Raw genomic sequence first — 57671 nt, forward strand, 5'->3', positions numbered from 1 at the left:
TCCATCTAGGAAACCAAAATGACTGCGATCATGTTCGACACCCATGAATTTGTGAAAGAACTGAAAGGAGCGGGATTTAGCGAAGAGCAAGCGGAAATCATCACCAAGTTGCAAAAAACCGCCATTTCCGCAACCTTGGAACAAGCGAAACACGATTACGATTTGGATGATTTATCGACCAAGCGCGACTTAAAGGAACTGGAAACCGGCCTTAAGCGCGACATCAAGGAGCTGGAGCTGAAGCAAGACGCCAAATTGGCCGAAACCAAAAGCGAATTGATCCGCTGGATTGTCAGCGTGGGCTTGTTGCAAACTGCCTTGATTTCGGCGTTGTTGCTTAAGTTGAGTGCATTGGCATAAGTCTCACAAAAGCATGAAAAAACATCTTATCTTACCTACGTTAGCAATTGCCGCCTTAATATCATTAGTTAGCTTGGGGATCACTAAAATAGCCTTTTTGTTTTTTGCTATTTGCACCGGAGCCATTTTGGTTTCCTACTATTTCAGTTCTCGGGAAACTGGAACTCCAACAGCAGCCGAAAAAATTGCGGCAACTGGATGGTTATTCATTAGGCGTGTCGTATGTTTTACTGCGGCAATTCCTTTTGCTGGTGTTACTATCGAAATAATGCGCTCTTCCGGAACTATCTCTGAAAAATTCTGGGGTATTGGTCTGTCACTTATGATGTCCGTTTTTTTTGTTTGGGTCGGCATATTCGGCCAAGGTTGGCAACGCCTTTATCTAAAAGACGATGCTGCTTTACATAAGAAAAACAAAGATCGATACAAATGGCGTTGGTAATTAGTCCCACACTTCGTCAAAACATAATCATCAGTCAATCCCCCTTTGCCCAAGCCCCACTATTCCCCGTATAGTATCCAGCTATACAAAATTCCAGGAACACAACAGTGGACACCATCAGCATACGCGGCGCCCGCACTCATAATTTAAAAAACATCGATCTGGACTTGCCGCGCGACAAGCTGATAGTCATCACCGGCCTGTCCGGTTCCGGCAAGTCGTCGTTGGCGTTCGACACCATTTATGCGGAAGGCCAGCGCCGTTACGTGGAATCCTTGTCGGCCTACGCCCGCCAGTTCCTGTCGATGATGGAAAAGCCGGATGTCGATCATATCGAAGGCCTGTCGCCGGCGATTTCCATCGAGCAAAAATCCACCTCGCACAATCCGCGTTCCACAGTCGGCACCATTACCGAGATTTACGACTATCTGCGATTACTGTATGCCAGGGTGGGCATTCCGCGCTGTCCGGAGCACGGCGTGTCGTTGGAGGCGCAAACCGTCAGCCAAATGGTCGACCAGGTTCTGGCGCAACCGGAAGGCGAGCGCTGGATGCTGCTGGCGCCGGTGATCAATGACCGCAAGGGCGAACATGTGCTGTTGCTGGAAGATTTAAAAGCCCAGGGCTTTTTACGGGCCCGCATCGACGGCGAAGTCTACGAGTTGGACGAGCCGCCTGCCCTGGATTTAAAGAAAAAACACACCATCGAAGTGATCGTCGACCGTTTCAAAATTAGGGACGACATCCAGTTGCGCTTGGCCGAATCCTTCGAAACCGCGCTACGTTTGTCGGAAGGCTTGGCAATTGCCGCGTCGATGGAAAACGATCAGCAACTGTTGTTCTCCGAGCGTTATGCCTGCCCGCACTGCGGCTACAGTCTCAGCGAACTGGAACCGCGTATTTTCTCGTTTAACAACCCGAAAGGCGCCTGTCCCAGTTGCGACGGTCTGGGCGTGCGCCAACACTTCGATCCGCAATTGGTGGTGCATAATCCCGAGATCAGCCTGGCCGGCGGCGCGGTGCGCGGCTGGGACCGGCGCAACGCCTATTACTACCAAATCATCTGCGCATTGGCGGAGCATTACAATTTCGACCCGGAAGCGCCGTTTTCGCACATTTCCAAGGATATTCAAGCGGCAATTCTGTATGGCAGCGGCGAGGAAAAAATCAGCTTTACCTTCCAAATGGGTAACGGCAAACCTAAAACCAGCCGCCATTCTTTCGAAGGCATCATTCCCAATATGCAGCGCCGCTATCATGAAAGCGATTCGCAAATGGTCCGCGATGAATTGTCCAAATATTTGGCTCAACAAACCTGTTCTGTGTGTGACGGCGCGCGTTTGAATCTGGGCGCGCGCAATGTGTTTGTCGAGGAGCAACCCTTACATCACGTCACCCGCTTGCCGATTAAACAAACTCTGAGTTTTTTTCAGCAACTGAATATTCCCGGCCACCGTGGCGAAATCGCCGCCAAGATCAATAAGGAAATTCAGGAAAGGCTGGAGTTTTTGGTTAACGTGGGATTGGATTATCTGACGCTGGACCGTAGCGCCGATACGCTGTCCGGCGGCGAGGCGCAGCGCATTCGTTTGGCCAGCCAGATCGGCGCCGGCCTGGTGGGAGTGATGTACGTGCTGGACGAACCGTCGATAGGTTTGCACCAACGCGACAACGAACGCCTACTGAACACGCTGTTTCGATTGCGCGACTTGGGCAACACCGTGATTGTGGTCGAACACGACGAAGACGCCATCCGCGCCGCCGACCATCTGGTCGACATTGGCCCTGGTGCCGGCGTCCACGGCGGGCAGATTGTGTCACAAGGCACACCGGCGCAAATTCTGGCCGATACCCATTCGTTGACCGGCCGCTATTTATCCGGTGCGGAAATCATTGCCGTGCCGAAGAAAACCACGCCCAATGATCCGGCCCGGCAATTGACGATTAAGGGTGCATTCGGCAATAACCTAAAAAATGTCACGGCCAGTTTCCCGGTCGGTTTGCTGACCTGCGTCACTGGCGTGTCCGGTTCCGGCAAATCGACCTTGATTAACGACACGCTTTACAGCCATGCCGCCCGCGTCATCAACGGCGCCAGTTGTATTCCGGCGCCGTGCGCGGCCATCGAAGGCCTGGAGCAGTTCGACAAAGTGGTCGATATCGACCAAAGTCCCATCGGCCGCACGCCAAGATCGAATCCAGCCACCTACACCGGCATCTTCACGCCGATCCGCGAATTATTCTCGGCTGTGCCGGAAGCGCGTTCGCGCGGTTACACGCCAGGCCGATTCAGCTTCAACGTCAAGGGCGGCCGTTGCGAAGCCTGCGCCGGCGACGGCGTGATCAAAGTGGAAATGCACTTTCTGCCCGACATCTTCGTACCCTGCGACATTTGCCACGGTAAACGCTATAACCGCGAGACCCTGGAAATCCGCTACAAAGGCAAGACCATCCACGAAGTGCTGGAAATGACCGTGGAAGACGCCACCCAATTCTTCTCGGCCATCCCCAGCCTGGCCCGCAAGCTGCAAACCTTAATTGATGTGGGCTTAAGCTACATCACCCTCGGCCAAAACGCTGTGACCCTGTCCGGCGGCGAGGCGCAACGGGTGAAACTAGCGAAAGAGCTATCGAAACGCGACACCGGCACCACCTTGTACATTCTCGACGAACCGACCACCGGATTGCATTTTCATGACATCAAACAATTGCTGACCGTGTTGCACACCCTGCGCGACCACGGCAACACCGTGATCATCATCGAGCACAACCTGGACGTGATCAAAACCGCCGACTGGATTGTGGACATGGGCCCGGAAGGCGGTAGCGGCGGTGGCATGCTGGTGGCGGAAGGTACGCCTAAGCAAATCGCGAAGCATAAAAGTTCGCATACCGGAACGTATCTGAAACGGTTTTTCGAATAGTACCGCTTGCCGCTAAATGGCGGACTGATTAGGATGAATGACTAACAGACAACTGATAGGAGAACAGTAATGGGTTTAGCCTTAAAAGATCGGCAACAACACACTTACGGCGATTATTTGCAGTGGCCTGACGACTTGCGCTACGAATTGATCGACGGCGATGCCTATCTGATGCCGCCGACACCCGATTTGGCCCATCAAGACGTTGCCGGCGAAATTTATTGTCAAGCCACCAACGTCTTACAAGGCAAACCCTGCCGAATCTTCATCGGGCCGGTGGACGTGCGCCTGCCAAAGCGTGACGAAGCCGATGAACTGATAGCCAGCGTCGTTCAACCCGATGTATTAGTCGTTTGCGACCCCACCAAACTGGACAAACGCGGCGTACGCGGCGCGCCGGACTGGGTAGTGGAAGTATTGTCGCCGTCTACAGCCAGCCACGACCAAATCAAAAAGCGCGACCTGTACCAACGCGCCGGCGTCCGCGAATATTGGTTGGTCCACCCCATCGACCGTATGCTGACCATCTACGCCTGCAAAACGGCGAATACGGTAAGCCGGAGCTTTATCGATTGGAAAGTGAAACCCAAGTCGGCATTCTGCCGGATATTGTGATTAGTTGGGACGAGTTGGTGGCGCAGCTGCCTAAGGATTATTGAAAATTTACCAGCCCACCGCGATTGTCTGAAGACCAAGCTCCAGTTTTCTCAAACAAAAGGGAAAGCAGTAACTTCCGAGAAGTTGTATCCAAACTTGGGCTTGGATACTAAACAAAAGCCTAAGCAACTAGGCTGGTTGCTGGATTCCACGTACGAGACATGATTCCACTTACTGGGTGCCGCTGAGTATCCGCGTAAATCAGGGAGATAGCCCTTCTCGCATCCACCTTACGGATTTGGAGGCACATTAATCACGCCAAAACCATATTGACGCTTTTGTTAAAATCACTTACCCAAACGAACCGACAAACAGACTAGCAACAACACATGACGGACAATCAAGTCATCGACTACATACAACAGGGCGTTGAAAAAGGCTTGATCAAGCTGTCCGACGAGAACAAACGCATCGAATATCTCGAACAAAAGAAAAGCCGACTATTCACTAACCCGGAAGAACAAGTTCAAGCCGAAACCTATTGCCGTTTGATTCTCCAATACGGCTATCTCAAGCACCGGGTACAAAACTTCGTGTCGGTCAAAATGGGTTCCGACAAAAAGGAAGCCGACATCGTCGTTTACAACGACGACGAATGCCTGGAGCCGCATATCCTGGTCGAATGCAAGAAACAAGACGTGTCCGACGCCGAATTCGCCCAAGCCATCGATCAAGCCTATTCCTACGCCTTCGCGCTGCCCAATAACGTCAAATGGGTCTGGGTCACATCCAAGATCAAAAACGAATTTTTCCAGGTCGATAAGCGTAAGAACACCCGCAAATCCGAGTCCGACATTCCGCCCTACGGCGTCGATAAACTGGCACCCTACAAATTCGTCAAGGGCGCCGACAAGCTCAAACACAAGACCGGCGAACAAAAGTTTTTCGAGCTGCAAGTAGTTGCGGAGGACGAACTGACCCGCCGTTTCAAACTGGCCCATAACGCCCTGTGGGCCGGCGGACAACTCAACCCGTCGGAAGCCTTCGATGAACTGGACAAACTGATCTTCTGCAAAATCTGGGACGAGCGCAAGGCTCGCAAGGCTGGCGAACCTTACGACTTTCAAGTCATCCAGGAAGACGGCAAGGGTGCCAACGAAGACGAAAAGCAGCTCGACGCCAAACAAAAAACCAACGCCGCGTTGTTTGCCCGCATTAACGCCCTCTATGAAGAAGGTCGCAAAAAAGACCCGGAAGTGTTCCGCGACAACATCCGCCTGACCCACGAACGGGCGCGTACCATCGTCGAATACCTGCAAGACATCAACCTCAACAAAACCGACCTCGACAGCAAGGGCCGCGCCTTCGAAACCTTCATGGACTCGTTCTTTCGCGGCAGCTTCGGCCAATATTTCACCCCGCGGCCTATCGTGAAATTCATCGTCGATGTGTTGCCGATCACTCACGAATCGCTGGTATTGGATACTTCTTGCGGCAGCGGCGGTTTTCTGTTGCATGCCCTGGAAAAAGTCCGCCGCGAAGCGAACGAATTCTACAACCCGGACAGCAAGGAACACTGGCAACATTGGCACGACTTTGCCGAAAAGCGTCTGTACGGCATCGAAATCAACGAGCAAATCAGCCGCGCCGCCAAGATGAACATGATCATCCACGACGACGGCCACACCAACGTCATCACCGCCGACGGTTTGCTGAAAGACGCCAAGTTGCAGGAAATCAGCAAAAACCACGGCTTCGAATACGGCCGCTTCGACTTCATCATCACCAATCCGCCGTTTGGTAGCGCGGTCAAACTCACCGAAAAAGCCTATCTCGATACCTACGCCTTCGGCCAGAAAGACACCTCCTGGTTGGACCTAAAAAACAGCGGCGTCAAGAACCGCGACAGCCAAAGCACCGAAGTGTTGTTCATCGAGCAATGCCACCAGTTCTTGAACGCCGGCGGTTACTTGGCCATCGTCATCCCCGACGGCGTACTGACCAACAGCAGCCTGCAATACGTCCGCGACCAAATCGAGGAGTGGTATCGCATCGTCGCCGTGGTCAGCCTGCCGCAAACCGCATTCACCGCCAACGGCGCCGGCGTGAAAAGCAGCGTCTTGTTTTTGCGCAAATACAGCGCCGAAGTCAGCGAGGAAATCCGCCAGCTTAAACTCAACGTCCAAGCCGCGCTATTGAGCGAGCACAGCTATAAGACCGAAGTCGAAGGCATCGAAAAGACCAAGAAAGACGTGCTGAACAACGCCAGCGGCGCGGAATATGACGGCGAATTGAATGAATTCAAGAAAACCGAAGCCTATAAAACCTGGAAAGCCGAAAAAAGCACCGAATTTACCGAGCAAATCAACGAATTGAAGGAAAAGCTGGAAGAGGCATATTTGCTGCAAAAACAAAGCGCCCTGCCCGATTACCCGATATTCATGGCGATTGCCGAGGATATTGGCTACGACGCCACCGGCAAGCAGACCGGCAAGAATGAGCTGGATATAATTGGCGCGGAATTGGCAAGGTTTATTTTGGAGCAGGTTGAGAATGAGCCCTTTTAGTTTCAATCCAAACGTTGGTATCCACAAAGTTTTTTTGGTTAGTTATTCTCAGCTGGCAGGTCGATTCGACCCTCAATTTCATTTGGAGCTACCCGATCTAACTGACTTTATCAAACTATCCTCCATCGCAAATGTAAATGGCGGCAAACGAATCCCTTTGGGCTACGACTATTCACAAGATGAAACAGAATACCTTTATTTACGGGTAACTGACTTTAATGACGAAGGAGAAATTGATTTTCAAAAACTTCGACACATTGATTCTGATGTATTTGCTTTTTTGGAGCGCTATGAGATACGCAATAATCAAATAGCCATATCAATCGCTGGCACCATTGGCAGAGTGACTTTAATTAAAAATATCCCTTTGAATAAAAGAGTCATTCTGACTGAGAACTGCGCAAAAATTACCCTCAAGACGGATTCCGTTTTGGAAGCTTATTTTAATCTGCTTTTAAACTTGCCAATCGTTCAAAAACAGATCGAATTAAATTATATTCAGACAACCATCCCTAAGCTTGGTTTAGATCGTATTAAAAACTTATTTTTTCCTAAAATTCCAACAATAGAAAAACAGGAAAAAATCGTTCAAGCGTATTCGAATGTTTCTGCGTCGGCAAAACAAAAAGAACAACAATCCCAAGAGCTTTTGGCGGGAATTGATGGCTATTTATTATCAGAATTAGGTATTACTGTTCCTAATAAAAACAAAACTATTGAAAAAAGGATATTCAAGGTTAGTTTTAATCAAATATCCGGTTGGCGCTTTGATGCGCCGGTACATCAAAGCGAGTTTTCCTTGAAATCGGCAAAATTCTCAATGATACGCCTGACAAGAGCTTTCGAGTTTAATCCAAAAACGGTGATAAACGTTGAATCATGTTCTTTTGTGCCAATGGAGAAAATTTCCGATCAAACCGGATCGATTACATCGACGGAGGAAACCATCCACTTATCAAACTCATCTGGCTACACTCCATTTTGCGAGGATGATCTAATTTGGGCAAGAATCACGCCTTGCATGCAAAATGGTAAGTCAGCTGTAGCAAGAAATCTCGTGAATGGCTTTGGACTTGGATCAACTGAATATTTTGTATTTAGAGCCACCGAAGGAAATAACATCGATTATTTGCATGCTCTACTACGACTAAATTATCTGCGCGAAGAAGCCATGCTGTTTTTTGGTGGCGCTACTGGACATCAAAGAGTATCACCAGACTTTTTCAGACGTTTGTATATACCGTTTCCTCCAATAGGTAAACAAAATGAAATAGCACAACATATTGCAGATATTAAAACCCAAGCCCAACAACTCCAAACCGAAGCCGCGCAAATCCTGGCCGACGCCAAGGCCGAGGTGGAACGGATGATTTTGGGCGACAGCGGAGGCGAGCCATGCCCACCTGCTGGATAATCGCCGGCCCCAACGGCGCGGGTAAAACCACCTTCGCGTTGGAATACCTGCCTTCGGTGGCGGGCTGCCGGCGTTTCATCAACGCCGATTTAATTGCCGCGGGCCTGTCGCCGCTGGCACCCGAACAACACTTGGCGGCCGCCAGCCGTTTGTTTCTGCACGAGATCGAGGATTGCATCGCAGCGCGCCAAGATTTTGCATTTGAAACCACGCTGGCCGGGCGCGGTTATTTGAAATTGATAGACCGTTTGCAAGCGACTGACTGGCGGGTGGAATTGATTTATCTGGCCCTGCCCAGCGCCGAAATGTCGCGTCTGCGGGTGGCGGAACGGGTTGCTCACGGAGGCCATCACATTGCCGATACCGATGTCGCCAGGCGTTTTCCGCGTAGTCTTTATAATTTGTTAAACATTTTCGCAGCCAAGACTCGTCAAACTCGCTGCTTTATGAACAGCGGCGGTGTCCCGGAACTGGTTTTCCAGCAATGTGGCATGAACCGCGAAGTAATCAATCCCGAATTTTTTGCCTTGTTGCAAAAGCAGGCCCAATCATGATCGAACCATCCAAACCTATTCTTAACTCCGACACGCAGGCGATGTTGGACTGCCTGCAACTTGCCGTCAACAAAACCCTGGAACGCAAGCGGCGTCTCGGTCAATATGTGGTGCAATGGGAAGGCAAGGAGCCGTTTGCGATTGGCGACGATGCGCCAGAGCACTTGAAGCAAGTACCGAGCAGCTCAACACCGTCTAGTCGAACCGATGGATAAAAACACCACAATCGGGATGACTCCGTTTTGATTCAACCTCATCCAAATCATCTTCTTTGTGTCCCACCGTCTCGCCATCATCTCAGACACCCACGGCTTGCTCCGCCCCGAGGCGCTGGCGGCGTTGCAGGGTTGCGCGCGGATTATCCACGCCGGCGACATCGGCAAACAGGAGGTGTTGCAGCGGCTGAACGAGTTGGCGCCGGTTACGGCGGTACGTGGTAACAACGATAAAGGCGCTTGGGCTGATGAATTGCCGCTTAGTGCCAGTGTGACGGTTGAGCAAGCGTGCCTTTATGTGATCCATGACTTGGCCGAGTTGCCCATCGATCCGGTCGCGGCCGGGATTCGTGTCGTTATCTCCGGCCATTCGCATAAACCATCGATTCAAGAACGTGATGGCGTGCTGTATCTCAACCCCGGCAGCGCTGGTCCACGCCGATTTAAATTGCCGATAGCCGTTGCCGAACTTGTCATCAGGGATACGGCAATCGAGGCGCGAATCGTTGAGTTGGCGGTTTGAAACCGATTGCAAGAATTTGTTATCGTTGTCACCTGCAGGATCATGCCGGCGCACGATTCGTTTCCGTTTAACCGCTTTTTTACTCTACAAGATTACCTCATGAGTTTTGATTTTAACGCTTACCTAAACCGCATCGGCATAGCCAAACCGGAGGCCAGCCTCGCCGGGCTCAGCCAATTGCAACAGGCGCAACTCGGCGCTATTCCATTCGAAAACATCAATCCGCTATTGGGCTTGCTGCCCGAGTTGGAAACGGCGGCGTTGATGGAAAAGATCGTCGCCAATCGACGCGGCGGCTATTGTTTCGAATTGAACGGGTTGTTTGGACAGGCGCTGGACGAGTTGGGATTTGCGTATCAGCCGATTATGGCTAGAGTGCGAATGGGCCGCAACGAAGGCGGACCGCGCCTGCATTTGGCATTTATCGTGGAGGCTGAAGGCGACTCCTGGCTGGTCGATGCCGGCTTCGGCGGCCCCAGCCACTATCGACCGCTGCGCCTGAATACCGAGCAAACGCAAAGCCAGGATCATAACCAGTTTCGGTTGCGCGAGGAGGCGGAATCTGGAGAAACGGTGCTGGAGCGGCTACAGGACGGCGAGTGGTTTGCCTTGTATAGTTTCGACCGCTCAACAGTGCAACGCTGCGACCTGGACGCGGCCAACTTGGTATGCACAATCTGGGACCAATCGCTGCTGTCGCAAAATTTATTGATTTGCCGGAATACCGACGAAGGCTGGGTACAATTGTTCAATACCCATTTTTCAAGATGCCGCGCGGATGAGAAAATTAGCCATTCAATTGACAGCCAGGCGCAATTAAATGACTTGCTGGACGAGCAGTTTGATATAGCGCTCAACAGTGAGCAGTTGCGCCGCCTCGCCGAGCGTTTGGCATTAAACCGGGATAACTAAGCATTTGTCCGGCGGGTTTTATCGGCATTGCAGCGCCCTGTCTGAGCAGGTACTCGGCAAATTTGCCTATTTGTTCAAGCAAACTTGACGATTTATCCATCGCTCAAGATGTCTGGAACGGCTTTTGCTTGGAAATGGTGACACAACTGGCTAATACAAAGGTCACGTGCTATCAGCAAGGCAAACCGGGTGTTAAAAAAATGATTTTGGTATTCTCATACGTATGATGTAGCAGGGGAAATTTATTTCCAAACTCGGCGAGCACTTTAACAGGCTGTTGAAATTTACCGATATACCTTCGGTTTCGGCGCCATTTCTCGAAGCGCCGGGTGGTCTGGAAGCCTGATTAGGCCTTAAAAACCGGTTTTGGCCGGTTATATTCGCCCCTAAGGGGGTTAAATTCCGCCTTTTGGCGGATTTTAGGCGCACGACCACCTAGGCGGTGCTGTAACGCCAACCGAAAATGGCGCCCATTCGCGTCAGGTTATAGGCGGCAAAGGTAAAAAACGTTTGTGCGGCGACTTTCTTCAAGCCCCGGAACTTGGTTTGCCGTAGCGGACCGACGGTCTTGGCCCAGCCGAAGACTTCTTCGATCCGCTTGCGGGTTTTGAGGCTTTTGCGGTAACCGTCGTGCCTCGTGGTACGGCCATCAATGGCCGAGCCTTTTTCTTTTCTGGCGACATGCGGGGTGACTTTGCGTCCGCGTAGCTTGCCCACGAAATCCGCTGTATCGTAGTTTTTGTCGGCGCCCAAGGTTGCGCCAGGTTTACTGATCGTGCGTTTGACCATGGTTTCGGCCGCCTCGCGTTCCGCGGTGCCGGTGGCCTGGGTGACTTCAACGTCGACGACTAAGCCATTGCGGTTCTCCATCAAGGCATGGCCGAGGAAAGCCAGCTGAGATTTGTCACCTTCGCTCTTTTTGTACAGCCGAGCATCGGGATCGGTGGTCGAGGCGTGGGTATCGTTGCTGCGTTTCTCGCCCTTGAAGTTGACGGTGGGATTGCGTCCACCGTCTTCCGGCGGCGGGGTCGAACCGTCCTTTTTGACGAAACTCTTGTGCGAAGCCCAGGCCTGGATCAACGTACCGTCCACGGAGAAATGTTCGTCGGAGAGTAGCTTTTTCCACTCCGCCAAGGCCAGTACCCGTTCGAAAAACAAACGGCTGATACCCAAAGGGCACAAGTGCGCTCGTTCAGCAAGCGGTCGCGGTTGGCGCTGAAGGTGGAGTGATCCCATACGGCGTCGTCCATGGTCAAGCCAACGAACCAGCGGTACAGCAGGTTGAAATCGATATGCTCCACCAACTGCCGCTCCGAGCGAATGGAGAACAGCACTTGCAGCAGACTGGCGCGCAGCAGGCGCTCCGGCGGAATCGAATCCCGGCCGCGACGGGCGTAGAGCGCGTCGAACTCGTCGTTCAATGTGGCGAGCAACAGATCGACTACTTTGCGTAGATTGCGGAGCGGATGTTTTTTCGGAATCCGCGCTTCCAGGGTTCGGTAGCTGAACAGGTCTTCTTGGGTGATGTCGGCGCCGCGCATGGGATCAATGCAGTATATTGGAGATGGTACTATTTTATCATGCAGAACAATGTCTTATGAATTACTCTCGCATCTGGTTCAACCAATCAATGCGGCTTGCGGGAGCGATAAAATCAACAGCCTGTTAAGGCAAGTCTTGTCGCGCGTTTATCGCACCCGTCGATGTGCGCTTACCCAAGGCCTCGGAGCCAAATTCAGTCCGGCACCAGGACTACATGCTAGTGAATTACTCTACAGTTAACACAGCTTTTTGAAGAGCGTGACCAACCGTCAATACAGTTGCAAACTGTGAGGTAGGATTAATCGACAGACCGGTTTAGCGTGATGCTAAATACTGTCGTTTTTATGCCAACCGGTACTCAATATCTTGCAGGCATAAAAAAAGGACTAGCGAATTAACGCAAGTCCTTGATTTAAATGGTGGCGATACCGGGGATCGAACCTGGAACCTCGGGGTTATGAATCCCGCGCTCTAACCGGATTGAGCTATATCGCCACTGGGAACAGCTTTGAAAAGACGCGCATTATAGGGCGCGTCTTTTCCATTGTCAAACATTGAAACGAAAGTGCATCACGTCACCATCCTGGACTTTGTACTCCTTGCCTTCCAACCGCCATTTACCGGCGTCTTTGGCTCCTTGTTCGCCGTTGTAAGCTATAAAATCCGCATAAGACACAACTTCGGCGCGGATGAACCCCTTTTCGAAATCGGAGTGAATCACGCCCGCGGCTTGCGGCGCGGTGGCGTTGACAGGGATCGTCCAAGCTCTGACTTCTTTGACGCCAGCGGTAAAATAAGTCGATAGATTCAACAACTCGTAGCCGGCACGTACCACCCTATTCAAGCCAGGCTCTTCCAAGCCCAAGTCTTCGAGAAATTCTTTCTTTTCGTCTTCATCAAGTTGCACGATTTCGGCTTCTATAGCCGCACAAACAGCGACGACCTTGGAGCCTTCTTTCTCGGCAAACGCTTTGACTTTGTCCAGCATCGGATTGTTCTCAAAACCGTCGTCTTGAACATTGGCAACATACAGCGTCGGCTTGATCGTGATCAGGCACAATTCCTTGATAAGCTTGGCTTCATCTTCGCTTAAACCCAAAGTACGCACGGCTTCACCGGCATTGAGATGTTCCAGCACCCGTTCCAGAACTTCCTTTCTGGCCAGCTCGTCCTTGTTGCCGGACTTTGAAGCCTTTGCGGCTTTTTGCAGTGCTCTTTCGACGGAAGACATGTCGGCCAGAGCCAATTCGGTATTGATGACTTCGATATCGTTGATCGGATCGACTTTGCCGGCAACGTGAATCACGTTGTCGTCATCAAAACAGCGCACCACATGCACAACGGCATCGGTTTCGCGGATATTACCGAGAAATTGGTTGCCCAAGCCTTCGCCTTTCGACGCGCCGGCCACTAATCCGGCGATGTCGACAAACTCAATGGTGGTCGGTAACACGCGTTCTGGATTGACGATGGCCGCCAGTTTATCCATTCGTGGATCAGGAACCGGCACCACACCTACGTTTGGGTCTATCGTGCAAAAAGGATAGTTTTCAGCCGCAATGGTGGCTTTGGTCAGCGCGTTGAACAGAGTTGATTTACCGACGTTGGGCAGCCCAACGATTCCGCAATGTAGTGCCATGAATTTTATACAGAAGGATTAATTTAACAGGAGCCGGATAAACCGGAAGAGTGCGGGCGCGATTATACAGAGAATTTACGGATATGACCGCGCCGACACGAGGAGTAGCGCATCGTTTAAAGACGATGCGCTATCGGATTGTTACTTGACTTGCAAAACACCACCTTGACCGCTGCCGCCACCGCCCTGTACTTCCTGCGCTTTATAGTTTCTGAGCGATTGGACCATATTGTTATAGGCATCAAAAAAGGCTGCCGCGGTAGCTATGCCTTCCGGGGTTCTGCTGTACATGCCTATGCTACCCCCGGCCGCGCCGGCAAAAAGTCCGCCCCAACCGCCAAACGCGCCGCCGCCCGAGGTACTCATATTGTTCGCGGTGGCACTGCCTTGGGAAATGGCAATTTGTACGGTTGAACGAATATCGGTCAGTGTCAGTGCCACATCGGTAGTTCTCGTTTCCACGGCATGCGAAACCGCACCGGCAATGGCGCCTAGACCGCCTAACCCGGCAGCACCTAATCCGGCACCGATTAATCCGGCCCCGATCGAGCCTCCTTGTCCGCCTGTCGATTCGTTAGCGACGATAATCTGCGGGTCAAGTAAATAGTCTGCGGCAACACGTTGGCCTTTGTGTTGTTTTGAACCTGACCGATATTCTCCGGAGTTTCTTTGTTGGTCGGTGATTCTATCCAGCATGGCGCTGGTGCTCATATTGCCAATACCGGTGATAATAAAACAATTGGATTGCTGTACCGCCAAGCGGATTAACGGATCAACTGTGGTTACACCTGATGCTCCCGAAAAACGGCCGTCGCTGACCGCTAAGGTACCCAATGGGCTGGCGCAGCGCTCCAAAGACTTATTGGCGTTGACGCTGGTCGCTCCGCCGGCAGAGCCAGAGACTAAATTTGAACTACCACCTGTCTGCAAGCCAGGCTGTTGCGCGCAGCCGGCAAAAGCAAAAACAGAGACCAGTAATGATAAATCTCGAATTGATTTAACGCTCATCCAAAAAACTCCAAAAAATTGCCGTTCAGTTAATGACGCCTAGCAAACTAAAAAATTCGAGCGATAATAGACCAAAACTTATGAAAAGAAAAAGGAAATACTCATGCATTCAAAAAAGCCTTTTTTGTCAACGCTATTTGTATTATTCGTAGCGTTTGGCCTTGTCGCGTGTACACATCAAGAGAAACAAGTTAAGTCTGACACGATTAGAATTTGCGACGAGAATGGCTGTGCGGATCGCCCGAAAGACTATGCCTCTTTTCAGCCGGAACCGGCAATGTCCGCCGAAGACGCTGCAAGAATCAAAGCACTTGAAGAATTGGCCACAAACGACCCCCGTGCCGCTTATGACCTTGCCCTACGTTTTTTCAGAGGTGACGGTGTTCGTCAGGATACTTATAAATCGATCAAATGGATGCGTGAATCCGCCGAGAAAGGCAACTTCGAAGCGCAAAAAGCCTTGGGTAGGGTCTATCTGACGGGTCTCGGTGAAATGGGCTCCGATCCGGGCGAGGCTGAAAAATGGTTGTCCATTACCGCCAACAAAGGCGACAAAGAAGCAAGCAGTTTACTTAAAGAGGCAGTAAAAGCTCGCCAATCGGAGCAAGCCGATTACCAATGGCGGAGACGATGGCAACAGATTTTTTACAACAACTGGTATTCCGGCTATCGCTACAATTGGTATTGGGGAACCGGGAGGTGGTATTTGTATTAATCTGAACAAACTCCGGTATTTGCTTAATTAAAAACCAAGTACCAGAATCGCAACGATCCCCCGTTTTACGCGAAGTGTAAAAATTCACAATTTTAGCTACGGAATCAGGTTACGAATAACCCAAAGAATGTCTTTAACCCTGATCTGAGCAGGCTTCGCCGAATACTATTGTTTTATCTCGGCCACTTGCTTTGGCTTGATACAAGGCGGCATCGGCGTAATTAATCATTTGATCGATGTCCGGCGTTTGTTCGGATTGAACCAAGTCGCCATTCAGGCAATACAAGCCAATACTCAGGGTCAAATTAACCACCTCTTTATCGATAGTCCATTCCAGAGCTTTAATTTCCTGCCGAATACGTTCCGCGAATGTTTTACCGCTATCGCAACGGGTGTTGGTAAAAATAGCGACAAACTCCTCACCACCAAAACGCACCAGAATATCGGTATTGCGGACTTGTCGCTTTAACGCGTTAGCCACGCCGGTTAATACTTGATCGCCGAACAAATGGCCGAAGCGATCATTAATTACTTTGAAATGATCGATGTCCATCACCAGCAGACAAAAACTAGTTTTGTAGCGCTTATGATGAGCGATAACGACTTCGACTTGGTCGTAAAAATACCGCCGATTATGCAGGCCTGTTAATTGGTCATGCATGGACATACTGGCAAAATGATCTTTAAGTTGATTGGTTTCGGCGACCAAGCTCTCCAACTCGGCCGTCCTCAACGCAATTTGCTGTTCCATTTGCTGAACCAGGCGCCGAGTGGTGATCAACTGACCAAGAATGTTTTTATAGACTTCCAATAAACGAATATGCCAATCGCTGAAGTAATTTGCTTGCGGATGCGATACGTTTAAAACGCCAATCAGAGTGCGGTTGAAGGTAAAAACCGGCACGCTGATAATTGAGCCGGGCGATTGGTTCACGTTTCCAGTTTTTTCAAATCGCTTATCTTCATGACAATTTTGACAATGTTGCAAAACACCGGTCGCAGCAGCCGCACCAATCAAGCCTTCCCCGACTTTAAAGCGCAAAGGCCTATCAACATTTGGTTCAGTATTGCCCAACTCACGAACACTAATACCGGCGACATTGCTTAATAAGCCTTCACTATCCACGATAAAAAAAGAGCAGCGTTCCATGTCTTGATATTGGATAAGACTTGCCAAAGCCTGTCTGATTAGGGCTTTTTCATCATCGACTTGATAGTCGATTTCGGACAGTTGTTTAACTGCGGACAGCGCATTGACGAGGTCGATCAGCAAATCTTGCATGCCGAAGCCCGCTAGTTTGGCATCTTGACTGTCTGCGCTGTGCTGATTCATCAATTCCCCATGATGGCTGCAAGTTTTTGCATAGCCGGCTGATTTTCGCCCAGTTGTTCGGCTAGCTCGCGTATATTTTCCAACGGTAACTTAATTTTCCGGCATTCCGGCTCAAACTCTTGCAGATTAATCGATTCACCGGCAATCACGGCTGCGCTTAATCGCTCACAAACCCTCAATAAAATCAGCAAGGGCAGTTCTTTACCGTCAAAATCCTTATTTTCATAATTTTGTAATAGAAGCTGATACAAAGCCGGCAAATGCCATTTATGCAATAAAAAATGACCGATTTGATAATGGCTCTGCCCCATTTGTCGAGAAATTCCCTCACTCACCGGCAAGCGAGTTTTTTTGCTCTCGACAAAAACCTCATGCAACTCTTCGGGCTGCAAATAGCCGAGCACCAATACGCCGATATTGAGCAGCAATCCGCCGGAATAAATAGTCGATGGCGTAAACTCGCGCAATTGCGGAATTTCGGCTGCCAATTTTTGCGCGGATACTGCCGTTGTTAATGAGCGTATCCAAAAATACTCGGCGTCGAATCCTTGGCATTTACGCGTATCAAATTGAACATTAAAAATAATTGCCATTGCCAGGGCTTTTACTAAATCCAGGCCCAGGACCTGAAAAATGGCGGTACGAATGTCTGAGACATTACGGCCTCGGGCAAAGTAGGCCGAATTCGCTAATCCAAGCAATCTGGCGACCAAACCAGGCGATAACGATAAGGCATCCGCCAGCTTTTCTATGGGTATGTCCGGCGTGTTAATGGCACCCAGAATTCGCAGACTCGCCTCGGGCAAAACCGGCAAGTTTTTCAGCGAACTCATCTGCAATTCAATTGTTTGCTTTACACCGGCATTCATCAACCATGACCATGACCTGAAATAATTAAACAAACCGAGAGTTTGCGGTAATCGTTGTTACTCATTGCATCTTTGGGAATTATCATCGATTGACGCCTCCCTTTATCATGCACCCAATGCAGCGCGATTAGTAATCCGGTTACCACAGTTGATGCTTGAATCTCGATAGACTGGTAATGGTCGCCACTTCCCAGCAGCGACCATCCGTGCTGAGGAGTATAGCGCAGATATGCGCCGCCAATTTTGCCGGATGCCATATTGCTTCGCCAACTCAAAAATACCGCCATCGTTAGCAAGCATTGGTAAGGCATCGGCAGCGCGTTTAGCCAACATGCCGCCAGCGTCACCGCGTGGATGGCGCTAACGATGAATGTCAGCGCCCGTGAGCGCCCCACTGTAAAATTCATGCTCTGTTCAAGATTTTTCGACACAATCGCCGCACCTTTTTCGAGCTAAGGTAAACTACCCTGCTAAATTATGTTCACGTATTCCTACAAACCTTACCGCCATGCTTGAAGACCGGAAAGTTCACACAAACGCTTTTAGCGAACCCAATGCACTTGCTTTATCCAGAAAAGTATTCGCATCCACCGGCCTGAGCCTCATAGAAGTCAGCGGTCAGGATGCCGCAAAACTCTTACAAGGCCAGCTAACATGTAACATTAACGATTTATCGGCATCGCAAGCCAGTATAGCTGGATTCTGCAACGCCAAAGGCCGGGTCATCAGTACGCTATTGGTGGTTAAATCGCTGGAATCTTTTTACCTGATACTGCCTGCGGACTTACTCGACACCGTGTTAAAAAAATTGCGAATGTACGTGCTGCGAGCCGATGCAAAATTGCATGATCAAACCGGAAACATGCATATCCTGGGCATATCGGGTCTTTCGCCTGAGTTCGACGTTCCGACAGACAATTTCGCAATCGGGCAAATACCGTTAACGACCATTAAGTTACCCGGCGCGCCGCGCCATCTGCTATTGGGTACGTCTGATCAGATCGATGAATTTACCGGATTACTGTTTAGCCGATACGCTTTCGAATCCGGCTGCCTGGACGAGTGGCGCTATCAAGACATCTCCACTGCCCTGCCCTGGTTTGATATTAGCCAATCGGAACAACATATTCCGCAGATGTTGGGTATTGACCAGCTTGGCGGCATCAGTTTCAGTAAAGGCTGTTACACAGGTCAGGAAATCGTGGCCCGCAGTCACTATTTGGGCAAAGTCAAACGCGCCTTGTTTATTGCCGAATGCCGTCAATCAGCAAGCGACGTCATTAACGGCTGTAAGGTGTTGGACGGCATTTCTCAGCAAAATATGGGGTGCGTACTGACGAACGCGGTCTGGACCGGAATAAACCGTGCGCTGTTGGTCCTGCAAATAGTTGATGGACTGCCAAAAAACCTTATACTTGATGACGACTATCGTACGCCTATCGCGATAATTTAGGATCAATAGCGGAAATTCAATCCATGCAATTCAAATCTGTTCAAGACTTTTTAGTCCATGTGCAAGCGGAACTAGACGCCAACCGATTAATCCTGCCTACCTTGCCGGATGTCGCCATCAAAGTCCGCGACGCTGTCAGTAAAGGCGATGCCACCGCGCAAAGCCTGGCCGAGATCATCGCAACCGACGCCGCCATTTCCGCCCGTTTGATACAAGTGGCCAACAGCCCTCTGTATCGCGGCACCATGGAAATCAAGAATATCCAAATGGCCGTAACCCGGCTCGGCAACAACACCATTCGCACGCTGATTACCAGCTTGATCATGCAGCAAATGTTCACGCCTACCACGGCGCTACTGGAAGGCTATTTCCGCAGCACCTGGGAGCAAGGCGTCAATGTCTCGGCGATCAGCCGGGCTTTGGCTGCATTCGTGCCGCATTTAAACGCCGACGAAGCCATGCTGGCCGGGCTAATCCATCAAATCGGTAAATTACCAATATTGACACTAGTCGAGAAAATTCCGGAATTTAGAGATAGCCCATCCCGATTAGACAAGCTGCTGGAGAAAGCCCACCCGCATGTCGGGAAACTGATCATGAACACCTGGAATTTCCCGGAAGAACTTAAATTGGTGCCTTCCGAATATGTAGATTTTCAGCGCGACTCAGGCTCTAAAGCCGATTATGTCGACTTGGTGCAAGTCGCTTTTCTGCAAAGCATCGCCGGCACCGATCACCCCGCCTGCCGCGTCGATTGGAACACCGTACCGGCCTTTGTTAAATTGGGCATCCAGCCCGATACCGAAATTTTGGAAATTGAAGGAGTCTCGGAAGAGATCGAGCTTGCCCATTCAATGTTCCTTTGAGACATAACAACACATGATAGACGCCCACGACGCCGCCCGGTTTCGCCGCTTAGGCACACTAACCATCTTTGCTGTGTATTTCGTGATTCTGGTTGGAGGCATTGTCCGCGCCTCTGGTGCCGGCATGGGCTGTCCGGACTGGCCGACCTGCTTCGGACAATGGGTGCCACCGACTCACGAGTCGCAATTGCCGGCCAATTACCATGAAATCTATGCGGCGCGCGGTTACGAAAGCACCGCCTTCAATCCGGTAAAAACCTGGACCGAATACACGAATCGTCTGGTCGGCGTGACTATCGGTTTTCTGATTTTTCTGACGGCCTGGACCTCCAGGGTTTATCTGAAAGCCGATAAAGCAATTTTTTATTTAGCGTTATCAGTTTTTTTACTGGTTGGGTTTCAAGGTTGGCTGGGTTCGGCCGTGGTGGCAAGCAACCTGAAGCCATTAATGATAACCCTGCACATGCTGCTGGCCCTGTTTATCGTTGCGCTACTCATATACGCCATTGCCAGATCGCAAAAGCCATTGCTGCAAGCCATAGACAGTCATTGGCTGACCCCGCGTTTTGCTTTGGTTTTAAAAATTGCCATGGCCATGACCTTGCTGCAAGTAGCAATGGGCACCCAAGTCAGAGAAGCGGTCGATTACATCGCTCATGAGCACAGCTACATCGACAGACAGTATTGGCGCGATAGTTTTCCGATTATTTTTTATATCCACCGGTCTTTTTCATCGCTCATTTTGTTCACCAACCTCTGGCTGGCCTGGAAAATTTATCAGCACGCCGACAAACATAGCCTGCTGTTGCGCACCGCCTATGTGTTAATGGGATTGATCGTTACCGCCATTTTGGCCGGCGTCAGCCTCGACAGACTGGGTTTTCCCGCCGTTGCTCAACCAGTACATCTATTGATGGCTAATCTGATTTTTGGCGCGCAATTTTTCATCTTTATTTGCTTAAATTACTCTTCCAGAAAAGCAAGCTAGACAAGCCAGGATTTTACGGTAATTATCAATAAGTTAAGCAATATCGAGCCAAGTTGCGATACAATGCCGGGCATAGCTAGCTGATGGCCGGCAACTCTCTTTTTTTCTACAGGTATTATTAATGTCCGACACCCCCTCCTCCGCCACGCCTTCCTTTAAAGATTTATCGCTTTCAGACCCTATTTTAAAAGCGCTGGAAAGTGTCGGTTACGAAACGCCTTCTCCGATTCAAGCACAGATTATTCCGTTCGTGATGGCTGGTCGCGATGTATTGGGCCAAGCGCAAACCGGTACCGGCAAAACCGCCGCATTCGCCTTACCGATTTTGTCCCGCATTAACCTCAATCAAAAAGACCCGCAAGCTTTGGTGCTAGCCCCGACGCGCGAGTTGGCGATACAGGTTGCCGAGGCGTTTCAAAGTTATGCCGCACATATCAAAGGCTTTCACGTATTACCGATCTACGGCGGCCAGGATTACACCAGCCAGTTGCGCCAATTGAGTCGCGGCGCGCATGTCGTGGTCGGTACACCGGGACGGGTCATGGACCACATGCGTCGCGGCACGCTGAAACTAGACCAACTGACTACTTTGGTATTGGACGAAGCCGACGAAATGTTGCGGATGGGTTTCATCGACGATGTGGAATGGATTCTGGAGCAAACCCCATCGACGCGCCAAACTGCACTGTTCTCGGCAACCATGCCGACTGAAATTCGCAAAATCGCGCAGAAATACCTGAACAACCCCGAACAAGTGACTATCAAGGTCAAAACCGCCACTGCCGCCAATATTCGCCAACGCTATTGGTTTGTCAGTGGCGTGCACAAAATGGATGCCCTGACCCGGATTCTGGAAGCGGAAAACTTCGACGGCATGATTATCTTCGTCAGAACCAAAACCGCCACCATCGAAGTAGCCGAAAAATTGGAAGCGCGCGGTTTTTCCGCCTCTGCGATCAACGGCGACATGTCGCAAGCCTTGCGCGAACGCGCTATCGACAATCTAAAAAGCGGCAAACTGGATATTCTGATCGCCACGGACGTCGCCGCTCGCGGCCTGGACGTTGATCGTATTACCCACGTCGTCAACTATGACATCCCTTACGACACCGAATCTTATATCCATCGTATCGGCCGTACCGGTCGTGCCGGCCGCACCGGCGACGCGATTTTGTTTGTCTCGCCGCGCGAAAAACGCCTGCTGGCCAATATCGAGCAAGCTACGAAACAAAAAGTCGAAGAAATGCAATTGCCTTCCACCGACTTTATCAACAACGCCCGCATCAACCGTTTCAAACAGCGGATTACCGATACGCTGGCCGGCGAGGAACTCAGCTTTTACAACCAATTAATCAACCAATATCAGGTTGAGCATAATGTCCCGGCACTTGACATTGCAGCGGCGTTAGCCAAGTTATTGCAAGGCGATACGCCTTTGTTGATGAAAGAACCCAGCAAAAAACCACGCAAAGACGCCGATGAAAAAGGCCGTTCCGACCGCAATGATCGTAACGACCGCGGCCCAAGAAGGGAAAAAGGTCGCGTCGGCGCGGTAGAAATGGAAACCTTCCGCATCGAAGTAGGCCATGCCGACGGCGTGAAACCAGGCAATATCGTCGGGGCTATCGCCAACGAAACCGGTATAGACGGCGATCACATTGCCCGCATCAAAATCGAGGAGCACTACAGCACCGTAGAGCTGCCCGCAGGCATGCCCAAAGACTTATTCCAGGCCCTGAAAAAAGTCCGGGTAGTCGGTAAACCTTTGGATATATCCAAATTCGACCCGGCTTTGGTGAAAAAAGACAAAAGTAAAAAGCGGGTCGGCTCACCATCAAGACGCGGCAAAAATAAAGACCAAGCCGAATAATCGTCCCCTCGGAATGGACTACAAAGGCTTAGGTTGGAAAACCTAAGCCTTTTTTATTGCCTTGCGGCTTGCAATGCCAAACTTGCGCCGTACACAAGTTCATCGAATTGCACCGGCTCTCTAAGACTGGACTATTTGAATGGAATAGTGAACTGCGGTTGGAATACTTTTTAGCACCAGCAACTCAAGCAACAATTAAACTCAGCAACACCGCTTGATGCCATTCCATTTGCGCTGCGTTTCAGCCGCAAAAAATCCTTTTCGACTTAACGGCGGAAACTGCCCGGCGTGATGCGCTTGCCAATGCAGCAAATAACGCTCATAAGCGGCATCGCCATTGAGGTGGCCCCAGAATGACCGCACACACCGCATCAATCTGCTCATAGGGGTCTCGATTAATCTTTACGCTGCGGTGCCAGCTTAACGCATTCGAACATCAGATCGTCGAATTCGTCCTCGCTGTGCTTGCTCGGACTATATTGCAAACCGCATTCGCGATCTTCGCGGATATGCTTGATGTTACCGTGTATCGACATCGCCACCCGCGACTCCGGCAGTATGATGGAAATCCGCAATTCCGCTTCGTCCACTGCTTGACCCAGAGGTTCTTTCAAGCGAATTTTTATGCCGCTGTAACTCATATCAACAACTTGGCCGTCAATGATGATCTCGCCGCCGGGCGGTGGCGGTTCGATGATGATGTGCGCCACGAGTCCTTCCGGGTTAAAACGTATTCTGCTACGGTTTTCATTCTCCACTGCAATGCTCCATATTTTGATCCTGAGAGTATAGGCAGAAACGCCGACACGGCAAAATTTATCTGACATCAATACTCTGCCGATTCGGCGCGGGTGTTCGCCAATATCGTTGCCGTTTGGCTCGCTCGGCTATCGGCTGAATTGTTTCGGGCCCACTACGCACCGAAATAGCGCCCTGTTCGGCCGCATTCAACCAAGCCATGCCAAGCTGGCTATAGCGTTCGATAACCTGGCGATGCGGAAAACCAAAACGGTTTTGATAACCGGCAGGAATCAAAATAAGCCTGGGATTAACTTTTTCAAGCAAAGCCAGGCTTGATGAGGTTTTGCTGCCATGGTGCGGTGCCAACAATACGTCGCTGGCAAGTTTGTCAGCGTACTCTCGCACCAACCAGTTTTCGGCTGTTTGTTCGATGTCGCCGGTCAGCAAAAAAACCTGCTGTGCGGAGCTTACTTGTAATACGCAGGAGTTATCGTTATCACCGATGAATCCACTTTCCGGCGGGGACAGCACCTTAAAAGTAACTTCATCCCAACGCCAGGTTTGTCCGGCCCGGCAATACTCGCCATGTTCGCGTGCGGCCCATTCAGGAACGCTGCTAACAGACTTGTCTACCGGCAATTCGGCAAATATCGACTCCGCGCCGCCACTGTGATCGTTATCGCCATGACTAATCACCAAACTATCAACCCGAGAGATACCCTGCTCGCGTAAAAACGGCAGGACCACTGAATCGCCCATGTCGGAATATTCCGAATAACGTGCGCCGGTATCAAACACCAGAGTATGTTCCGCAGTTTGCAGCACGGCTGCTAATCCTTGCCCCACGTCCAAAACAGTCAACCAAGCTTCACCGGGTTTCGGTTTTTCAACATCAACCAGTAATAACGGCAAAAACAGTAACGGACTTAAATACCGGCACGGAAAGCCCCTTGGCGCTAACAGCAGAAGCACGCCGATGGCCGCCAAGCCAATCGCATACCATGGCGGCGGGAGGCAATAGATGCTGGCTAATGGTAATTCGGCCATGTGCGAAAGCACCCACCACAAGCCTTGCAAGGCATAGTCCAAAACTTGCAGCAACAGCGCTCCGCATGCCGGCCAGATAAACAATAACACCACCGCCAACAAGGCCGGCGGCACGATCAATATACCGATAACCGGCACTGCCAACCAATTTGCGACAGGCGATATCAACGATACTTGCTGAAAAAACACGACCAATAAGGGCGACAAGCCCACGGCCGTGGCCAATTGCGCGGCGCCGGCTTCGCGCCAATACGAAGGTCTGCCCAATCGGCCCGCCGACACGTAAATCAATAATGCCACTGCCACGAATGACAGCCAAAAGCCGACCGACAGCACCGCCAACGGATCGAACAGCAAGACAGCCAGCAACGCCAGCAATAAAACTCGCATCGGCGCGGTGTTACGCTGCCAAGCGATTGCTGCCAACGCCACGCTGAGCATCACCACCGCACGTAGAGTGGGCACCGAATAGCCCGCCAAGCCGGCGTAAAACAGCGAAGCCAGCCAAGCGCACAATGCGGCGGCCCGTTGCGGCGAAATGCTTAATATCCCGGTCCAAGCCCACAGCCGTCTGCTCCAAAGGTAAATCAGGCCGGCGATCAGACTGATATGTGAACCGGAAATCACGATTAAATGCACCACACCGGTGAGTCTAAACACGCGCCATTGCTCTTGGGTGATTGCGTTTTGGCTGCCGATGGTCAATGCTTTTATCACGCCTAACTGTCCACTGCCGGGCAAAGCCGCGTCCAGTCGGTTGGCAATCGCTTGCCGACACTGAGCAAAATATTGACCGGCACTCGGCGATAAGCTCACGATTTGCGGCGGCGGTTTATCGCGCACATAACCCGTAGCACCGATATGGTTGGCAAATAACCAGGCTTCGAAATCAAAGCCGCCGGGGTTGAGGCGGCCGTGCGGCCTGCGCAACTTAACCTGGAACTCCCAGCCCTGCCCCGCAGCTAAGTTGAGCTTTGGGTAATACCAGCTCAGGCGAATTTTATCCGGAAAGTTGCCGGAGGGCGCCGTGACAATAAAATCAAAATTGGTGCGCTGCTCTTGTTGTTGCGGCAGACTGGCGATATAGCCTTGAATTTTCACTTCCTGGTTTTGATAGGTATCGGGGAGTTGTTGGGACAGCCGCCAGCTACCCAATAGACTCGCCCACAGCACCCCAGCCAGCAGCGCGAAAAATCGCCAATGGTGCCGATAAATCAACAACAAGCCGCTAACCACCAAACCGATAAACTCGAACAGACTAGGCAAGCGGCTGAACTGTTGGACAGCAACAATTCCGGCCAGAAATAGCAAACTGCTCAGATTCATCGCCTCTCCGACCTACATTTATCCTGTATAAAACGCCTCATATCTCTACCAATCAAACTCCGCCGCCCTGCGTATTTCACGCAGTCTAGCCGATTTTTTAAACTTGTCTGCGGCGCAACGGCTGTCATGGGCTGGTTGTTGTTGCATTAATCCTGCAAAATAGCCGGTTGCCGTGCCTGGCAAATGCTGTTTTTTAAATTTATAGCGTCTAAGGCTGCTGAAGGCGGGCTGTCGCTAAATCTCCCACTGTATACCCCATGCAAGAAACCCATTACCCGCTGATTGTCCGCCCACGCTTTATCCTGAATGCCCGCAAATGGTGGCGCTTGTGCCATGTTTATCTGGCACTGAGTTTGGGACTCATCTTCGCGCTGATCGGCTTGACCGGCAGTTTGAGTATTTACCGGGAAGAATTGGATAGCTTGCTCAATCCGCAATTGCGCGTCGATACCCCACAATCAACGGCTTTATCGCTGGACAAAATCGTCGCGGCGGTACGTGCTGCCCATCCGGATCGGCACGGTGCCTGGACCTTGGAAATGCCGCGAGCACCGGACGGCATGATCACCGCCTGGTTTGAAAAGCCCAAGGAAAGCGTAGACGCCTTTTATGCGCCTCTGATGGTCTCGGTCAATCCTTACACCGGCCGGGTTGTCGACAGCCGCTTATGGGGCCAAACCCTGACGACCTGGCTGTTGGATTTACATACCCAACTGCAATTGGACGGCTTTGGCCGAAATGCGTTGGCGGTTTTAGGCGGCTTATTAATGTTGTCGGTACTCAGTGGTTTGTACCTGTGGTGGCCGGGCTGGCCCAAGTTGAGGCGCGCCTTTTCGCTGCGCCACGATGCCGGCTTGATGCGGCTAGTATTTGATTTGCACCGACTACTGGGCGTAGCCAGTTCCGGCTTTTTAATGTTGCTGGCCTTCACTGGTTTTCATCTGGCCTACCCTAGCCTGCTGGAGAACCTGACCGCCGCGTCCGGCATGGGACATGGTGACGCCGGCCCCAATGTGCGCAGCAGCGCCATACCCAATGACAGGCCGACCAGTCTGTCGGAAGCAATCCTCGTGGCCCGCGGACCGTTTCCCAGCTCGGAAGTCCGGCGAATTACCACCCCGGTTGGCGAGCTGGGGACGTATCGGATCAATTTGCGCCAACTTAACGAGATCAATCAACACCACCCGTTCACGACCGTTTGGGTGGACCGCTGGAGCGGACAAATTCGCGATGTGCAAAACCCCAGCCAATTCTCAGCCGGACAGACATTTACCACCTGGCTTTGGCCGCTCCATACCGGCGAAGCCTTGGGCGAAAGCGGCCGCTTGCTGTGGTTTTTTGTGGGATTGACGCCGACATGCCTGTTTTTGAGCGGCTTATTACACTGGTTACACCGACATGGCTGGGTCGCGGATCGAGAAATTAACCTGAAACAGGCGACAGACGCGGCGACAACTGCTTGCATGACGACATTAAAACGCGCCGCCAAGGCAATTCTTAGGGTCGTGATCCCCGCTGCTAACCGTTTTTTGCAAAAAATCTACGGCCGAATCAGGCGGATAAAAAGACTAAAGTAGTGTTTTCAGCACCACTTCTTAAGGAAATAGCACTTTCGCCAATTCCTGAGTTTTTAAATATTGGCTTTGCAGGTCGGCAAATATCTCAGCCTGACAGGCCGGGCTGATGCTCAGTTTCTCAAAGGCCGAGACCGGCCAGGTTTCTTTATCGTCGAACACACTACCCACCATATGCGTCGCCGCGCCGACCAAAGCTGCCTGCCGCCAATAGCTGCCTTGATAACCCGGATTGCGATGGTACCGAATAATCGCCACCAACGCTTCGGGTATTCCCCAGGAAACGGTCAGATGCGCCCCGACTTCGCAATAATCGGTATGCAGCAATTTGCGCAAGGCTTGATTCAAGTCCAATTCGGGATTGGCTTGTTTAAAACGCAGGGCCTGGTGGGTTTCTTCGGGCATGATGTCGGCCATGCAGAGCAAGCCGATATTGTGCAGGATGCCGCCGGTATGCACGGTTTGCGGCAAGTGTTCATTGCCCCGCTCCGCCGCAAGCTCGTCGGCCAGCGCACGGGCAGCGTGCGCCACCAGCATGGTACTGATCCAATAGCGTTTGATATCGAAACTTCGGCAATCCCTGATATTAAACGGCTTCATCACCGCCAAACCGATACCGACGCCCCGGACAATATTTAATCCCAGTTTCAAACAGGTTCTTTCCAATGACGTCACCGGTTCGCTGGAGTTGTTAAACCACGCTGAATTGGCCAAGGCAATCAGTCGCGACGAAATCGTGGCATGCCCCGCCAGAATCTTGGCTAACCGGGCATAATCCAGATTATCGTCGGACAAGGCTTTGACCACTTGATGAACGTCGTGCGGTAAAGAAGGCAGCCGTTTAATATCTGCAAAGCGTTCCGGCAATTCAAGATCAGTCATAATTGTTTCGATGAATATCGTTATGGGCTGGTTTGGAGTGAATAAATTCCAGCCGGAAATCTTTGTCAAACATGGCCGGCACTTCGGCGGCAGTCAAAGGTTGACTAAACAAATAGCCTTGCACCACTTGGCAGCCCAAGCCGCTCATCACCATGGCTTGCTCTATCGTCTCCACGCCTTCCGCCACCAGCGAGAAATCCATCGCATTGGCCATGCCGATAATCGTCCCGAGCAAAATGGGGGTTTGCGGATTAAACAGCACATCCTGAACAAAGGTTCTGTCGATTTTCAGACAATCCACCGGCAACTGCTTCAGCGACGCCAGCGACGAAAAGCCGGTACCGAAGTCGTCTATGGCGATTTTCACTCCTATGCCCTTCAGTTTTTTAAATATCTCTAAGTCTGCCGCCGTTTGCATGGCACTTTCTGTGACTTCGATTTGCAAATAGTGAGCCGGCAATTGGGTATGTTTGAGGATTTCCCGCAACGTGAACGGAAATTGCGGATCGCGGAAATGGCTTGCCGAGACGTTGACAGCCGTGGTGAATAACGGCAGCCCTTGGTTTTGCCAGGCAATTAATTGTTCGCAAGCCTGTTGAATAGCCCAGTCGCTAATTTTACCGATCAAACCCAAAGCCTCAGCCAAAGGAATAAACTCGCCGGGCCCCAACAAACCGCGCAACGGATGTCGCCAGCGCACCAAGGCTTCGAGACCTATCATTCGCCCATCCAACATACTTACCTGGGGCTGATAATACAATTGCAATTGCTGGTGCTCCAGCGCGTCGCGCAAGGTTTGCTCGTCTTGCATGCGCTTAATCGCCAGGCCCGTCATCTCCGGCCGATAGTAAGCGTAGCGCTGTTTGCCGGCGCTTTTCGCTGCGTACATGGCGGTGTCGGCGGCTTTCATCAAGTCGTGCTCGTTCTCGCCATCTTTTGGATAAATAGCAATACCGATACTGACGCGGGGCTTTAAATGGTGGGTATCCAAAATTAAAGGTCGGTTGATTTCCTGCAAACAGCGTTCCGCGATTTCCATGGCTTGAAATTCGTCGGTAATGCTGCTGGCGATGATACAAAATTCGTCTCCGCCCAATCGCGCAGCAAAGTCTTCTTCACGTACCACGCTTTGGATACGTTGGGCGATCGCTTTCAGAAATTGATCGCCGACGTTATGTCCAAAGCTGTCGTTGACGTACTTAAATTCGTCCAGATCCAGGAATAGAAACGCAAACTCCAGCTTGCCGCGCGCCGAGGCTTTGATGGTCTGTTGAATACGCTTGTGATAATGCACACGGCTGGCCAGGCCGGTCAACTCATCGAAATACGCCAACTGATGGATGATTTTTTCCGATTGCTTTTGCTTGGAAATATCCTGCACCGTCCCGGTGACAAAACTCTGCTGTCCGCTGCTAATCATGGCCGTATCCTGGCGGACACTGATGGGCGTTTCCAGATCCGGCCGCAAGCGGTACTCGACATACTCGACCTGTTCGCCCTGGGCAGCGGCCTCTATCAAGGTCTGCACTATTTTGCGGTCCGCAGCCTCAATTAAATTCAAATAGTTGCTGAGCTCTCCCAGAAAATAGTCGGCCGGCATTTGGCACATTTCCGCTAAAAACGGCGATATTTCGAATTTATCCTGCCGCGGATCCCAAGTCCAATAGCCCAAACCGGCGATGCGTTGCGCAGCAGACAATTGCTGCTTACTGTTGCGTAATTCCGCCGTGTCATGGCTGGAGCGCAGCAGAAAACGAATGTGATGAATCAACACCACATGATTAAGGGGTTTGATGATGAAGTCGGTAGCGCCGACCTTAAATGCCCGATTTATCGATTCGATGTCTTCCAAGCCGGTAGACATAATGATGGGAATGTCGGTCATGGCGGGGTTGGCGGACATGCGCCGGCAGGTTTCAAAACCGTCGATGCCCGGCATAATCGCATCGACTATGACTAGATCCGGAATGGCCGTTTCCAGCAAGAGCAGCGCCGCTTCGCCACTCTCGGCCTCCACGACGTCGAAACCCGAGGCTTTTAACTGTTCGCCGGTAATCAATCTGAAGTTTGGATCGTCGTCTATCAGTAAAATTCGCTTGGCTTCCAGCGCCAAGTCGGCTACTCGCTTATCCATGCCGGATTGCGGCAAATCGGGCTGCGCTACGCTGGCATGGGCAATAACACGCAGCTCGGCCAAAGCCGCCGGCAATTGCGCCTCAAATTCCGCCAGCAGTGCCGGGATTGCTGCAAGATCAGCTTGGCGGCCGGCAGTTTCCAGCAATCGGCAGGTTTTAGACAAATCCCTGGCACCCAGATTGGCGCTGGACGATTTGAGGGCATGAGCCATATCGGCCAGCAAATCCGCCTGCCCATCGCTAGCGGCTTGTCTAAGTTTTTCGGCTGTTTCCGGCGCGGTTTGCAGATAGAGTGCGATGGCCTTGTTTAATAAACTTACCCCATTCGCATCGTAAATATCCCGAAGCTGAGCCAGATCGGCCTGGCAAATCGGTCCGGGCGGAAATTCGCCTGCCATCGCTGCGTCTTGATATGCCAGCGGAGCCGACTCCAGTGCATTATCCGCAGCATTTGGCAGCCAATTTATCAATAGATGGCGCAGTTGTTCTTTGCTGAACGGTTTACTTAAATAGCCGTCCATACCCACCATTTCACACTGATCGTGTATGCCTTTTTGTACATCGGCGGTTAAAGCGATAATCGGAATTCGGGTCGAGGCCGTGGCTTGTTCATGCTCGCGAATTTTGACTGTTGCCGAAAAGCCATCCATAACCGGCATATGACAATCCATCAAAATTAAATCGTAACGGCGCCGGCAGGCGGCTTGCAACGCTTCCTGACCGTCTGCAACCACCTCCGCGATGCAGCCCATGCTTTCTAAGAAGCTTTTGACCACTTCCTGATTAACCAAGTTATCCTCGGCCACCAAAATGCGCCCGGATAACTTAATTTGCTCCGGTGTAACAGCGGATGGCGCCGTTTGCTCCACGGGTGCGAACGTGGCGATTTCCAGCAAGCAATTCAGCAGACGTTGTTGAAAAACCGGTTTGTTCAAATAAAAGCTGATGCCGTATTCGTGGGTCAGGCCGGTTTTAATGCTGACATTTTCGGAGCTGAGCATGATTAAAGGCAGTTTGGGAATACGCTGGTCGCGTTGAATGGCCTTGGCCAGCGTCAAGCCGTCCATTACCGGCAAATGCCAATCCAGCAGAGCAACTTGAAACGGATTATTTAAAGTAGCCGCCTCGACCAATAGCTTCAGCGCCCTGGGGCCGCTATCGACGGTCGTAACATGGGCGCCCCATAGCGAAACTTGATCGTGAAGTATGTCGCGGTTTATCGCATTGTCATCCACTACCAGGATGTGCAGACCTTCCAAAGCACTGGTGTCGGCACGTTCGATGTCGCTCTGGATGCCCAACCCCAATTCTAAGTCAAAGTAAAACCGGGAACCCCGACCGATATTACTTTCCAGCCCCAGACTACCGCCCATTAATTCGACTAATTGCTTGGAAATGGTCAAACCTAAACCGGTCCCGCCATAACGCCGGGTAATGCTGCCGTCGGACTGCGTGAAACTGTCGAAAATTTCCGCCTGACGCTCAGCGGCAACCCCTATGCCGGTATCGATTACTTCGAATAATAATCTGACTTTATCGCGTGCGGTATTTTCCGGAACACTCACCTTAAGCTGCACATCGCCTTCTTCGGTAAACTTGATGGCATTGCTCAGCAGATTAACCAGCACCTGCCGTAATCGTTCCGCATCGCCCTGCACAATAACGTGCATTTGGTGCGGCAGATTCAATATCAGTTCCAGGCCTTTACGGTGGGCTTGCTCAGCCATCATTTCCACGGTGTCTTCCAATAAGCGGCGCAGATCGAACTCCTGAACGATCAACTGCAATTTGCCGGCTTCGATTTTGGAAAAATCGAGAATATTATTGATGATGCTGAGTAGCGAATTGGCGGAACGGTAGGCAGTATCGGCAAATCTGGTTTGCCGATCATCCAAACCGGATGACATCAACAACTCGGTCATGCCCAACACGCCATTCATCGGCGTTCTGATCTCATGGCTCATGGTTGCCAAAAATTGCGACTTGGCTTTACTGGCTTGTTCGGCTTGCTCTTTGGCGGAGAGCGCTTCGGCGATGCTGATACTCAGCTCTTGATTTTTTTCTTCCAATTGCTGGGTACGTTCGATAACTTGCCTTTCCAAAGAATCTCGGTGCATGGCTAGTTGATCGTCTCTGAACTGGATTTCGGCTAGCATGGCATTGTACACATCGGCTAAATCGCCGAATTCGTCGTTGCTGGTCTTGTTAATCCGATGCGAAAAACTCTTCTCATGCCCCACCGATTGCATGGCATCCATCAGTTTGAGTAGGGGCGCCAAAAATATTTGCTGCAATTTGGTGGTCAGCATACCGATTAAGACCATGGTAAACACCACGATCAAACCCATAGTCGAATAAAACGCTTTTAATATGGCGTAGAAACCGCTTTGGTCATCCACCAAATGCAATACCCCTACGACGTCACCATCCAGTTCTATCGAACGGACAAAATGCAGATTGTTGTCGTCATCGTATTTGAATACGTTTTTTTCGCCAGCCTTACCGACAATATTATTGGTATAAGGAAATAAGCGCTCATACCAATAAGCAAAAACTTCGCCGATAAAACCATATAGGCCTTCTGAACTAGGGAGGGATTGCGCATCGTTTAAAAGCGCGGAAGCTTTTTCCGCATCCCAATGACTAACGCCCAGCTTTTGCGAGTGATAGTCGGCAAATAACTTGCCTTGCTTATCATATAATTCGGCATTTAATATGCTGTCCCGGGTTTTCATACTATTTAACATAGTATTAGCCGAGACAGTATCTTCAAAAACCAGCGCCGCTGAAATATTCGACGCAATAATATTGGCAATTAATACCAGCTGCTGCTCGGTATCTTTCTTTTTTGCATAATATTCATTTACAACAATCGCAGTGCTTGCCGAAAACAGCGTCAACACAGCGATCAAAGTCATAATAAAGACTAGCTTGATCTTGATAGGCGCATTGTTAAACCATTTAAACATGCGATTATCTCTCCTAATTATCGCCGACAATTTTCGCTAAGCGCAGAAGGCTGGAACTAATCGTTAGCCCCGAGCTTTTGACCGTGGCAAGATTGATATGTAACTGTATTTTTCCGTCGGTATTCACCATAGCCACCATGCCCCCCGATTCGATAAAATTGGCTTCTTCACCTATCGTCAACACCGGAAACTGCCTGGTATCTAAAAAAACTTGCGACAAAACACTATTGGATAATTCGCTTAAAAACAGAATATGACATTGATTTAAATTGCGTAACTTATCCGAATTAATTATTTTAATCACTCTATCTCCAACTGCTTTACCGCTAATTGAATCAAAAGATTGCAGTAATGCATTGTCTCCTACCAAACAAACCTGCAGGTTATTTCCGGAATTGGCAAACGCCTGCTCCGGCCATTGCGTAAAACGGGCAAAATTAAGCGTCAATGCGGCCAACACCGTATATTGCTCAAGCGCCAACGGCGCCGCGCAAGACGCGCTTGAACTAAATAACATTAATGCCAACAGATAAATTTTTATTGCGTTTTGCATATCCGTCGCAACAATAATCCAACTAAATAGAAAAAATGCAAAACAGTCTACCTGCCAGCGGCATCAGAAATTCCAACTGATTTTGCCGTACATACCCCTATCAATAAATGTTGGCAGTACCAGGTTTTCCTGTTGATATTCCAAGTGGCTATTAGTTAATAAGTTTTGGCCTACCAATGATATTTCCAGATCAGGTTCGGGGCGCCAGGCCAAGCGCGCGTCCATCGTCACATAATCGGGTATGTAACTGTTGCCGGAAGCTGTTGCTGCGGCATTGTTGCCGACGTAGCGAAACCAAACATCAAAGTCCAAATCCGGCCGTATATTCACCGCACTGCGTAAATTCATGCGCTGCTGCGGACTAATGCCCACCACCGCCATTGCGGTTTGCGGCACTTCGGTTTTAAGGAGGCTGTAATTGGCGTCCCACCGCCACCAGTCCAGCATTTGCCAGACAGTCGAGACTTCGACACCATAGGTCTTGGCTTTTAAATTATTACTAAAGGGTAAAGGCTGGACCAACACACCGCGAATAGGATCGAAATAAACGGCGCCTTGGGAAGCGTCGCGCATGTGCGCGTAATCGTTATAAAACGCCGTCACATCCACCGATACGGATTTGATCATGGTGGTGCGGTAACCCACTTCGTAAGCAATCACATCTTCGCTGCGCAAGCTTGTGTTACCCTCCAGCGCCAGTTCCACCGGTATAAAAAATGGCGATGACGGCGGCACAACCGCTGTCGTCAAGCGCATATTGGCTTCGCCGCGCGAGGGCGTGCGCACTGCTCTGGATACCCCGGCCCAAAGCCGATGATTCAGCGCCGGCGCCCACATTAATCGGGCGGTGGGCTGGCCTTCAAAGCCGGTGAAATCGTTATGTTCAAATTTGTTGCCCAAGGTCAACCACAGCGTTTGGTCTATCAATTCCATTTCATCCTGGACGAATGCGCTGAATAACTGATTTTTCCGGTGGGCAGGAGACATGCTGAATATAGTGCTACTTTCAAGGCGATCCGAGGTTAGTTGGTAACCCAGCCCCCAAATCAATTCATGGCTATCAAACAAGCCGAAGCGATGCTGAAAATCCAAGTCAAATGTATCCCGCCCTTCAGACATCCATTCCTCATTGCGCCGATAATAGTCGTAAAACAACTGTAGGGACATGTCGGACTGGGTGGAAAACGTGTGCTGCCAGCGACCCATGATATTGCCGCCGTAAGCTTCGGCTTTATCACGGAAAGTTGTACTGTAGGGCGCTAAAATACTGGGCTTAGACAACACTTGATTGAGATGACTGTGATAAAGATCGCCCTGAAATTTAAGTTCGTCTGCTGACGACAACTGAGAATCTATGCGAAACCCGCCCTGTACTTTGTCCCAATCGTCGCCGGCGCCATGGCCTTGGGCATTGGTATTTTGATCGCGTTTGAACCCCTTGGCATAAACCCGGCCCGTCGTATCCTCGCCCAACTTGCCGCCGTAGCGAAATGCGCCAAACCCCTGTTCCTCAGTACCGCCGCCTGCAGCCACCAGACCGCCCTGCGTTTTCGAGCTGTGTTTGGTGATGATGTTGATTACACCGTTTACCGCGTTAGCGCCCCACAGCGTCGCGCCAGGGCCTCTAATCACCTCAATCCGCTCGACATCCTCCATCATCACATCCTGGTTTTCCCAGTAGGTACCGGAAAACATGCGGCTATAAGTATTGCGACCATCGATCAATACCAGTAACTTGTTGGAGAAACGCGCATTAAAGCCCCGGGAACTGACCGCCCACTTGTTCGAATCGATACGCGCCACGTCAAGGCCTGGGGCCATGCGCAGTGCCTCGGGAATACTGGTCGCGCCCGTTCGTTTGATGTCATCGTTGGTAATGACAAATATCGCGGCCGCGGAATCGTTTAGTGCTTGGGCTTTTTTGGACACTGAAGTCACTTCAACATTCAGCAAGTCTTCCACATTCAGCTCAAGTGCGTCTTGAGATGCAGCCTGCAAGACGCCGGCGTGACCAGTTAATACAAAAAATCCGACAATATAATTTTTCATAGGGTCTTATGAGCAGTGCTTTGGGTCGTTCAATCTTTATTAATCAGCAATCCCGGATACCTGGATTGCGACTCCGGCATGCGGTTTGACTATCAACCGGCCTTCATATCGACAGCGAGGGACATTCCCACAGCTTGGGGGCCTTATAGGCCGCGAAGGGAATCAATCCAGATTCGCAGGAACAGCAATAATTGAGGATCGGGCTAACCATAAAGCATGGCGTGTCATGATCGTTTCGATATTGTTTTGCAATGTGGGCAAGTCTAGCTCAATTATCGAATTCAGACAGATGATGGGGCAGGCATGAGAGGCTTCTGTCTCCATGTTCGGCCAAGCCGGAAAAAAATGCCCCGACTCGGTCGCAGGAAAATCATGGGAAATCTTTGTTTCAAACCAGGAAATTAAGCTGCTGCACGCTGCCGGCTTGGCCTTGTTCGGTTAAATAGATACCGCTACTGGCAATTTCACCCAACGCTTGATTGGCGGTGTCTTTTAGTTGAAACGGCGTCGTCAAGTGACCTAAGTAAATCGCCCCGACATTTTTATCACCCAGCGCCAATAATTGCTGCGACCCGTCATCATGCCGCTGCCAGATTCGCAGTTGTTTATAAACGGCATCGCCGGAGTCGATAAACTGATTGTTATCGTCGTCATAAGCCGCTAAGTCTGCAAAGCCGTTGCCGCTGCGCGGACCGAACAATTCCGAACCGTCGTTGATCAGGCCATCGTGGTTTTTGTCCAATGCCAGCAGACCGCTGCCGGCTTTCAAACCGGCTATTTGATCCAAACGACCATCGGCATCGATATCGAATTGAAATCGGCTGCCGCTTAACTCTGCGGCATTGCCGTCGAAATTGATAACCAAAGGATCGGTTTTCACCGCGTCGCCGGCGCGGATACTGAGATTGGATTCGGTATAAAAGCTGCGGCTCATCGACAAGGACACTGAAAAACTCAGCGTTTGCCCATCCCGGGTAGTGATACTGCCTTCGGCGCTGAAATTAGTCGTTTCGCTTTCGAAATAAGACTCGGATTTTTCGTAGACCAGTCCATACCCTTCGCGCTCGGGGACGGATGTTGCCGGTGCTTGCTGCGGGGCCTGAATGGTCACAGAGTCGGCTTGCCCCTTGAGATCATCCGGAGCGAATAATTCAAAGTCGCGGCCGGTAATCTCCTTGACCATGCGTCTGATGATTTGCAACAGCAGATTATCTTTGGAACTGAGCGCCCTATCGGTATCCAGGGTTTGCGCAGCAGTTGCCGAAGTTTGCGCCGACCGGCTGAGATCAAGGGAATCTTGAATGACTTTGCGCGCGGTTTCGGGGCGAGTCTTTCGCGCTGTATTAGGGGTATCTTCCGGCTTATCGATCCAGACCCGCAGCGATTCGTTGCGTTTGCTGATCTGTTGCGCTTGATGCTGACTTTGCAGGTGGACGGCGGAATTCTGGATAATCATGGCAACCCCCATAGCTCGATTGATTTGAGCTGAATATCGGCTGCGACCCTGAAATATTAAATATTTAGTTTGTCTTCTATTTTTTGCTTGTAGTTTAGGAAATGGGCGGCTTGTAACTGCTCGTTTCGGTCTGTTCCCAACAGACGACAAGGTACATCTATTTCGGTGATGTGAAACGGATAGTCGTCGCGGTTTTTCCGATAGCCCAGTATGTGGGCGCGAATCGGTTTGAAGCTATCGGCGTTGGCGACAGAAAACTTTTGTTGGTTACAGTAAATCGCAATTGCACCGTCCTCATCGGTCGCTATCCGCACTCTCAGATCCATCACACTGGCGCCGAGTTTGACCGGCACGGCCTGGCAAGATAGCACTCCGGCTGAATTGCGCTGGATTTCGTAAAATTTGACACTCAAACCATCCGGCAATTGCGCGCGCGCCAGCAAGGTGTCTAAAAACACAGAATAGTGCGTGATGACGTGCTCAGGATTGGCATTGCTATGCTGATGGACAAACAGCGCGCCTTTTTCGTCAAGCACGTAAACACCCACGTGTTTGCTGGTTGCATGATAAAAAACCTGAATCACATCAGCCAAATTCTGCGTATATAAAGACGGAATATAGGTTTGATCCAGTACGTAGGCATCAAAAAATACTGCGGAAAATTGCGGATTAGGCTTGGCTAATTCATGCAGCAGTTGATTTTGCGTGTCCAGCCGGTAATAGCCGAGGCTGCCGTTTCTGAGTTGGAACAAGCCATAACCGGTCTCGGCAGCCACGATATAGCGCTGCAAGCCGTCCCGAGCGGATGCAAAAAATTTTAGCAAATTGCCGAACAAAGATTCGATGCGCAAGAGGATGCTTTTGCCGCGTACCGGGTTGTAACATAGCGCTTGGAGTTTATCGGCAGACAAGGGCGCGGCGCTGTTGTTAAACACGTCAACGAGGCAGTTAAATACTCCCTCTATGCCTATATAGCGCTGCAAGCTGGCCTCCCCCCAACTGGATACCGACAAGCGCTGAATGCTCTGGATGAAACACTGACGGCTATCACCGTAACTTAACGGGTCTGAGCGTTCGCTCATCACCAACTGTTGATTGTTCGCGTCAATCGCCAAACTTTCGCCGAGGTTTATCAGTAACAAGGACGACGAGACGCGATTCGGCTCGCCGTAAACCTCCAGATCGTTCTCCCTGCCCGGCAAATAGCGGCTTAGAAACGCATTCAACTCATTAAACAGTTGATATAAATCATTATTGGCAATTTTAAGATTGGGAGTCACCAGTTGCAGATTGAGCGACTTTTTGTACAAGCCGTTTACCACGGCCCAGCATAAAACTTCGAGCAAGCTCTCGCCGGATTTAATCGCGCTTTCCAGAGAGGCTTTCTGTGACGCCGCCCGGTCATCGTATAAACACCAGCGAGGCGGAGCGTCGTCAGTCAGGACTTCCACAGCTATCAGCAAATCGGGTTTGGCGTGGACCGTGGTTCTGGTGGTGAGCACTTCAATTTTATCGGGACGTAAATCCAGGGTGGCCCGCAATTTCCGGCCGATCAATTTCAAGTCTCTGTTTTCCCGCTGCGCCTGATCCAATGGCAAACCGGAAAACTTTAAAATCATCCGCAGACATTGTTGCAATTGATCGCGAATCACCACGTGCTCGACACTGGCTTTCTTAATGTCCCAAAATTTTTGGCTGGCTAAATTGTCCAGCAAATCCTCCGGCCATTCCCATTGATCTGCCACACTATGCAGATAATCTTCACGCTGCAAGCGCACTCTATTCTCCGTGAGATTATCGGACGCGGCCATGATCTTCATGTAAAAACATTCCCGAATCAGATTCAAGCGGCGTTTGGACTGAGCCTGGCGCAGATAGGCATCCACTTTACGGTACATCAGCAGGTAAGGATCCAGGCTTTCGACACTGAAATCGCCTTGATACACCGCCTGCTTCAATGACAGACACAGCCACTGCGGTTCGGGAAATTCGCTGGCATAACTTTCCATCAGCAGCAGCTTCAACAAGGACTTATGCGGGGATGTCAAAGACTTGTAGATATGCCAAAGCGTCGCACTGACGAATTCCGCCATCGGCATATCTTCTAGGCCGCCGAAATCGACGACGTCGGTTTCGGAGATAAACCGGTTTTCCAGCAAATGCGCGACATATTGCTTATAGTATTTTTCCTGTTGCGGCGGCACCAACCACCAGACCGGTATCCGCCCGGCGATGTAAATCGAGGTGCGGTAAAACTCTTCCAATAACAGATAATGTTGGGTTTCGCCGCTACTCTCTTTAGAGATCGGCGTATTTTCGCCGCGCAAAAACTGCGCCGCATCAACCAGAAAAAAATGCGTCTCAATTTTTAAGGTCGCCGCCCATTTTTCCACTTCCTGGGCTTTTTGCCGCAATTCGTTTAATTCATCCGGCGCCAAAGTGGATGAATGGCAAAGCCAAATATCAATATCGCTGTTTTTCGAAAACGCCATACTCCCGACGCTACCCATCAAAAAAATCGCCTGGATAGGATAGTGTCTTAAGGCCTTGCGCTTGTAGACAAAGCCTTTGGAAAACTGCTTGGCAACATCTATAGTCTGCTTGTTGGGCGTGTAATCGGGAATACCCGCCGGGCCTTCCAGCGACACGAAACCGGGCAACAAGGGATGATTTTGATGAAACAGTAACGGCAACAGCTTTAAGAAATCCTGTTGGCGCGGCTGCAAAAAACTTTGTACATGTTGCAAACGCAACTGATTGAAGTGCTTGAATCGTTGGGCAACTGCATATAGATCTTTTTTGCTGATCTCTTCGCCCGGCGCGCCTAAATGGATGGGTAGGAATCGATTGATCAAAACGGCCGCGCCTAAATCAAGTGTAAGGCCAGTATAGAAGAATCAAACCGGCTTGTGAAAATTAAGCTGGACGAAGCGCCCGTTACCGTCATCAAAACAGGTAAAACGGGTTAAACAGGCGTGCGGCAAATCGATATGAAAACTTTGGGTAACCGGCAGCTTGAAGGCTTCTGCGAATATTGCTCTGATCACACCGGCATGGGTTACTACCAGCACGCGGCGTCCGGCCTGCTCAGCCAATAAACTTTCCCAGCCCTTCCTGACGCGGGCGGCGAATGCTTGGTAGCTTTCCGCGTTCGGCGGGGTGAAATGGACGGGGTCTTTATAAAATGCCGCCAGTGAGTCGGGCCAGCGACTGGAAATTTGCTCGGCGGTTTGGCCTTCCCAAGCGCCGAAATCAATTTCACCCCATGCCGGTTCAATCACCAAATCCTGTTGCTGTTGTTCGCACCAGGCCGCGGCAAAGGAACGGCAACGGCGTAGCGGCGAACTGATCACCACATCCCACTGCCCTGCCCCGCATTGGCCATACATCTGCCGCCAACCGCGTTCAGTCAGCGGATCGTCGGTGATTCCGCGATAATACGAACCGCCACGGGCTTCGCCGTGTCGCAGAAAATCGATTACGGTCGACTGATGCATCGCGATGGAATCAAGTGTTCAAGGTATCCATCAAATCGATCATGAACTCCATTTCCTCGTCTTCGATCCGTTGCCATGCCCTAAAGCCCAGGGCATTCAACACCCCACCGCCTTTTTCATCCTTATCCATCTCCAGTAATATTTTTTGAATGTCGGCGCGGCGATTCTGTAATCTCGGCCCTATCATCAAAGAATGGTAGATGACGCTTATTTGGCTACGCACCAAGATCCGCAGCTGTTTTTTAATCACACCGGACAGGTTGTCATAGGCCTCCGCCAGAATGATGCCGACATCCGCTTCGCCTTTCAGCAGGTGTTTGGCCACCAAAACATGATTGTCCGATAACAACGGGACGATATTCCCGGCGTGCAAATCCGCGGGCTCCAACATAATCATGCCCATCAGGCGCACATCCGGATCGTCGGTGAAAGCCACCCGAGTATTCGGTTGTAAGTCGGCCACATCGTTGATATTACTGTCGGCGTTAACGGCAATGATCGCTTCGTCGGATTCGCCCTGGGCGCGTACCAGCGGCAAAAAACCTTTTTCTCGGACCAGCATGGCGGCGTCGAAGGGGTTGGCGTAAATCAAATCGATCTTATCGGCTGCGATGGCCTGATGCAGGTCTTGATAGTGATTGTACATTTCCAAATGGATGGCCTCGGCGCTCTGCTTTTGCAACCAAGTGTTGAATATATACCAACCCGACAGGTGGTCTGGGGCAAAATCCGGGCTGACTGTAAACATGTAAGACATGATGCTCCCCAATTAACTAAGTGTCGGATACAGTGCGATGCATTCATCGACTTTACTGCGCGAGGGTTTGCGGCGCACCGAGGTATAGCCAACCACCTTACCGCCGCGCACATTCGGAATGACCGTGGCTTTTACCCAGTAATAACCGCCGTCCTTACGCAAGTTTTTCACGAAGCCTTGCCATTTTTCACCGCGTTGCACCGTATCCCATAAGTCTTTAAACGCAGCGGACGGCATGTCCGGGTGCCTGAGAATACAATGCGGCGCGCCGATTAACTCCGCTTCGGTATAGCCCGACATTTCCACAAATGCGCGATTGACGTGGCTGATAATGCCATCCGGCGTCGTGGTGGAAACAATCAATTTGCCGTCGGGATACGGCGTTTCAAGCTCGGTGTACAGCACTTTTCTGGATTTGCCGTCGCAATAGGTAAGCGTTGCTTCCTGGTACTCGCCAATGATGTCTTCGGGCTTCATATCAACGATCATGATTTACTCCGGGTTGCCGGTTAGGGTTTACAGCATTTCGGAAATACTCTCTGCCGCACGCTTCACATCAAGAAAGATGAGTCCGAGCTTGGCGTTGGGTTTGGCGAGTACGGTAAGCACGGCTTCATTACCGGCATAGGTCATTAGCACATAGCCCCTGGCACCTTTGATCAACACCTGTTCCAAATTGCCGCGATTTAATTCTTGGGCCGTTCTATCGCCCAAAGACAACATGGCTGCACTCATAGCGCCTACCCGATCCTCGTCCATACCGGCTGGCAACACCGACGCCATCATCAGACCGTCGGTGGAAATCACACCGGAGGCTTCTATATCCGCCGAAGTACCGTTCAGCTCGGTTAAAACTGACGTCAGCATGTCTGCTTTCATAATCTAATTCCTCTTAACTAATGAGTGATGTGGCGATGCGTTTAATTGGCAGCATCAGCGGCTTTGGTTAAATAACGGGTGATTAAAGCCCAGGCCAGGGTTACAAACTCCGCCTGGTTAAAATGCGGTACGCCGGTGATCGCCAAGACGAATCGGTGTTTACCGACGAACATCGGCCAAAAGCCGATTTGACTGTTACCGAAAGGATCTACTATGGCCCAGGCGTGACTGGATATGCCCATATTGTTTATCAGTAATCCGGAACGGCGTTTATGCACGGTCGCCAGTTCCGCGCTAAGTGCGGACAGTTCTTCGGCTACTTCATGCGGAAAGCCGCTGCAAGCCAGGTAAAAGCCTTGGTCGTCTGCCAATAGCACTTTGCCGCTCTCGGAAATCTTTCCCAACAAATCAGGCAAAATCTCCTCTAGCGCTGAGTGTGGCGCCTGCAAAGGTGTATCCACGCCTTGCACCCAGCCCAGTTTTTGGCAATACAACAGCAACTGCAAGGCCTTGTCCTCGTCATCGATTTCCATCAATGTTTGCAACTGCGCGATAGTCAGTGCCGGAGTCTGTTCCTGTTGCAGCAAGCGGATTAAAAACCGCCGGGGTTTATCGTTTTCGGGTGACGAGACAGCGTAGTAAGCACCAGCGGGAGTAGGATAGAGATACAGCCCGTTAATCAGATCAAATCTTTCCATGGTGATTACCCCGCCAAACCAGGATCCAGGGAATATAAAAGAGCTTGTACCAACAAAGAGACATCATTCTTTTCCCGTGCATCCACCGAAAAAACCGGCGGTTTCAAGCCAAAGCCTTGCAGTTGCGCATGGTAGTCTTCTATTGAGGGTGTGCTACTTAAATCCATTTGCGTCACCCCAATCGCTACGCTGGTGTCGTTGATAAACTTACCGAACGCATCCAGAAAAAAACGCATATCCTGAAAAGGGTCTGCGCGGGTGTTGTCTAGCAATAAAATTAAGCCGATGCCGCCGTTGGTCAAAATATCCCACATAAAATCAAACCGTTCCTGCCCGGGAGTACCGTACAAGTGAATTTTTTCGCCGCCCGCCAAATTCATGACACCGTAGTCCATCGCCACCGTAGTGGATGCTTTACGATTTTTTGTCATATCACTGGCAGCCGCATCAGTTTTTATCGGAGGCACATCGCTAATAGCGTTGATTGCAGTCGTTTTGCCGGCGCCTACCGGGCCCGTGAAAATAATTTTGTATTGACTCATCGAGATTCCTTATCGTTTGCTAAGCGCCGCGCAATTTATTGAGAATTTTGCTTAATAAACCCTCATTTTTGGGCTTCTTGGTGGGTTCTACGGCAATCACCGCATCGGCTTGACGTTCGCTTTGTTTCAATATGCCTATCGTCTGGCAGGCACTAATAAACACAAACACATACTGCGGTTTGACATGTAACAGACCAGCAACTTCCAATGGCGTTCTCGGTGCCTGAACCAACAATGCGGCAATGCGCAAAGCATCGGGCGTGATGACCAGTCGGGTAAAATTCGGCCATCTTTCTAAGTAGACCGGCCCTTGAATATCCAGACCTATCGGGAAGCGTCCTTTGGATGTCCAGATTGCCAATTTCCAGACAAAAGCCCCCATATCTTGAAACTTATCTTCGGCGCGCTGAATGGCGGTTGTGGAATCGACTGCCGTCAAAATCATTTTGCCGACGGAGCCTTTACCCAATGGCATCCCGGCAAATGCGCGGGTTTGTTTATCGTCGGCATCGATCCAGACTTCCTGGCTTTCCGGAAAAATCGTCAAAGGTTTCCAAATCGAACAAAGTTGCAAAACACGCGACTGTAAATTGGCCGTTTTATATGCCGACATCACGTAGCCCAAAAAATACTGGCGCGGATCGTAACAGGCTGTTAACAGCTGCACCTCGTCGTCAAAATCGATGTCGCTTAGTGTCCCTAAAAACGCTGTGAAGCCGCCTTCGTTCAACTGCATCGCAGAATGATGTTTGCTGGCCTTGTGGTGCTCAGCGGCATCACCCGTTTTTGGCGCCTTAGCCTTATTGACATAGACATCCATAGCCATTTTTTTCGGCTTGTCGTCCTTGGGCGGGGACGGCATATCAGCTGTCTTTGCAGGTGCTTGCGCAATCTTCGTACGTCCGGCAGCGGCTTTGCGAGCCTCGGCAACCGCCTTAATCTTGTCCAGCACCGCCATTATTTGCTGGACATTCACCGGCTTTTTGATGAAGTAAGTATTATCCAGCTGTAGGTTTTGTAATGACAATAAAATGATCGGTCTGCCCGGCGCGGCGGCTTTTCTGGCATCCAGAATATCCCGGGCTTTGGGGTGATCCGCGTCGATCATATCAATACTGGCTTCGGCATCCTCGACCACGACGGCAGCCCCCCGACAAGGCCCCTTCAGATACATTTCCATGGTTTTATAAGTGCGGGTATCCATGCCGTGCAGAGCGATTCGAAATGGCGTTTTGTTCGACTTGCTCATGATGCCTGTCCTTCAAAATAATGTGCCAATTCCAGCCATTCACCCTCCAGCACCACGCCGGAGTCGCTAAATCGCTGCCGATTGAGCTGAAAGCGCTCCCGGTTTTTTGTAGACTTATACAGCTCTAACAAAGCCAGTTGCAAATCCTGACGATCATGTTGCAGGTTGATACCCGTTTCCAGCACATCCATGGCCTGTTCGAGCTGACTGTATTCGATAAAGTCGTTGGCTAAGGCCAAATAATCGTGTTGCGCTTCGGTTTGCCGTCTGGACCTGACCAGTTCGCGGCTAGCCAACAGACCTTTACTGAACAAAGAATATCGATTAGCTGGCGGCGTTTGCCCGTCAGTTTTAAGCAAATCCTGACATTGCTGGACAAGCAGCCGCGACTGGCTAGCTTGTATCATACGGCGACTGATCGCAGTTCCCTTCCCATCCAGAATAATCATTAAATCCAACAAGGCCGCGTAGAGTTGCTCGGACAGGCGCTGGTCGTAACAAAAATAAATTCGGCGTAGATGCGCCAGCAGATCTTTCGGGTTTCTACTAATTTTAAAAACTAATGCGGTCAATGCGTAATCAGCATCGGCGCTGGGGCAGCTAAACAAACTAAGCTCCCGGTCGCGCCAAAAATCGGTTTCTTGCGGGATTGCATCCAGCGATGGTCCAGCAAGCAGTCGGGAAAAATATTGGGGCATGCCACCCTCCAAATCAAACGATGCTCGAAGGGTAGCAGTTAAAAAGCCAATTTCCAGGATTTAGTGGGGTATTTGTTGTCTTGCTTCACATATTGCCTGACGAACGGCAACTGGTGCCGTGCCGCCGATATGATTGCGGGCAGCTACCGACCCTTCCAATTTTAGAATATCGAAAACATCCGCCGTAATGGTGCCGGAAAAGCCCTGCAACTCTGAGAGAGTTAGTTCCGATAGATCCCGCTCTGTTTGCAGTCCTAAGCGCACAGCTTGACCCACGACTTCGTGGGCATCGCGAAAAGGCATACCTTTGCGAACCAAATAATCAGCCAAGTCGGTAGCCGTCGCGAATCCTCTTTTTGCGGCGTTGTACATGTTTTCGCGTTTGGCTTGAATGCGCGGCATCATGTCGGCAAAGGCTCGCAGACAGTTGATTAAGGTGTCGGCGGTATCGAACAAGGGCTCTTTGTCTTCCTGATTATCTTTGTTATAAGCCAAGGGCTGGCTTTTCATCAGCATCAACAAGGACACCAAGTGTCCCGTAACCCGGCCGGATTTGCCGCGCACCAGTTCCGGTACGTCGGGATTTTTCTTTTGCGGCATGATTGATGAGCCGGTGCAAAATGCATCCGGAATATCGATAAAATTGAATTGCGCACTGGTCCACAACACCAGTTCTTCCGAGAACCTGGACAAATGCATCATGATTAAACTAGCGGCCGCGGCAAACTCAATCGCAAAATCGCGATCACTGACCGAATCCAAAGAGTTATTCGACGGCCGGGAAAATCCCAACAATTCGGCGGTCATGAAGCGATCAATGGGATAGCTGGTGCCAGCCAATGCTGCGGCACCCAAGGGCATCACATTCAGGCGTTTACAGCAATCTTGCAGACGTTCTTTATCACGGCACAGCATTTCGAACCACGCCATTAAATGATGGCCGAATGTCACGGGTTGCGCGACTTGCAAATGGGTAAAACCCGGCATGATGGTATCGGCCTCGCGTTCCGCGACCTCCAATAAAGCGATTTGCAGGCGTTGCAACTGCGTCAATATGGTCTCGATTTCGCTACGTAAATATAGTCTTATATCGGTTGCTACCTGGTCATTACGCGAACGGCCGGTATGCAGTTTTTTGCCGGCAATCCCGATCAAATCGGTCAAGCGCGCTTCGATGTTCATATGCACATCTTCCTGCTTGATTGACCAGACGAACTCACCGCGTTCGATCTCACCGCCGATTTGCATCAATCCGCTGCGAATGTCGGCGAGCTCCTGCTCAGTCAGAATACCTATTTTGCACAGCATGGCCGCGTGCGCCAGCGAGCCTTGAATATCTTGCCGGGCCATGCGCCGGTCAAAATTGACTGAAGCGGTAAATTCTTCGACAAACGCATCGGTGGCTTCGGCAAAACGAGCGCTGGAAAGTTTTTCGGTGTTAACGGTGGTCATAAGCAATCAAACGGTAAATGCAAAAGAAGCGGGAATTATACCGATGCTGCGGCTATCCACCTTGGGAATTGCACACTCACTCGCAAACCGCCCAGTTGCGCGGAACGCATAATCTCCAGCGTACCGCCATAAAATAAGGCGATGTCACGTACAATCGCCAAGCCTAGCCCATGTCCCTGCACTGCTTCGTCCAGCCTTAAACCGCGCTTACTGAGTTGCCGCATGTCCTGCGCCGAACAACCCGGACCGTCGTCTTCGACACTGATAGTAATGCCGGCACCATGTTCAACCGAGACTAGAACCTGCTTGTCAGCCCATTTGCAGGCGTTATCCAACAAATTACCGGTCAGCTCCAGCATGTCTTCCCGATCAAAATTGATTAACTGATCGGGAGCATTGACTTGGATCGCTAAGTTTTTCTCGGCATAGACATTTTGCAACAGCATGACTAAAGCAGTGAGTTCTTGCTGTGGATTAAACACGCTGGCGGTTTGCATATTACCGGAGATACGGGCGCGTTTTAATTCTCGCTCGATGCGCTCATGGATCGCTTGAGTTTGCTGTTGCAGCAGATCGCGCAGCTCGGCATGACCATCGAGTTGCGAATTTTCAGTCAGTCGAAACAGCATCGCCAACGGCGTTTTCAGCGCATGCGCCAAATTGCCAATCGCGGTGCGAGACTGGTGCAAGCGCCTTTCAACCAACACCAACAAGCGATTGACTTCCGCAACCAAGGGTTTGATTTCCGCCGGCACTCTGGCTTGGATCTGTGACTGACGGCCGTAGGCAATCTCGGCCAGTTCGTCGCGCGCCGCCTGCAACGGTTTCAGCGATCTGCGTACATCGTTACTTTGCAGGGCGATTGCGATCAAAAGCACCATGGCCGTCAGTACCAGATAGGCAAGCCGGATGTGGTCTATGTCATGGCCAATATCGCTTAAATCCTCGGCGATGCTAATGGTGATCGCATGACCAAATCGCTCGAAACCTCGACTCAAAACCAGTAAAGGTTGGTGATGCGGTCCATCAGGAAAATGGAATTGCCTGGCGGTATTGGCCGGCTCGGTAGTAAAAGGCAAAACGTCGTCTTGCAGCGAACTTGAATAATAGGTTTTTCCGTCAAGCTGGATCACAAAGTAGTGACCCGAATAGGCTTGGCCGTAAACCGTGCCGGCATGCGAGCTATCGAAAATCAGTTGTCCTTCCGCGTTAAGCGTCAAGGTATCCAGCAACGAATCGCCATCGTGCTGTAAGCGGGTCAGCATTTGTTTTTCCGCCACAGAGCGAATCACCCAATCTGCTGCCAACCAGTGTCCGGCAAACACCATACTCAGGATAATGATCAGGCCGCGGTTAAGACGCTGGCGCAATGAGATCACAGCTTGTCACCGAAGATGTAGCCTTGCCCACGCCGGGTAGCGATCAAATCCTTACCCAATTTACGCCGTAACCGATTGATATACACTTCGATAACGTTGCTGGCCGGGTCACCGTCACATTCGTAGACGTGCTCAAGTAAATGGGTTTTGGTAAGCAACTTGCCGGGATGCAGCATGAAATAGCGCAGCAAACGAAATTCGATTGCCGTCAGCTCGACATGCTCAGCACCATCAACGCTGACGGTTTGCCTGTCTTCATCCAAGGCCACGCCGCAACCACACAGTTGCGGCTGCATCATCCCGTGCATGCGCTTTAACAGGGCCTGGATGCGTGCCTGTAACTCCTCGATATGAAACGGTTTGCCTAGATAGTCGTCGGCACCCACTTTGAAGCCGTCGACTTTTTCATGCCAGGCGTCCCTGGCCGTCAGCACAATGACCGGCACATGATTACCCGCTTGGCGCCATCGTCGCAGCACTTCCAGTCCGGGCATTTTCGGCAAGCCTAAATCCAGGATGACAATATCGTAGGATTCAGTCATGCCCAAAAATTCGCCATTCTCGCCATCCATGGCCAAATCGACCGCAAACCCGGCTCTTTCCAGATCGGCTTTTAAAGATCGGGACAGGCCTGGATCGTCTTCTACCAGCAATAGTCGCATAGTTGAGTCATAACAATGGTTGGTTTCAAAGATTTACTCGGAGTAAGGGTATTTTAACCCCGAACTTTTAAGATTGGATTTATCTCGGTTTCCTACACTAGCTACATCTGCAACTAAGCATGCCGAGGTAAACCACATGAATAACCAACACACCGTAGCGGTCTGGGACATTTTTATCCGTATTTTTCACTGGTCGCTGGTCGTTGCCTTTACTGTGGCCTATTTCACCAGCGAGGAAGAAAACGCTTGGCATATTTACGCCGGTTACACGGTTTTGGGTCTGATTATCTTCCGCATTCTGTGGGGAATCATCGGCAGCCGCCATGCCAGATTTAGCGACTTTGTCCGTTCTCCCGGAACTGTTCACCGCTATATTCGCGAACTGCGCGCTGGCTCCGCGAAACAGTATGTCGGCCACAATCCTTTGGGCGGCTGGATGGTCATGGCATTGCTCTCAACGCTGCTGGTTGTGACGGTCAGCGGCTTAAAAGTATATGCGATAGAAGAAGGCCGAGGTCCGCTGGCTGCCAATCCAACAACACTAACTTTGATTAGCGCTGCCCATGCGGAAGAAAACGACGAAGAGGATGGAAAAGCAGAAACGCAAAGCCAAGATGAAGAATTTTGGGAGGAAATTCATGAAGGGGCAACCAATTTTATGCTGGTCCTAATTGCCTTACACGTAGTGGGCGTCTTTGTTTCTGGTAGAGCGCACAACGAACACTTAATCAAAGCTATGCTAACCGGAAAGAAATCAATTAAATGACACTAAAAATGTGAGATTTCCCACAATTTTAATTTTGAATTCATTTTCCATTGTTATAAGTCCCGCGACTTTTAGTTGTCTAAATATGTCGAAATCGACTTTTGAGTTTAGGCAACTGACTACGTGCCTTGCGGTAAGACTTCTTAGCTTTTTGACTTAGTCAGGCTTTATCTCGGCCTATCAAAATCAGGAGGTCGTCGGTTCACCCCGCCAAGTTTCATTGTTAGTTAAAGTCAATTGACACACCACAAACCTACAGGGAACACTCAATGAAACAGATGACATTCTTACTGCCATTGCTGGCGCTCGGCTCTATTGCCGAGGCAAGCGACATCAGGGGCGGGCTGGGCAACTTTGACGCACTGAATCACACCGGCGGTCCGGTCTACGGCATAGAAATAGAACTCGACGATACAAACAGCAAAGATGTAGTCAGCACCTACCCAGGTAATCATTACGGTTACGGAAAAATACGGGAAGACCTCAGCGACCCGGCGCACCCCAAAACCTTCGTACGTTACGAAAAAGACGGTGCCTTCACCAATCCCTATCCAATCGGCAGTACCTTGTATTGCTACGATTTAAGCAAAAATGTCGGCTGCGAACATTTTGGGGTGCACTTTGCCTACTCCGCCACCACGCCTTATAGCGCGGTCAAATACAACTGGCTGGTCAAGGATGGCAGCGGCAAACTGTTTGTTGGCCCCGCGCTGCAGTTGAATACACCGGTATTCGACTACACCCCACCGACCACTGACTTCCCTGCTCAAGTCGTGGCAACCATGCCGGCTCCGGTTGTTCCGCAAAGCGTCGTAAAAGAATTTGGCGAACCCAGTTGGGTGAAGGTTATTAAAACTAAAACTCACAACGCTCGGGTTTTGGCCTTAGGCGCACTGATCAGTGATGATCATGACCACGACGGTCTAGCAGACTGGACCAATGGCGAGCCGGACGAAGTCGAATCTGAATGGTATTTGCTGCAATCCCACAATGGTGTCAGCAACGCCAAATCCGAATTGCGTGGCGGCAGCGACAGCATGGGCAACAACGCCGAAGAAGTCGTCACCCGCCGTTATGAGTTTTATGCCTATGGCGGTCCCGCCGCGTCCATTGATGGCGAAAAGGGTGAAGCCATGTGCGATGCGGTCGGAACGGATAATCTGCACGGCGACGGCGTAGTGGAAGTAACCGATGCCAACGGCGGCTCTCATGAATTCGATTGTTCGACTGCGGAAATCGTCGGCGCCTATCAAGGTTCGCAAATGACGGAATTCGTGGCTATCTCGCCCTTCGCAATGGTCGATGCGCTGCAAAACGGCAATGTCAACGAAGTGTTTCCGGAGCGGCCCACCGTTAGTGGCGGCAACACCCCTTACGTGGTCAACGTCAGCGCCGGCGCATTACCAAACGGCTTGACTCTTGCGCAAGACACAGGCCTGTTATCAGGCGTGCCTTCCAAGGTAGGCATTTTCAACTTTACCGTCTCAGCAAACGATGCCGATAACACCAGCGCATCTAAAGCTTTTACCGTGAAAGTAACAGGCCCCGGCGATACGGATCGCGATAACGACATCGACATGAACGATTTGAACGCCATCAAAGCCAAATACGGCAAAGTGGTAGCAGCCAACGACCCCGCTGATCTGAATGGCGATTTGCGAGTCAATATTATCGATTACAGAAAGGCAGCTTCGCTTTGTACTTTGCCGCAATGTGCCGTGGTCAACCCTGCGCCCTAGCCCATTTTTTGAATCAGTTTGCCGGAGCGATTGGCTCCGGTTTCCAGCCCTACGGAATATTTTATGAACAAACATTTACTTACCAAACTACTTGCGCTGGCATTCGTCGGGTTTTTCCAGACCACCGAAGCGGCCACCCTTAATCTTAAATTTTCTGACGACACGAATATCCGCTCATTCGCTAAAGGCTCTATTTTCGATGTGAATATTTATATTAATAACGTTGCTGATTTGGCGGGCTTCGATTTCGATCTGACCTACAACAGCACCAATCTATCGGCGCAATTGCTAAGCAGTGGCAGTATTTTTGGCACTGACACCGAAAGTCTGGCGAACAGCATTACCCCAGGCTCGGGCGCAACCTTGGGGAAAATTCATTTTGCCGAAATGCTGTCGGGCAGCGTCGCAACCGGTTTAAATATCTCTGAGCCCACCTTGCTGGGCACCGTCAAATTTCAAGCGCTCAATGTCAGCGCGGGGAATGCCTTAAGCATAATCCCCGACCCGATCTATACGCCGGCACAACTACTATTTCTCTCCGATGGTAGCGGGCCCGCCACAACCATCACAGGCGCTACTGTCCACGTCACTGCCGCACCAGCCGCTGTTCCGTTGCCTGCCTCTGTCTTCTTGTTTGTTCCGGCGCTGTTAGGCGTATTCGGCTTTGGGAAAAAACCAATTTAAAAGCCATAAAGCAGTTCGCCGGGTTATCGCACCGATTTTGTCCGTCGACGGACAAGGTGGTAGCAATGTCAAAAGCCATCCCTTGGGGATGGCTTTTTCGTTTTTAGGAGGCAAAGGGAAAATTAAATTGAACAACGTTTAGTTTATCGTTATAGTGCCTTCCGGCAAATCGCAATCTGTCTGCTAATATGCGCTTACGGGAGGAATATCATGTTAAAAATTGTTTTACGCTGGCTGTTGACGCTAGTCTATCGAGTCAAGGTCCACGGGCTGGAAAATTACGCTAAAGCCGGCAACCGCGTGTTGATCGTCGCCAACCACACTTCATTTCTCGATCCTTTGCTGCTGGGCGTGTTTTTGCCGGACGACATCACCTTTGCGATCAATACCCAAATCTCTGAACGCTGGTGGCTAAAGCCATTTTTGCGTTTATCCAAAGTGTTTCCGATGGATCCAACGCACCCCTTGTCTTTAAAGGCGTTGATTCATCATTTGCAAAGCGATACCAAAACCGTGATTTTTCCGGAAGGCCGGATCACCGTGACCGGCTCCTTGATGAAAATCTACGACGGCACCGGCATGGTTGCCGATAAATCGGGGGCAACCTTGTTGCCGATTCGCATCGACGGCGCTGAATACAGCCGCTTTTCCAAGCTGGGCAGCGTGCGTCAACACTGGTTTCCGCGCATCACCATTCATATTCAGCCGCCAGCCTTGATCGAGACTCACGGCGATGTGACCGGCAAAGCCCGCCGCAAGCATAGCGGCCACATCCTGGCTGACATCATGACGGAAATGATGTTTGCCACCAGCCATTATCAACAAACCATCTTTGCGGCCTTATTGGAAGCTCGGGCTTTACATGGCGGGCGTTACACCGTTGCTGAGGATCTGGAACGCAAGCCACTAAGCTACGACGCACTGATCACCCGCAGCATCATCGTAGGCAAACTAGTCAAAACCCTCACGCAAACCGGCGAGAATGTCGGCGTGTTGCTGCCCAATAGCTGTAAGACGCTGAACGTGGTACTGGGTTTACAGATTTATCAGCGGGTACCGGCGATGCTGAATTATTCAATCGGCGCCGCCGGCATGGCCGCCGCTTGCCGCACCGGACAAATCAAACTTGTGCTGACTTCGCGCAAATTCATTGAATTAGCGAAACTGGGAGACGAAGCCGCAACGCTGGCACAACACGTCAAATTAATTTATTTGGAAGACTTGGCGACATCACTAACAAGTGTCGACAAAATCATCGGCTTGCTACAGGCTAAAACCGCAAGATTTTGGTACAAAAGCCAGGACTACGATGCTGACGATGCGGCCGTCGTACTGTTTACTTCAGGTTCGGAAGGCTTACCGAAAGGCGTGGTGTTGTCGCATGCCAATATCCTGGCCAATCATAAACAAATCAGAGCGCGCATTGATTTCGGACCGGGGGATGTGGTGTTGAATTTTCTGCCGATGTTCCATTCCTTCGGCTTCACGGTCGGCACGATGATGCCGATATTGAACGGCATGACCAGCTTTTTTTACCCGTCGCCACTGCATTATGCGGTGATTCCGGAGATGGCATACGAGGTAGGCGCGACCATCATGTTCGGCACCAATACCTTTTTGGCGGCATATGCCAAAAAAGCCCATCCTTACGATTTTTACTCATTGCGTTACGTGGTAGCCGGCGCCGAAAAATTGCAAGAAACCACCCGCACCACTTGGTTGGATAAATTCGGTATCCGTATCTTGGAAGGTTACGGCGCCACGGAAACCTCGCCGGTAACCTCGGTAAACACGCCGATGGACTACAAGGCTGGAAGCGTCGGCCGCTTCATGCCCGATATGTTGCATAAATTGGAACCGGTGCCTGGCATTGAGAACGCCGGTAAATTGCATGTTGCCGGCCCCAACATTATGAAAGGTTATCTACTGCCGGACAATCCCGGAGTTTTGGTACCGCCTTGCTCCGCTGCTTTCGGCGAAGGTTGGTACGATACCGGCGACATCGTGCATGTCGACGAGGAAGGCTTTATTCACATTCAAGGCCGCAGCAAGCGCTTTGCGAAAATTGGCGGCGAAATGGTCTCGCTGACTGCGGTGGAACAATTGGCTATCCACGCTTGGCCGGAAGCGCAGCATGTGGTGGTCAGTTTGCCCGATCCAAAAAAAGGCGAACAACTGGTATTGTTGACCACGCGCCGCGACGCCAACGCGAAACAGTTGGCCGAAGCCTCCACCGGCGTCGCCACCATCAATTTACCCAAAAAAGTGTTTGTGCTCGATAAACTGCCGGTATTGGCGACCGGAAAAACCGATTATCCTGGTGCGACAGCCTTAGCAGCCGAATTACTGATGTCGGACCAATAAAATATGTTCAACGCTGAAAAGAGACTCGCTGTTTTGATTGACGCTGAAAATACTCGTCTGGCTTCTCTTGAAGCAATTATTACTGAACTCTCAAAATACGGATATATCGTCGTAAAAAGGGCATATGGTGATTGGGCCTGTCCAGCGCTAAAAAATTGGAAAGAGCCTCTAAACGAGTTGGCAATTCAACCAATACAACAGTTTTCTTATACTCAAGGTAAAAACTCATCCGACGCTGCTTTAATTATCGACGCAATGGATTTGTTATATTCTAATAAATTCAATGCTTTTGCACTTATTTCAAGTGATAGTGACTTCACTCGACTAGCAACCCGTTTAAAGGAATCACAACTTCACGTTTATGGTGTTGGAGAAAGAAAAACCCCTATGGCGTTTCGAAATGCCTGCGATGACTTCATCTACATTGACGTTTTAACCACTTTGGACACTGATGATGAAGACAGAGATTTAGATAAAAACCAACAGGTGATAAAAACACAATGGACAAGGCAGCAACTGTGTATGGATACAAAGTTAATTAATATGCTTAGAAACGCAGCTAAGGAATGTTCAAACGAAAATGGATGGGCACTTTTAGGTCTAGCTGGAAGTTTAATAAAACGCCAATTTCCAGATTTTGATCCTAGAAATTATGGCTACATAAAACTTTCAAGTCTAATTGACGCCACTGCTCTGTTTGAAATAACGCATGAAAAAATGAAGGGTACTAACGCAACCAGGATGTCCTATCGCGACAAGAGGCTACAAAAAATCTGACCACTTTTCCGATAAGAGTATAAATTTTTCAAGCTAGGGACCATTTCGAATGAGCAAACACATCTATCCCCTTTTAATCGCGCAATTCCTCTCGGCATTTGCCGACAACGCCATATTGTTTACAGTCATCGCCATGGTGATGCAGGATGCGCACCCGGTTAGTTGGTACGTGCCGGCACTACAAAGCGTGTTTCTGGTGGCATTCGTAGTGTTGGCGCCCTGGGTGGGTGGGTTTGCCGACAGCCATGCTAAATCGCGGGTGTTGATTGTCGCCAATCTGATCAAGGCTTGCGGTGCCGGCTTATTGTTATTTAAAGTCGAACCACTGTTAGCTTATTGTGTAGTGGGAGTCGGCGCTGCGTTGTACAGCCCAGCCAAGTATGGGATTTTACCGGAACTGGCAGGACATGACGGCTTGGTGAAAGCCAATAGCTGGATAGAAGGATCGACTATTCTGGCGATATTGACCGGCATGGTGGTGGGCGCCAAGCTGGCCGATCATTCCACCACTTGGGCCTTGCTTGTAACAATATTATTGTTTTTGATTTCTGCTGCCACCACCTTATTCTTGCCGATAGGCTTACGTAAAGCGCCACCGTCCGGCTCGAAAATCAGGCTGTTCTACTTGGAAGTTAAAACATTTCTGGCAATGCCACGCTCACGCTTCGCGGTGCTGGGCGCATCCCTTTTTTGGGCAGCAGCAGCCAGTGTGCGGGTGATTATCATCGCCTGGGCGCCGTTGGTGTTAATGACGCATAACGCCAGCGATATTGCCAATCTCACGCTATTTTTGGCTATCGGTATCATCGCCGGTTCAGTCCTGGTCCCACGCTTGATTCCGCTGGAACATTTGCGCCGCGCCCGCATCCCGGCCTATCTGATGAGCATCTTCATCATCGCCCTGAGTTTCACGGAAGCAGTCTGGCCGGCGCGTTTTGTGTTGTTTTTAATGGGTATGGCAGGCGGCATGTTTATCGTCCCAATAAACGCTGCTTTACAGGAGATCGGCCAACAAAGCATAGGCAGCGGCGGTGCGGTAGCGATGCAGAATTTTTTCCAGAATGTAGCAATGCTATTGTCGGTCGGCGGCTACACCCTGGCGGCGGCCGAACAAGTAACGCCGATTACAGCACTAATCGGCTTGGGCTTGCTACTACTGGCGGCTACTTTTCTGGTGGTTTGGCATTTACCTGAAGTGGAGCAAGCGCCTTCCAGCCTTGAATAAAGGTTTGCACCAACAAATCCACGCTTAACTTGGATGCTGCAATGTCGCTGACTTGCGGTTTGGCGGTTAGCGACAAAATACAGATGCCATGCACGCCGCTCCACAAAGTTCTGGCTGCCAGCCGGCTATGTTCCGCGGAGCTGCCGGGTGTAAGCTGGATAAACAACACCTCGACAATCGCAAACATCTGCTCCACCTTTTGTAGATACCAGTCAGGCTGAGGCTCCTCGCTCTGAATATCGAAGATCATTCGCCAGCGATTGAAATGCTGGGCGGCAAAATTTAGATAAGTTTCCGCCAAGATCAGAATATTTTCCTCGACACTGGCGGACGGTTCACAGTGAAGCAATTGTTTAGCCAACTCATCCAATGTGCGGCCTTTGACGTGGGTCAGCAAATCGTTCATATTGGCAAATACCATATAAATGCTGCCCACGGTATAGCCGATTTCCATCGCGATTTTGCGCACGGTCAGAGCGCTATAGCCGTCCTCTATAACGATGGTTTCTGCGGCGACCAGCACCATTTCCTTGATTTGTTCCTGACTATGTTCGCTTCTTCTTGCCATATGTTCTCTGCGACATGCACTAAAAACAGCTACCATACACGACCTTGCCTCAGGAATCGATAGTTTACATGCACAACGAACTTCTCGATGTCGTCGATAACGACGATACAGTGATTGCCCAACAACCCAGGTCGGTGATTCACGCCAACAGCCTGCGCCACCGGGCCGTGCATATTCTGGTTTTCAACGATGCTGGCCAGTTGTTTCTGCAA

General features: G+C 50.6%; 49 protein-coding genes, 1 tRNA gene and 1 pseudogene (1 of these 51 running past the window's edge). 23 read left to right on the forward strand and 28 right to left on the reverse strand.

Features of this window, described 5'->3' with window-relative positions; all coding sequences use genetic code 11:
• The first annotated feature begins 18 nt into the window (after positions 1-18).
• The 10 genes from JL719_RS13605 to JL719_RS13650 all read left to right on the forward strand — a co-directional run bounded on the left by JL719_RS13605 (position 19) and on the right by JL719_RS13650 (position 10508).
• A complete protein-coding gene (locus JL719_RS13605) occupies positions 19-360 on the forward strand; it encodes a coiled-coil domain-containing protein (protein ID WP_033158802.1) in 342 nt (113 codons plus the stop codon).
• A 13-nt stretch (positions 361-373) separates the two neighbouring features.
• Complete coding sequence (locus JL719_RS13610; protein ID WP_033158803.1) at positions 374-802, forward strand: hypothetical protein; 429 nt, start codon at positions 374-376, stop codon at positions 800-802.
• A 107-nt stretch (positions 803-909) separates the two neighbouring features.
• On the forward strand, positions 910-3726 hold the full coding sequence (gene uvrA, locus JL719_RS13615) for an excinuclease ABC subunit UvrA (RefSeq protein ID WP_033158804.1): 2817 nt from the start codon (positions 910-912) through the stop codon (positions 3724-3726).
• A gap of 69 nt (positions 3727-3795) precedes the next feature.
• The gene (locus tag JL719_RS13620; RefSeq protein WP_225892858.1) at positions 3796-4341 is read left to right on the forward strand and encodes a Uma2 family endonuclease; all 546 of its coding nucleotides are present in this window, start codon (positions 3796-3798) and stop codon (positions 4339-4341) included.
• 371 nt (positions 4342-4712) lie between these two features.
• A complete protein-coding gene (locus JL719_RS13625; protein WP_033158805.1) occupies positions 4713-6890 on the forward strand; it encodes a type I restriction-modification system subunit M in 2178 nt (725 codons plus the stop codon).
• Positions 6877-8304: a restriction endonuclease subunit S gene (locus tag JL719_RS13630; RefSeq protein WP_051670403.1), complete on the forward strand. Its 1428-nt coding sequence runs from the start codon at positions 6877-6879 to the stop codon at positions 8302-8304. The genes JL719_RS13625 and JL719_RS13630 overlap by 14 nt, the downstream gene beginning before the upstream one ends.
• Positions 8286-8858 (forward strand): ATPase, encoded by a 573-nt coding sequence (locus tag JL719_RS13635; protein ID WP_033158806.1) that lies wholly within the window; start codon positions 8286-8288, stop codon positions 8856-8858. The genes JL719_RS13630 and JL719_RS13635 overlap by 19 nt, the downstream gene beginning before the upstream one ends.
• Positions 8855-9073, forward strand: coding sequence for a hypothetical protein (locus JL719_RS13640; protein WP_033158807.1), 219 nt, complete (start codon positions 8855-8857; stop codon positions 9071-9073). The genes JL719_RS13635 and JL719_RS13640 overlap by 4 nt, the downstream gene beginning before the upstream one ends.
• 58 nt (positions 9074-9131) lie before the next feature.
• Complete coding sequence (locus JL719_RS13645) at positions 9132-9596, forward strand: metallophosphoesterase family protein (RefSeq protein ID WP_033158808.1); 465 nt, start codon at positions 9132-9134, stop codon at positions 9594-9596.
• 99 nt (positions 9597-9695) lie between these two features.
• Positions 9696-10508: an arylamine N-acetyltransferase family protein gene (locus tag JL719_RS13650; protein ID WP_033158823.1), complete on the forward strand. Its 813-nt coding sequence runs from the start codon at positions 9696-9698 to the stop codon at positions 10506-10508.
• Positions 10509-10943: 435 nt separating this feature from the next.
• On the opposite strand, the pseudogene JL719_RS13655 reads toward JL719_RS13650, so the two are convergent.
• The 4 genes and pseudogenes from JL719_RS13655 to JL719_RS13670 all read right to left on the reverse strand — a co-directional run bounded on the left by JL719_RS13655 (position 10944) and on the right by JL719_RS13670 (position 14697).
• Positions 10944-12049 (reverse strand): annotated as a pseudogene (locus JL719_RS13655) (IS5 family transposase).
• A gap of 418 nt (positions 12050-12467) precedes the next feature.
• Positions 12468-12545, reverse strand: a tRNA-Met gene (locus JL719_RS13660).
• Between the two features lie 52 nt (positions 12546-12597).
• On the reverse strand, positions 12598-13689 hold the full coding sequence (gene ychF, locus JL719_RS13665; RefSeq protein WP_033159313.1) for a redox-regulated ATPase YchF: 1092 nt from the start codon (positions 13687-13689) through the stop codon (positions 12598-12600).
• A gap of 141 nt (positions 13690-13830) precedes the next feature.
• Entirely contained in the window at positions 13831-14697 is an 867-nt protein-coding gene (locus JL719_RS13670) for a hypothetical protein (RefSeq protein ID WP_020481912.1), read from the reverse strand.
• Between the two features lie 103 nt (positions 14698-14800).
• Here JL719_RS13670 and JL719_RS13675 point away from each other — a divergent pair, with 103 nt between their 5' ends.
• Complete coding sequence (locus JL719_RS13675) at positions 14801-15412, forward strand: tetratricopeptide repeat protein (RefSeq protein WP_033159314.1); 612 nt, start codon at positions 14801-14803, stop codon at positions 15410-15412.
• A 133-nt stretch (positions 15413-15545) separates the two neighbouring features.
• Here the strand turns inward: JL719_RS13675 and JL719_RS13680 are convergent, their stop codons facing one another.
• The 3 genes from JL719_RS13680 to JL719_RS13690 are packed head-to-tail and all read right to left on the reverse strand — an operon-like array spanning position 15546 to position 18021.
• Positions 15546-16745 (reverse strand): sensor domain-containing diguanylate cyclase, encoded by a 1200-nt coding sequence (locus JL719_RS13680; RefSeq protein ID WP_033159315.1) that lies wholly within the window; start codon positions 16743-16745, stop codon positions 15546-15548.
• Complete coding sequence (locus JL719_RS13685; RefSeq protein ID WP_165385964.1) at positions 16745-17578, reverse strand: HDOD domain-containing protein; 834 nt, start codon at positions 17576-17578, stop codon at positions 16745-16747. Before JL719_RS13685 ends, JL719_RS13680 begins: the two co-directional genes overlap by 1 nt.
• Before the next feature lie 35 nt (positions 17579-17613).
• Positions 17614-18021, reverse strand: coding sequence for a protein YgfX (locus tag JL719_RS13690; RefSeq protein ID WP_026600238.1), 408 nt, complete (start codon positions 18019-18021; stop codon positions 17614-17616).
• Positions 18022-18122: 101 nt separating this feature from the next.
• Between JL719_RS13690 and ygfZ the strand changes: the two genes are divergently transcribed.
• The 4 genes from ygfZ (at position 18123) to JL719_RS13710 (ending at position 22791) form a co-directional block, all read left to right on the forward strand.
• On the forward strand, positions 18123-19067 hold the full coding sequence (ygfZ, locus tag JL719_RS13695; RefSeq protein WP_051670507.1) for a CAF17-like 4Fe-4S cluster assembly/insertion protein YgfZ: 945 nt from the start codon (positions 18123-18125) through the stop codon (positions 19065-19067).
• Positions 19068-19090: 23 nt separating this feature from the next.
• A complete protein-coding gene (locus JL719_RS13700) occupies positions 19091-19933 on the forward strand; it encodes an HDOD domain-containing protein (protein ID WP_020481918.1) in 843 nt (280 codons plus the stop codon).
• Positions 19934-19946: 13 nt separating this feature from the next.
• Positions 19947-20921, forward strand: coding sequence for a COX15/CtaA family protein (locus JL719_RS13705; RefSeq protein ID WP_033159317.1), 975 nt, complete (start codon positions 19947-19949; stop codon positions 20919-20921).
• A gap of 121 nt (positions 20922-21042) precedes the next feature.
• Positions 21043-22791 carry a DEAD/DEAH box helicase gene (locus tag JL719_RS13710; RefSeq protein ID WP_033159318.1) on the forward strand — a complete coding sequence of 583 codons (1749 nt, stop codon included), beginning with the start codon at positions 21043-21045 and terminating at the stop codon, positions 22789-22791.
• Between the two features lie 201 nt (positions 22792-22992).
• Here JL719_RS13710 and JL719_RS13715 read toward each other — a convergent pair whose 3' ends face one another.
• Genes JL719_RS13715 through JL719_RS13725 form a run of 3 tightly spaced genes read right to left on the reverse strand, consistent with a single transcriptional unit; the run spans position 22993 to position 25905 of the window.
• On the reverse strand, positions 22993-23175 hold the full coding sequence (locus JL719_RS13715; RefSeq protein ID WP_033159319.1) for a YbdD/YjiX family protein: 183 nt from the start codon (positions 23173-23175) through the stop codon (positions 22993-22995).
• Between the two features lie 11 nt (positions 23176-23186).
• Positions 23187-23618: a PilZ domain-containing protein gene (locus tag JL719_RS13720; RefSeq protein WP_225892859.1), complete on the reverse strand. Its 432-nt coding sequence runs from the start codon at positions 23616-23618 to the stop codon at positions 23187-23189.
• Entirely contained in the window at positions 23608-25905 is a 2298-nt protein-coding gene (locus JL719_RS13725) for a DNA internalization-related competence protein ComEC/Rec2 (protein ID WP_033159320.1), read from the reverse strand. The genes JL719_RS13720 and JL719_RS13725 overlap by 11 nt, the downstream gene beginning before the upstream one ends.
• 257 nt (positions 25906-26162) lie before the next feature.
• Here JL719_RS13725 and JL719_RS13730 point away from each other — a divergent pair, with 257 nt between their 5' ends.
• Positions 26163-27482 carry a PepSY-associated TM helix domain-containing protein gene (locus tag JL719_RS13730; RefSeq protein ID WP_051670509.1) on the forward strand — a complete coding sequence of 440 codons (1320 nt, stop codon included), beginning with the start codon at positions 26163-26165 and terminating at the stop codon, positions 27480-27482.
• Positions 27483-27500: 18 nt separating this feature from the next.
• Here JL719_RS13730 and JL719_RS13735 read toward each other — a convergent pair whose 3' ends face one another.
• From JL719_RS13735 to JL719_RS13815, 17 genes are all read right to left on the reverse strand, one after another.
• On the reverse strand, positions 27501-28361 hold the full coding sequence (locus tag JL719_RS13735) for an HDOD domain-containing protein (protein ID WP_051670511.1): 861 nt from the start codon (positions 28359-28361) through the stop codon (positions 27501-27503).
• Positions 28354-33465 (reverse strand): EAL domain-containing protein, encoded by a 5112-nt coding sequence (locus tag JL719_RS13740; protein ID WP_051670513.1) that lies wholly within the window; start codon positions 33463-33465, stop codon positions 28354-28356. The genes JL719_RS13735 and JL719_RS13740 overlap by 8 nt, the downstream gene beginning before the upstream one ends.
• 13 nt (positions 33466-33478) lie before the next feature.
• Positions 33479-33946, reverse strand: a complete 468-nt coding sequence (locus JL719_RS13745) for a YfiR family protein (protein WP_165385965.1) — start codon at positions 33944-33946, stop codon at positions 33479-33481.
• A gap of 135 nt (positions 33947-34081) precedes the next feature.
• Complete coding sequence (locus JL719_RS13750) at positions 34082-36067, reverse strand: TOL_0244 family TonB-dependent receptor (protein ID WP_033159322.1); 1986 nt, start codon at positions 36065-36067, stop codon at positions 34082-34084.
• Between the two features lie 388 nt (positions 36068-36455).
• Positions 36456-37523 carry an SPM autocatalytic domain-containing protein gene (locus JL719_RS13755; protein WP_033159365.1) on the reverse strand — a complete coding sequence of 356 codons (1068 nt, stop codon included), beginning with the start codon at positions 37521-37523 and terminating at the stop codon, positions 36456-36458.
• A 56-nt stretch (positions 37524-37579) separates the two neighbouring features.
• Positions 37580-40378, reverse strand: coding sequence for a class I adenylate cyclase (locus JL719_RS13760; RefSeq protein ID WP_033159323.1), 2799 nt, complete (start codon positions 40376-40378; stop codon positions 37580-37582).
• 42 nt (positions 40379-40420) lie between these two features.
• The gene (locus JL719_RS13765) at positions 40421-41020 is read right to left on the reverse strand and encodes a histidine phosphatase family protein (protein WP_033159324.1); all 600 of its coding nucleotides are present in this window, start codon (positions 41018-41020) and stop codon (positions 40421-40423) included.
• Between the two features lie 10 nt (positions 41021-41030).
• Positions 41031-41777: a phosphate/phosphite/phosphonate ABC transporter substrate-binding protein gene (locus tag JL719_RS13770; protein ID WP_033159325.1), complete on the reverse strand. Its 747-nt coding sequence runs from the start codon at positions 41775-41777 to the stop codon at positions 41031-41033.
• A 12-nt stretch (positions 41778-41789) separates the two neighbouring features.
• Positions 41790-42266, reverse strand: a complete 477-nt coding sequence (locus tag JL719_RS13775) for a PAS domain-containing protein (RefSeq protein ID WP_033159326.1) — start codon at positions 42264-42266, stop codon at positions 41790-41792.
• A gap of 27 nt (positions 42267-42293) precedes the next feature.
• A complete protein-coding gene (locus tag JL719_RS13780) occupies positions 42294-42656 on the reverse strand; it encodes a roadblock/LC7 domain-containing protein (RefSeq protein ID WP_020481940.1) in 363 nt (120 codons plus the stop codon).
• Positions 42657-42697: 41 nt separating this feature from the next.
• Positions 42698-43354 carry a hypothetical protein gene (locus tag JL719_RS13785; RefSeq protein ID WP_033159327.1) on the reverse strand — a complete coding sequence of 219 codons (657 nt, stop codon included), beginning with the start codon at positions 43352-43354 and terminating at the stop codon, positions 42698-42700.
• 5 nt (positions 43355-43359) lie between these two features.
• Entirely contained in the window at positions 43360-43896 is a 537-nt protein-coding gene (locus tag JL719_RS13790) for a GTP-binding protein (protein WP_033159328.1), read from the reverse strand.
• Positions 43897-43915: 19 nt separating this feature from the next.
• Positions 43916-45145 (reverse strand): hypothetical protein, encoded by a 1230-nt coding sequence (locus tag JL719_RS13795; protein WP_033159329.1) that lies wholly within the window; start codon positions 45143-45145, stop codon positions 43916-43918.
• A complete protein-coding gene (locus JL719_RS13800) occupies positions 45142-45843 on the reverse strand; it encodes a type IV pilus assembly protein FimV (RefSeq protein ID WP_033159330.1) in 702 nt (233 codons plus the stop codon). Before JL719_RS13800 ends, JL719_RS13795 begins: the two co-directional genes overlap by 4 nt.
• Before the next feature lie 60 nt (positions 45844-45903).
• A complete protein-coding gene (gene argH, locus JL719_RS13805) occupies positions 45904-47295 on the reverse strand; it encodes an argininosuccinate lyase (RefSeq protein ID WP_033159331.1) in 1392 nt (463 codons plus the stop codon).
• 35 nt (positions 47296-47330) lie between these two features.
• Positions 47331-48674 (reverse strand): sensor histidine kinase, encoded by a 1344-nt coding sequence (locus JL719_RS13810; protein WP_033159332.1) that lies wholly within the window; start codon positions 48672-48674, stop codon positions 47331-47333.
• The gene (locus JL719_RS13815) at positions 48671-49336 is read right to left on the reverse strand and encodes a response regulator transcription factor (RefSeq protein WP_033159333.1); all 666 of its coding nucleotides are present in this window, start codon (positions 49334-49336) and stop codon (positions 48671-48673) included. Before JL719_RS13815 ends, JL719_RS13810 begins: the two co-directional genes overlap by 4 nt.
• A 136-nt stretch (positions 49337-49472) precedes the next feature.
• On the opposite strand from JL719_RS13815, the gene JL719_RS13820 reads away from it, so the two are divergent.
• The 6 genes from JL719_RS13820 (at position 49473) to lplT (ending at position 56891) form a co-directional block, all read left to right on the forward strand.
• On the forward strand, positions 49473-50102 hold the full coding sequence (locus JL719_RS13820; RefSeq protein ID WP_033159334.1) for a cytochrome b/b6 domain-containing protein: 630 nt from the start codon (positions 49473-49475) through the stop codon (positions 50100-50102).
• A gap of 269 nt (positions 50103-50371) precedes the next feature.
• Positions 50372-51841: a putative Ig domain-containing protein gene (locus JL719_RS13825; RefSeq protein WP_033159335.1), complete on the forward strand. Its 1470-nt coding sequence runs from the start codon at positions 50372-50374 to the stop codon at positions 51839-51841.
• Positions 51842-51904: 63 nt separating this feature from the next.
• Entirely contained in the window at positions 51905-52525 is a 621-nt protein-coding gene (locus JL719_RS13830; RefSeq protein ID WP_033159336.1) for a cohesin domain-containing protein, read from the forward strand.
• A 210-nt stretch (positions 52526-52735) separates the two neighbouring features.
• Positions 52736-54889, forward strand: a complete 2154-nt coding sequence (locus JL719_RS13835; RefSeq protein WP_033159337.1) for an AMP-binding protein — start codon at positions 52736-52738, stop codon at positions 54887-54889.
• A 3-nt stretch (positions 54890-54892) separates the two neighbouring features.
• Positions 54893-55666 carry an NYN domain-containing protein gene (locus tag JL719_RS13840; RefSeq protein ID WP_033159338.1) on the forward strand — a complete coding sequence of 258 codons (774 nt, stop codon included), beginning with the start codon at positions 54893-54895 and terminating at the stop codon, positions 55664-55666.
• A gap of 49 nt (positions 55667-55715) precedes the next feature.
• Positions 55716-56891 (forward strand): lysophospholipid transporter LplT, encoded by a 1176-nt coding sequence (gene lplT / locus JL719_RS13845; protein WP_033159339.1) that lies wholly within the window; start codon positions 55716-55718, stop codon positions 56889-56891.
• Here the strand turns inward: lplT and JL719_RS13850 are convergent.
• Positions 56830-57459: a TetR/AcrR family transcriptional regulator gene (locus tag JL719_RS13850; RefSeq protein ID WP_033159340.1), complete on the reverse strand. Its 630-nt coding sequence runs from the start codon at positions 57457-57459 to the stop codon at positions 56830-56832. The two genes, lplT and JL719_RS13850, sit on opposite strands and share 62 nt — an antisense overlap.
• A gap of 68 nt (positions 57460-57527) precedes the next feature.
• Between JL719_RS13850 and JL719_RS13855 the strand changes: the two genes are divergently transcribed.
• Positions 57528-57671, forward strand: partial view of an NUDIX hydrolase gene (locus tag JL719_RS13855; protein WP_033159341.1) — the 5' end (the start) only. 360 nt of this gene lie beyond the right edge of the window; only the first 144 of its 504 coding nucleotides appear in the window; it begins with the start codon at positions 57528-57530; its stop codon lies off the right edge, out of view.

It is taken from the genome of Methylomonas sp. LW13 (genome assembly GCF_016865255.1).
In the GTDB taxonomy this organism is placed as follows: Bacteria; Pseudomonadota; Gammaproteobacteria; order Methylococcales; family Methylomonadaceae; genus Methylomonas.

Coding starts and splice junctions, on each gene's coding strand:
- JL719_RS13710 (WP_033159318.1), top strand. CDS start 21,043: ATGTCCGACACCCCCTCCTCCGCCACGCCTTCCTTTAAAGATTTATCG.
- JL719_RS13750 (WP_033159322.1), bottom strand. CDS start 36,067: ATGAAAAATTATATTGTCGGATTTTTTGTATTAACTGGTCACGCCGGC.
- ygfZ (WP_051670507.1), top strand. CDS start 18,123: ATGCTTGAAGACCGGAAAGTTCACACAAACGCTTTTAGCGAACCCAAT.
- lplT (WP_033159339.1), top strand. CDS start 55,716: ATGAGCAAACACATCTATCCCCTTTTAATCGCGCAATTCCTCTCGGCA.
- JL719_RS13785 (WP_033159327.1), bottom strand. CDS start 43,354: ATGGAAAGATTTGATCTGATTAACGGGCTGTATCTCTATCCTACTCCC.
- JL719_RS13780 (WP_020481940.1), bottom strand. CDS start 42,656: ATGAAAGCAGACATGCTGACGTCAGTTTTAACCGAGCTGAACGGTACT.
- JL719_RS13685 (WP_165385964.1), bottom strand. CDS start 17,578: ATGAGTTCGCTGAAAAACTTGCCGGTTTTGCCCGAGGCGAGTCTGCGA.
- ychF (WP_033159313.1), bottom strand. CDS start 13,689: ATGGCACTACATTGCGGAATCGTTGGGCTGCCCAACGTCGGTAAATCA.
- argH (WP_033159331.1), bottom strand. CDS start 47,295: ATGACCACCGTTAACACCGAAAAACTTTCCAGCGCTCGTTTTGCCGAA.
- JL719_RS13605 (WP_033158802.1), top strand. CDS start 19: ATGACTGCGATCATGTTCGACACCCATGAATTTGTGAAAGAACTGAAA.
- JL719_RS13610 (WP_033158803.1), top strand. CDS start 374: ATGAAAAAACATCTTATCTTACCTACGTTAGCAATTGCCGCCTTAATA.
- JL719_RS13700 (WP_020481918.1), top strand. CDS start 19,091: ATGCAATTCAAATCTGTTCAAGACTTTTTAGTCCATGTGCAAGCGGAA.
- JL719_RS13740 (WP_051670513.1), bottom strand. CDS start 33,465: ATGTTTAAATGGTTTAACAATGCGCCTATCAAGATCAAGCTAGTCTTT.
- JL719_RS13725 (WP_033159320.1), bottom strand. CDS start 25,905: ATGAATCTGAGCAGTTTGCTATTTCTGGCCGGAATTGTTGCTGTCCAA.
- JL719_RS13630 (WP_051670403.1), top strand. CDS start 6,877: ATGAGCCCTTTTAGTTTCAATCCAAACGTTGGTATCCACAAAGTTTTT.
- JL719_RS13765 (WP_033159324.1), bottom strand. CDS start 41,020: ATGCATCAGTCGACCGTAATCGATTTTCTGCGACACGGCGAAGCCCGT.
- JL719_RS13840 (WP_033159338.1), top strand. CDS start 54,893: ATGTTCAACGCTGAAAAGAGACTCGCTGTTTTGATTGACGCTGAAAAT.
- JL719_RS13635 (WP_033158806.1), top strand. CDS start 8,286: ATGCCCACCTGCTGGATAATCGCCGGCCCCAACGGCGCGGGTAAAACC.
- JL719_RS13795 (WP_033159329.1), bottom strand. CDS start 45,145: ATGAGCAAGTCGAACAAAACGCCATTTCGAATCGCTCTGCACGGCATG.
- JL719_RS13670 (WP_020481912.1), bottom strand. CDS start 14,697: ATGAGCGTTAAATCAATTCGAGATTTATCATTACTGGTCTCTGTTTTT.
- JL719_RS13830 (WP_033159336.1), top strand. CDS start 51,905: ATGAACAAACATTTACTTACCAAACTACTTGCGCTGGCATTCGTCGGG.
- JL719_RS13625 (WP_033158805.1), top strand. CDS start 4,713: ATGACGGACAATCAAGTCATCGACTACATACAACAGGGCGTTGAAAAA.
- JL719_RS13640 (WP_033158807.1), top strand. CDS start 8,855: ATGATCGAACCATCCAAACCTATTCTTAACTCCGACACGCAGGCGATG.
- JL719_RS13730 (WP_051670509.1), top strand. CDS start 26,163: ATGCAAGAAACCCATTACCCGCTGATTGTCCGCCCACGCTTTATCCTG.
- JL719_RS13820 (WP_033159334.1), top strand. CDS start 49,473: ATGAATAACCAACACACCGTAGCGGTCTGGGACATTTTTATCCGTATT.
- JL719_RS13815 (WP_033159333.1), bottom strand. CDS start 49,336: ATGCGACTATTGCTGGTAGAAGACGATCCAGGCCTGTCCCGATCTTTA.
- JL719_RS13720 (WP_225892859.1), bottom strand. CDS start 23,618: ATGTCAGATAAATTTTGCCGTGTCGGCGTTTCTGCCTATACTCTCAGG.
- JL719_RS13690 (WP_026600238.1), bottom strand. CDS start 18,021: ATGAATTTTACAGTGGGGCGCTCACGGGCGCTGACATTCATCGTTAGC.
- JL719_RS13825 (WP_033159335.1), top strand. CDS start 50,372: ATGAAACAGATGACATTCTTACTGCCATTGCTGGCGCTCGGCTCTATT.
- JL719_RS13850 (WP_033159340.1), bottom strand. CDS start 57,459: ATGGCAAGAAGAAGCGAACATAGTCAGGAACAAATCAAGGAAATGGTG.
- JL719_RS13770 (WP_033159325.1), bottom strand. CDS start 41,777: ATGTCTTACATGTTTACAGTCAGCCCGGATTTTGCCCCAGACCACCTG.
- JL719_RS13705 (WP_033159317.1), top strand. CDS start 19,947: ATGATAGACGCCCACGACGCCGCCCGGTTTCGCCGCTTAGGCACACTA.
- JL719_RS13735 (WP_051670511.1), bottom strand. CDS start 28,361: ATGACTGATCTTGAATTGCCGGAACGCTTTGCAGATATTAAACGGCTG.
- JL719_RS13800 (WP_033159330.1), bottom strand. CDS start 45,843: ATGCCCCAATATTTTTCCCGACTGCTTGCTGGACCATCGCTGGATGCA.
- JL719_RS13620 (WP_225892858.1), top strand. CDS start 3,796: ATGGGTTTAGCCTTAAAAGATCGGCAACAACACACTTACGGCGATTAT.
- JL719_RS13650 (WP_033158823.1), top strand. CDS start 9,696: ATGAGTTTTGATTTTAACGCTTACCTAAACCGCATCGGCATAGCCAAA.
- JL719_RS13755 (WP_033159365.1), bottom strand. CDS start 37,523: ATGATTATCCAGAATTCCGCCGTCCACCTGCAAAGTCAGCATCAAGCG.
- JL719_RS13775 (WP_033159326.1), bottom strand. CDS start 42,266: ATGATCGTTGATATGAAGCCCGAAGACATCATTGGCGAGTACCAGGAA.
- JL719_RS13675 (WP_033159314.1), top strand. CDS start 14,801: ATGCATTCAAAAAAGCCTTTTTTGTCAACGCTATTTGTATTATTCGTA.
- JL719_RS13680 (WP_033159315.1), bottom strand. CDS start 16,745: ATGAATCAGCACAGCGCAGACAGTCAAGATGCCAAACTAGCGGGCTTC.
- JL719_RS13835 (WP_033159337.1), top strand. CDS start 52,736: ATGTTAAAAATTGTTTTACGCTGGCTGTTGACGCTAGTCTATCGAGTC.
- JL719_RS13790 (WP_033159328.1), bottom strand. CDS start 43,896: ATGAGTCAATACAAAATTATTTTCACGGGCCCGGTAGGCGCCGGCAAA.
- JL719_RS13715 (WP_033159319.1), bottom strand. CDS start 23,175: ATGAGCAGATTGATGCGGTGTGTGCGGTCATTCTGGGGCCACCTCAAT.